At 54.3% G+C, this 56556-nt stretch carries 60 protein-coding genes and 1 tRNA gene (1 of these 61 only partly in view); 36 read left to right on the top strand and 25 right to left on the bottom strand.

The window, feature by feature from the left end; all coding sequences use genetic code 11:
* The 5 genes from HAP95_RS15240 to HAP95_RS15220 all read left to right on the top strand — a co-directional run.
* A protein-coding gene (locus tag HAP95_RS15240; protein ID WP_215884984.1) for an NADH-quinone oxidoreductase subunit D-related protein crosses the window boundary here: on the top strand, positions 1–37 show its 3' end. It extends 1541 nt beyond the left edge of the window; only the last 37 of its 1578 coding nucleotides appear in the window; its start codon lies off the left edge, out of view; its stop codon occupies positions 35–37.
* Complete coding sequence (locus tag HAP95_RS15235; RefSeq protein WP_215884983.1) at positions 37–774, top strand: NADH-quinone oxidoreductase subunit B family protein; 738 nt, start codon at positions 37–39, stop codon at positions 772–774. Before HAP95_RS15240 ends, HAP95_RS15235 begins: the two co-directional genes overlap by 1 nt.
* On the top strand, positions 774–2888 hold the full coding sequence (locus tag HAP95_RS15230) for a proton-conducting transporter transmembrane domain-containing protein (protein ID WP_215884982.1): 2115 nt from the start codon (positions 774–776) through the stop codon (positions 2886–2888). The genes HAP95_RS15235 and HAP95_RS15230 overlap by 1 nt, the downstream gene beginning before the upstream one ends.
* 138 nt (positions 2889–3026) lie before the next feature.
* Positions 3027–4280 carry a class I SAM-dependent methyltransferase gene (locus tag HAP95_RS15225; RefSeq protein ID WP_215884981.1) on the top strand — a complete coding sequence of 418 codons (1254 nt, stop codon included), beginning with the start codon at positions 3027–3029 and terminating at the stop codon, positions 4278–4280.
* Between the two features lie 81 nt (positions 4281–4361).
* A complete protein-coding gene (locus tag HAP95_RS15220; RefSeq protein WP_075323390.1) occupies positions 4362–4940 on the top strand; it encodes a TMEM175 family protein in 579 nt (192 codons plus the stop codon).
* 3 nt (positions 4941–4943) lie between these two features.
* Here HAP95_RS15220 and HAP95_RS15215 read toward each other — a convergent pair whose 3' ends face one another.
* Positions 4944–5810, bottom strand: a complete 867-nt coding sequence (locus tag HAP95_RS15215; RefSeq protein WP_215884980.1) for a pirin family protein — start codon at positions 5808–5810, stop codon at positions 4944–4946.
* Positions 5811–6041: 231 nt separating this feature from the next.
* Here HAP95_RS15215 and HAP95_RS15210 point away from each other — a divergent pair, with 231 nt between their 5' ends.
* From HAP95_RS15210 to HAP95_RS15165, 10 genes are all read left to right on the top strand, one after another.
* Positions 6042–6410: a hypothetical protein gene (locus tag HAP95_RS15210; RefSeq protein WP_215884979.1), complete on the top strand. Its 369-nt coding sequence runs from the start codon at positions 6042–6044 to the stop codon at positions 6408–6410.
* Positions 6411–6501: 91 nt separating this feature from the next.
* Positions 6502–7047: a Slp family lipoprotein gene (locus HAP95_RS15205; RefSeq protein WP_215884978.1), complete on the top strand. Its 546-nt coding sequence runs from the start codon at positions 6502–6504 to the stop codon at positions 7045–7047.
* A gap of 67 nt (positions 7048–7114) precedes the next feature.
* Positions 7115–7522: a hypothetical protein gene (locus tag HAP95_RS15200; RefSeq protein WP_215884977.1), complete on the top strand. Its 408-nt coding sequence runs from the start codon at positions 7115–7117 to the stop codon at positions 7520–7522.
* A gap of 79 nt (positions 7523–7601) precedes the next feature.
* Positions 7602–7946 (top strand): hypothetical protein, encoded by a 345-nt coding sequence (locus tag HAP95_RS15195; protein WP_215884976.1) that lies wholly within the window; start codon positions 7602–7604, stop codon positions 7944–7946.
* A gap of 65 nt (positions 7947–8011) precedes the next feature.
* Positions 8012–8857, top strand: coding sequence for an MbnB/TglH/ChrH family RiPP precursor modification enzyme (locus HAP95_RS15190; RefSeq protein WP_215884975.1), 846 nt, complete (start codon positions 8012–8014; stop codon positions 8855–8857).
* The gene (locus HAP95_RS15185; RefSeq protein ID WP_215884974.1) at positions 8844–9653 is read left to right on the top strand and encodes an HvfC family RiPP maturation protein; all 810 of its coding nucleotides are present in this window, start codon (positions 8844–8846) and stop codon (positions 9651–9653) included. The genes HAP95_RS15190 and HAP95_RS15185 overlap by 14 nt, the downstream gene beginning before the upstream one ends.
* Entirely contained in the window at positions 9646–13089 is a 3444-nt protein-coding gene (gene recC / locus HAP95_RS15180) for an exodeoxyribonuclease V subunit gamma (protein WP_215884973.1), read from the top strand. Before HAP95_RS15185 ends, recC begins: the two co-directional genes overlap by 8 nt.
* Positions 13086–16682, top strand: a complete 3597-nt coding sequence (recB, locus tag HAP95_RS15175; protein WP_215884972.1) for an exodeoxyribonuclease V subunit beta — start codon at positions 13086–13088, stop codon at positions 16680–16682. Before recC ends, recB begins: the two co-directional genes overlap by 4 nt.
* Positions 16679–18643: an exodeoxyribonuclease V subunit alpha gene (gene recD / locus HAP95_RS15170; RefSeq protein ID WP_215884971.1), complete on the top strand. Its 1965-nt coding sequence runs from the start codon at positions 16679–16681 to the stop codon at positions 18641–18643. Before recB ends, recD begins: the two co-directional genes overlap by 4 nt.
* Before the next feature lie 66 nt (positions 18644–18709).
* Positions 18710–21826 carry an EAL domain-containing protein gene (locus HAP95_RS15165; RefSeq protein WP_215884970.1) on the top strand — a complete coding sequence of 1039 codons (3117 nt, stop codon included), beginning with the start codon at positions 18710–18712 and terminating at the stop codon, positions 21824–21826.
* Between the two features lie 24 nt (positions 21827–21850).
* On the opposite strand, the gene msrB is transcribed toward HAP95_RS15165, so the two are convergent.
* A complete protein-coding gene (gene msrB, locus HAP95_RS15160) occupies positions 21851–22279 on the bottom strand; it encodes a peptide-methionine (R)-S-oxide reductase MsrB (protein ID WP_215884969.1) in 429 nt (142 codons plus the stop codon).
* A 3-nt stretch (positions 22280–22282) separates the two neighbouring features.
* On the bottom strand, positions 22283–22876 hold the full coding sequence (gene msrA / locus HAP95_RS15155) for a peptide-methionine (S)-S-oxide reductase MsrA (protein WP_215884968.1): 594 nt from the start codon (positions 22874–22876) through the stop codon (positions 22283–22285).
* 108 nt (positions 22877–22984) lie between these two features.
* Here msrA and HAP95_RS15150 point away from each other — a divergent pair, with 108 nt between their 5' ends.
* Positions 22985–23566: a DUF4337 domain-containing protein gene (locus tag HAP95_RS15150; RefSeq protein WP_215884967.1), complete on the top strand. Its 582-nt coding sequence runs from the start codon at positions 22985–22987 to the stop codon at positions 23564–23566.
* A gap of 154 nt (positions 23567–23720) precedes the next feature.
* Positions 23721–24569, top strand: coding sequence for a thioredoxin fold domain-containing protein (locus tag HAP95_RS15145; RefSeq protein ID WP_226832840.1), 849 nt, complete (start codon positions 23721–23723; stop codon positions 24567–24569).
* A 35-nt stretch (positions 24570–24604) separates the two neighbouring features.
* Here the strand turns inward: HAP95_RS15145 and galE are convergent, their stop codons facing one another.
* Positions 24605–25570 carry a UDP-glucose 4-epimerase GalE gene (gene galE, locus HAP95_RS15140; RefSeq protein WP_215884966.1) on the bottom strand — a complete coding sequence of 322 codons (966 nt, stop codon included), beginning with the start codon at positions 25568–25570 and terminating at the stop codon, positions 24605–24607.
* 165 nt (positions 25571–25735) lie between these two features.
* On the opposite strand from galE, the gene HAP95_RS15135 reads away from it, so the two are divergent.
* On the top strand, positions 25736–26512 hold the full coding sequence (locus HAP95_RS15135; RefSeq protein ID WP_215884965.1) for a bestrophin-like domain: 777 nt from the start codon (positions 25736–25738) through the stop codon (positions 26510–26512).
* Between the two features lie 255 nt (positions 26513–26767).
* On the opposite strand, the gene HAP95_RS15130 is transcribed toward HAP95_RS15135, so the two are convergent.
* From HAP95_RS15130 to HAP95_RS15105, 6 genes are all read right to left on the bottom strand, one after another.
* The gene (locus HAP95_RS15130) at positions 26768–27181 is read right to left on the bottom strand and encodes a putative toxin-antitoxin system toxin component, PIN family (RefSeq protein WP_368356601.1); all 414 of its coding nucleotides are present in this window, start codon (positions 27179–27181) and stop codon (positions 26768–26770) included.
* A 20-nt stretch (positions 27182–27201) separates the two neighbouring features.
* A complete protein-coding gene (locus HAP95_RS15125; RefSeq protein ID WP_215884964.1) occupies positions 27202–27456 on the bottom strand; it encodes an AbrB/MazE/SpoVT family DNA-binding domain-containing protein in 255 nt (84 codons plus the stop codon).
* Positions 27423–27650 carry a hypothetical protein gene (locus HAP95_RS15120; protein WP_215884963.1) on the bottom strand — a complete coding sequence of 76 codons (228 nt, stop codon included), beginning with the start codon at positions 27648–27650 and terminating at the stop codon, positions 27423–27425. The genes HAP95_RS15125 and HAP95_RS15120 overlap by 34 nt, the downstream gene beginning before the upstream one ends.
* Positions 27647–28339 carry a hypothetical protein gene (locus HAP95_RS15115; RefSeq protein ID WP_215884962.1) on the bottom strand — a complete coding sequence of 231 codons (693 nt, stop codon included), beginning with the start codon at positions 28337–28339 and terminating at the stop codon, positions 27647–27649. The genes HAP95_RS15120 and HAP95_RS15115 overlap by 4 nt, the downstream gene beginning before the upstream one ends.
* Positions 28340–28400: 61 nt before the next feature.
* A complete protein-coding gene (locus tag HAP95_RS15110; protein WP_215884961.1) occupies positions 28401–28937 on the bottom strand; it encodes a hypothetical protein in 537 nt (178 codons plus the stop codon).
* A gap of 41 nt (positions 28938–28978) precedes the next feature.
* A complete protein-coding gene (locus tag HAP95_RS15105) occupies positions 28979–29380 on the bottom strand; it encodes a hypothetical protein (protein ID WP_215884960.1) in 402 nt (133 codons plus the stop codon).
* Positions 29381–29541: 161 nt separating this feature from the next.
* On the opposite strand from HAP95_RS15105, the gene HAP95_RS15100 reads away from it, so the two are divergent.
* The 6 genes from HAP95_RS15100 to HAP95_RS17595 all read left to right on the top strand — a co-directional run bounded on the left by HAP95_RS15100 (position 29542) and on the right by HAP95_RS17595 (position 33417).
* Positions 29542–31119, top strand: coding sequence for a class I SAM-dependent DNA methyltransferase (locus tag HAP95_RS15100; RefSeq protein WP_215884959.1), 1578 nt, complete (start codon positions 29542–29544; stop codon positions 31117–31119).
* Between the two features lie 100 nt (positions 31120–31219).
* On the top strand, positions 31220–31528 hold the full coding sequence (locus HAP95_RS15095; RefSeq protein WP_264318862.1) for a type II toxin-antitoxin system RelE/ParE family toxin: 309 nt from the start codon (positions 31220–31222) through the stop codon (positions 31526–31528).
* Positions 31525–31830 (top strand): helix-turn-helix domain-containing protein, encoded by a 306-nt coding sequence (locus HAP95_RS15090; protein ID WP_215884957.1) that lies wholly within the window; start codon positions 31525–31527, stop codon positions 31828–31830. The genes HAP95_RS15095 and HAP95_RS15090 overlap by 4 nt, the downstream gene beginning before the upstream one ends.
* Positions 31831–31994: 164 nt before the next feature.
* The gene (locus tag HAP95_RS15085) at positions 31995–32243 is read left to right on the top strand and encodes a hypothetical protein (protein WP_215884956.1); all 249 of its coding nucleotides are present in this window, start codon (positions 31995–31997) and stop codon (positions 32241–32243) included.
* Positions 32236–33264 carry an ORF6N domain-containing protein gene (locus HAP95_RS15080; protein ID WP_215884955.1) on the top strand — a complete coding sequence of 343 codons (1029 nt, stop codon included), beginning with the start codon at positions 32236–32238 and terminating at the stop codon, positions 33262–33264. The genes HAP95_RS15085 and HAP95_RS15080 overlap by 8 nt, the downstream gene beginning before the upstream one ends.
* 21 nt (positions 33265–33285) lie before the next feature.
* A complete protein-coding gene (locus tag HAP95_RS17595) occupies positions 33286–33417 on the top strand; it encodes a type I restriction enzyme endonuclease domain-containing protein (RefSeq protein ID WP_368356604.1) in 132 nt (43 codons plus the stop codon).
* Between the two features lie 10 nt (positions 33418–33427).
* Here HAP95_RS17595 and HAP95_RS15070 read toward each other — a convergent pair whose 3' ends face one another.
* The 5 genes from HAP95_RS15070 to rsmI all read right to left on the bottom strand — a co-directional run bounded on the left by HAP95_RS15070 (position 33428) and on the right by rsmI (position 35597).
* Positions 33428–33796 (bottom strand): hypothetical protein, encoded by a 369-nt coding sequence (locus HAP95_RS15070; RefSeq protein WP_215884953.1) that lies wholly within the window; start codon positions 33794–33796, stop codon positions 33428–33430.
* Positions 33796–34149, bottom strand: coding sequence for a YbjQ family protein (locus tag HAP95_RS15065; RefSeq protein WP_215884952.1), 354 nt, complete (start codon positions 34147–34149; stop codon positions 33796–33798). The genes HAP95_RS15070 and HAP95_RS15065 overlap by 1 nt, the downstream gene beginning before the upstream one ends.
* Positions 34150–34220: 71 nt before the next feature.
* Complete coding sequence (locus HAP95_RS15060; RefSeq protein ID WP_368356603.1) at positions 34221–34400, bottom strand: tyrosine-type recombinase/integrase; 180 nt, start codon at positions 34398–34400, stop codon at positions 34221–34223.
* Between the two features lie 79 nt (positions 34401–34479).
* A tRNA-Phe gene (locus HAP95_RS15055) sits at positions 34480–34555 on the bottom strand.
* Positions 34556–34568: 13 nt separating this feature from the next.
* Entirely contained in the window at positions 34569–35597 is a 1029-nt protein-coding gene (gene rsmI, locus HAP95_RS15050; protein ID WP_368356600.1) for a 16S rRNA (cytidine(1402)-2'-O)-methyltransferase, read from the bottom strand.
* On the opposite strand from rsmI, the gene HAP95_RS15045 reads away from it, so the two are divergent.
* The 6 genes from HAP95_RS15045 to waaF are packed head-to-tail and all read left to right on the top strand — an operon-like array spanning position 35566 to position 42009.
* Entirely contained in the window at positions 35566–37302 is a 1737-nt protein-coding gene (locus tag HAP95_RS15045) for a penicillin-binding protein activator (protein ID WP_215884951.1), read from the top strand. The genes rsmI and HAP95_RS15045 overlap by 32 nt on opposite strands.
* An 8-nt stretch (positions 37303–37310) precedes the next feature.
* Positions 37311–37676, top strand: a complete 366-nt coding sequence (locus HAP95_RS15040) for a YraN family protein (RefSeq protein ID WP_215884950.1) — start codon at positions 37311–37313, stop codon at positions 37674–37676.
* Complete coding sequence (gene rfaE2 / locus HAP95_RS17685) at positions 37673–38758, top strand: D-glycero-beta-D-manno-heptose 1-phosphate adenylyltransferase (protein ID WP_215884949.1); 1086 nt, start codon at positions 37673–37675, stop codon at positions 38756–38758. Before HAP95_RS15040 ends, rfaE2 begins: the two co-directional genes overlap by 4 nt.
* Positions 38755–40140 (top strand): FAD-binding oxidoreductase, encoded by a 1386-nt coding sequence (locus tag HAP95_RS15030; protein ID WP_215884948.1) that lies wholly within the window; start codon positions 38755–38757, stop codon positions 40138–40140. Before rfaE2 ends, HAP95_RS15030 begins: the two co-directional genes overlap by 4 nt.
* A gap of 4 nt (positions 40141–40144) precedes the next feature.
* Entirely contained in the window at positions 40145–40909 is a 765-nt protein-coding gene (locus HAP95_RS15025) for an RMD1 family protein (protein ID WP_215884947.1), read from the top strand.
* A gap of 2 nt (positions 40910–40911) precedes the next feature.
* Positions 40912–42009, top strand: coding sequence for a lipopolysaccharide heptosyltransferase II (waaF, locus tag HAP95_RS15020; protein ID WP_226832837.1), 1098 nt, complete (start codon positions 40912–40914; stop codon positions 42007–42009).
* A 112-nt stretch (positions 42010–42121) separates the two neighbouring features.
* On the opposite strand, the gene HAP95_RS15015 is transcribed toward waaF, so the two are convergent.
* The 4 genes from HAP95_RS15015 to HAP95_RS15000 form a co-directional block, all read right to left on the bottom strand.
* Complete coding sequence (locus HAP95_RS15015; protein WP_215885011.1) at positions 42122–42667, bottom strand: OmpA family protein; 546 nt, start codon at positions 42665–42667, stop codon at positions 42122–42124.
* Between the two features lie 35 nt (positions 42668–42702).
* Positions 42703–44061, bottom strand: coding sequence for an OprD family outer membrane porin (locus HAP95_RS15010; protein ID WP_215884945.1), 1359 nt, complete (start codon positions 44059–44061; stop codon positions 42703–42705).
* 365 nt (positions 44062–44426) lie between these two features.
* Positions 44427–45722, bottom strand: a complete 1296-nt coding sequence (locus HAP95_RS15005) for an esterase-like activity of phytase family protein (protein WP_215884944.1) — start codon at positions 45720–45722, stop codon at positions 44427–44429.
* A gap of 50 nt (positions 45723–45772) precedes the next feature.
* Positions 45773–47059 carry an OprO/OprP family phosphate-selective porin gene (locus HAP95_RS15000; RefSeq protein ID WP_215884943.1) on the bottom strand — a complete coding sequence of 429 codons (1287 nt, stop codon included), beginning with the start codon at positions 47057–47059 and terminating at the stop codon, positions 45773–45775.
* A gap of 420 nt (positions 47060–47479) precedes the next feature.
* Between HAP95_RS15000 and HAP95_RS14995 the strand changes: the two genes are divergently transcribed.
* Positions 47480–48412, top strand: a complete 933-nt coding sequence (locus HAP95_RS14995; protein WP_215884942.1) for a LysR family transcriptional regulator — start codon at positions 47480–47482, stop codon at positions 48410–48412.
* Positions 48413–48448: 36 nt separating this feature from the next.
* Positions 48449–49840, top strand: a complete 1392-nt coding sequence (gene hemN / locus HAP95_RS14990; RefSeq protein WP_215884941.1) for an oxygen-independent coproporphyrinogen III oxidase — start codon at positions 48449–48451, stop codon at positions 49838–49840.
* Here hemN and HAP95_RS14985 read toward each other — a convergent pair.
* Together HAP95_RS14985 and HAP95_RS14980 are read right to left on the bottom strand one after the other, a co-directional pair.
* The gene (locus tag HAP95_RS14985) at positions 49822–50172 is read right to left on the bottom strand and encodes a Spx/MgsR family RNA polymerase-binding regulatory protein (RefSeq protein ID WP_215884940.1); all 351 of its coding nucleotides are present in this window, start codon (positions 50170–50172) and stop codon (positions 49822–49824) included. The genes hemN and HAP95_RS14985 overlap by 19 nt on opposite strands.
* Entirely contained in the window at positions 50169–51311 is a 1143-nt protein-coding gene (locus tag HAP95_RS14980; RefSeq protein ID WP_215884939.1) for a class I SAM-dependent methyltransferase, read from the bottom strand. Before HAP95_RS14980 ends, HAP95_RS14985 begins: the two co-directional genes overlap by 4 nt.
* 9 nt (positions 51312–51320) lie before the next feature.
* On the opposite strand from HAP95_RS14980, the gene HAP95_RS14975 reads away from it, so the two are divergent.
* The 3 genes from HAP95_RS14975 to rimO are packed head-to-tail and all read left to right on the top strand — an operon-like array spanning position 51321 to position 53784.
* Positions 51321–52061 (top strand): pteridine reductase, encoded by a 741-nt coding sequence (locus HAP95_RS14975; protein WP_215884938.1) that lies wholly within the window; start codon positions 51321–51323, stop codon positions 52059–52061.
* 5 nt (positions 52062–52066) lie between these two features.
* Complete coding sequence (locus tag HAP95_RS14970) at positions 52067–52444, top strand: NifU family protein (protein ID WP_215884937.1); 378 nt, start codon at positions 52067–52069, stop codon at positions 52442–52444.
* A complete protein-coding gene (gene rimO / locus HAP95_RS14965; RefSeq protein WP_215884936.1) occupies positions 52441–53784 on the top strand; it encodes a 30S ribosomal protein S12 methylthiotransferase RimO in 1344 nt (447 codons plus the stop codon). The genes HAP95_RS14970 and rimO overlap by 4 nt, the downstream gene beginning before the upstream one ends.
* On the opposite strand, the gene folB is transcribed toward rimO, so the two are convergent.
* Entirely contained in the window at positions 53781–54134 is a 354-nt protein-coding gene (gene folB, locus HAP95_RS14960; RefSeq protein ID WP_215884935.1) for a dihydroneopterin aldolase, read from the bottom strand. The genes rimO and folB overlap by 4 nt on opposite strands.
* Positions 54135–54206: 72 nt before the next feature.
* On the opposite strand from folB, the gene plsY reads away from it, so the two are divergent.
* Positions 54207–54803, top strand: a complete 597-nt coding sequence (gene plsY / locus HAP95_RS14955) for a glycerol-3-phosphate 1-O-acyltransferase PlsY (protein ID WP_215884934.1) — start codon at positions 54207–54209, stop codon at positions 54801–54803.
* Positions 54804–54867: 64 nt separating this feature from the next.
* Here the strand turns inward: plsY and HAP95_RS17205 are convergent, their stop codons facing one another.
* The 3 genes from HAP95_RS17205 to HAP95_RS14940 form a co-directional block, all read right to left on the bottom strand.
* Complete coding sequence (locus tag HAP95_RS17205) at positions 54868–55236, bottom strand: hypothetical protein (RefSeq protein ID WP_226832836.1); 369 nt, start codon at positions 55234–55236, stop codon at positions 54868–54870.
* Between the two features lie 47 nt (positions 55237–55283).
* The gene (locus HAP95_RS14945) at positions 55284–55814 is read right to left on the bottom strand and encodes a tetratricopeptide repeat protein (RefSeq protein ID WP_215884933.1); all 531 of its coding nucleotides are present in this window, start codon (positions 55812–55814) and stop codon (positions 55284–55286) included.
* On the bottom strand, positions 55811–56556 hold a 746-nt coding region (locus HAP95_RS14940; RefSeq protein ID WP_215884932.1), incomplete at its 5' end, for a tRNA (adenosine(37)-N6)-threonylcarbamoyltransferase complex transferase subunit TsaD. The genes HAP95_RS14945 and HAP95_RS14940, both read right to left, overlap by 4 nt.

The raw sequence follows: 56556 nt of genomic DNA, 5'->3' as shown, positions 1-56556 counted from the left end.
CACCTGGGGCCTGTCCATAGCGGAGAACGATCGCTGATGAGCTTTTGGCCATATTATGGATTGCAACGGGGCATCACCACGACCTCCTGGCCGGATGGTGCAGAAGACAGCGCCGGCATTACTCCGGGGCGTCCCCGCGCCCGACCGACTGAGCGCGCTGAGGAAATTGCTGCAGTTTGCCCCACCCAGGCACTGAAAGTCGTGCGCCAGGATGGGACTGATGGCGTCGCCGTCGATTTTTCCCGCTGTATTCATTGCCAACGCTGCCGCCAGGGCGAAAATGCTCTGCCGTGGACCACAGATTTCAGTTGGGGAGCCCCCAGCACTTCTGCCCAGTCTACTCTGGGATCACGTTTCACGCGCTCTCTCCAGGTGCTGTACGTAGATGCCGGGGCCTGCGGAGCCTGCGTCAATGAAGTCCGCCTGATTGATGCGCCTCCCTACAACCTCCATCGCCTCGGTATTTTCGTGACAGCGACACCCCGCGATGCCGATGTCCTGCTGGTTGCCGGTCCGATTACCGATGCCATGCGCACGGCCATCAGCAAAGCTTACGCGGCCATGCCTGAACCCAAACGGGTTATGGGCATGGGGACCTGCGCCATCAATGGCGGGGTATTTGGTGAAAGCTTTGCCTGTGCAGGCGGGCTGGAAAAAATTGTCCCGGTTGATTTGTGGTTACCTGGCTGCCCACCACCGCCCCTCGCCATTATTCATGGGTTACTCAGCCTGGTCGGGCGAGTAGCACCTGCCGCTCTGGAGGAACAGCCCTGATGCTTTACATCATTGCTTACCTGCTTTTTGCCGCTGGTCCATTACTGGCGCTGATTCCTGGCCGCCGGATTCCCGCACTGCTCGCCTGGTTGCTGATGAGCAGCGCCTGTGTGCTGGCTGGGATCCAGGGCATTATAGCCATTGCCGCAGGACAGAGCCTGCCACTGATTACCCTCAGCCTGCCCATCATTGGCCCATTTGATTTTGTTCAAACCCCACTGGGTGGCCTGCTCATACTCATCACCTCCAGTGTTTTTGCCGTTGCCATTCCCTTTGTGACGCACGATGCCAACCTTTATGCATCGGGACGACGTGGCCTTTTTCTGGCCATTACCATGCTGACTTTAGCCAGCATGATCGGCTTTTTCCTGGCTGGCAGTATTGTTGCTTTCATTTTTTGCTGGGAACTGGCCGCACTGGCTATTTGGGGTCTCATCACCTTTGAAACCCGGCAAAGCAAACCTGTTGCCGCAGGACTGCTCACCCTCGCGCTTTCTGAATTAGGCAGTCTGGCCGGCCTGGTAAGTCTGCTGCTGCTCGCCTCTGCCGCAGGCACTCCACAACTGACCGGAATTGCCCATGCGGTTCCGGAAATGTCTCCCACCTTATTGATGGTCGCGGGATTATTGGCCTTTTTCGGATTCGGCATGAAAGCCGGCATCATTCCCCTCAATGTCTGGTTACCTGCGGCTCATGGCACCGCACCACGCTCCACCTCACCCATACTCTCCGGTGCCACGCTCAATCTGGGACTGTATGCTTTTTTGCGCATTGACGCCCCCATTGCTCTGCATCAACCGCATCTCGGCCTGATTATTCTCAGCAGCGGCGCGCTCACCGCACTCATCGGCATTATCTATGCGCTCGTTGAAAAAGACATGAAACGTCTGCTGGCGCAGAGTTCGGTGGAAAACATGGGAATCGCTACCGCTGGTATTGGCGCCGGCCTGACCTTCGCCGCCTATGGTCATCCTCTTCTGGGCGGTGCCAGCATGGTGGCAGGCCTCTATCACATGATTAATCATTCTACCTTCAAGACCTTGCTGTTTCTGGGCGCGGGTGGCATTGACGCCAGCACCGGCACGCATAACCTGGATGAACTGGGTGGACTGATGAAACGCCTCCCGGCTCTGGGCAGCTTTTTCCTTGTCGGTGCTTTTGCCATTGCCGCACTCCCGCCTTTTAACGGTTTTGTCAGCGAATGGTTATTGCTGGAATCCTTGCTACGCGTCGTCGAAATACCGGATATACCCGTGCGCATCACTTTTGCGCTCTCCGGAGCCCTGCTGGCACTGACCTCCGGGCTCGCCCTGACCTGCTTTATCATGCTCCCCGGTAGCGCCTTGATGGGACTGCCGCGCTCCACACAGGCTGCCAGTGCCAAAAAAGCCCCTCTAACGGTCGTGCTGCCCATGGGATTGTTAGCATTGCTGGCTTTGCTACTGGGCCTCGCAGCCACCCTCGTCATCCCGGTCTTGTCCAGGTTGGCGGCTACCCTGCTGGGGACGAATCCCACGGTTTCTCTGGTCCCTGATTTCTTCCATATTCCCAGTCAGGTTCCCATGGCTATCCGCCATGCCCTGGACCCTATTGGGGCCAGCCTGGGCGCAGCATTTCTGCCCCTGCGCAGCCTGGTCGTGATGCATCTTGATCAAACTCCTGCCCCTGTGGTCTACGCCATGTCCACCTTGCTCACCTTTGTGGTACTGGTATTGATGCTTGGCAGCGTTTGGATTCTGGTACGCGTAATACACCGGCGCCGGGTCACCCGTAACACTTTGTGGGATGCCGGACTTACCCAGCTGCGTCCGGAAATGACCTACACAGCCACGACCTTTGCTGCGCCGGTACGCGTGGTATTTCAGGGATTTTTTCACCCCTTGATCGAAGAAAACGAAGAACGCCACGGCGCCTTTGTGCTGACCCGCAGTTATCATCAGGTCATCACCAACATCTCCGAACGCCTGGTTATCCAGCCCAGCATTCGCGTGGCCCTGTACATCGCGAGCCGCCTCGCCAAAATGCATAAAGGACATGTAAATACTTATGCCAGCTACATCCTCATCGCCATGGTTGTGGTGCTGGTTATTGTTGCCGGTGCGGGCAGCCGTTAAATGGGGTGCATTCCGTCACCCAAATTCGCACCGTGTGCAAAATGGACGGAAATTGATTGTTCTATAATCAAGTCAAGGGGCTTCGGCCTCGGTAGAGGACTTGTGACTGTTTCACTTGCTAATTAAAGGAGTTGTTACGTGAAAGACTTGCGAACCACCTTTCTGGATCATGTCAAAAAAGGCCTCAATGGCAAGACGCTGCCCTTACGGGTCATTTTTTGGGATGGTCACGAATATGCTTTCGATGAACCCACACTGGTCACCATGCAGCTCAAATCTGCAAAGGTCATTACCCAGCTCCTCACCGGCAGCGCTCTCGACGTACTGGGCGAAGGCTATGTGGAAGGCACTATTGGCATTGAAGGACGCTACCAGGATATTCTTGCTGTTGCCGAAGGCCTCAGCGACGCATTTCCGGCCAAAAAGCCCAAAACCGGCATTCTCCACAAAGCCTTACACAGCAAAGCCAAGGACAAGGAAGCCATTCACTATCATTACGATGTTTCCAACGACTTCTACAAGCTTTGGCTGGATCGCAACATGGTGTACTCCTGTGGCTATTTCAAAACCGGCAAAGAAGATATTGATGTTGCCCAGGAGCAGAAACTGGATCACATCTGCCGCAAACTGCATCTGCAGTCTGGTGAAAAACTCCTGGATATTGGCTGTGGCTGGGGCGGCCTGCTGACCTGGGCGGCTAAACACTATGACATACAGGGAGTGGGCGTCACCCTCAGTGAAGAGCAGTTTGCCTTTGCCAAAGAGCGCATTGAAAAGGAAGGCCTCGCCGATCGGGTGGAAATTCGCCTGCAGGACTACCGCGATATTCCCGAACGCGATTATTTTGACAAGGTGTCATCCGTCGGCATGTTCGAGCACGTGGGTCGAGCCAAGTTACCCGAGTATTTTGAGGTCATCAACCGGGTACTCAAGGAAGGCGGTTGGGTCATGAATCATGGCATTACCGCCAGCCAGCAGGACGATGAGGCGGGACATCATTCCGGTAGTGATTTCATGGATAAGTACGTGTTTCCCGATGGTGAAATTCCTCACCTCTGGCGCCTCGTCAGGGATATGGCCGGACAGAATCTTGAGGTGATTGATGTCGAAAATCTGCGTCCACACTATGCCCAGACCTTGATTCATTGGGTAGACCGTCTGGAAGCCCATAAGGACGAAGCTACGGCCATGGTCGGAGATAAACGCTATCGGATCTGGGCCATTTATATGGCAGGTTGCGCGTATGCCTTCTGGCGCAACTGGTCAGCATTGCATCAGGTACTGGCCATCAAACAGACCGGGGAAGAACTCACTCCGCGCCCCTGGGAACGGCGCTATCAATATGAAAATGATCAATACCGTCTGGCTGAACCGGATTGGGGTGATTTGTAAGCCCGAGATATTCCCTGACGGAATAATCATGCTTAATATGCTCTGAATGATCAAATAACTGCAGGCAGTCAGGGAGAAAGCATGGGCAGAAACCGTTTAGAAGCCTTCAGTGATGGTGTCATTGCCATCATCATCACCATCATGGTCATCGAAATGAAGGTCCCTCACGGGGAAAATATGGCAGCACTGTTACCCGTGCTGCCCGTATTTCTCAGCTACATAATGAGCTTTATTTACGTCGGTATTTACTGGAACAACCATCACAACATGCTGCAAGCCAGTGGGAAAATCACCGGCAGTATTCTCTGGGCCAATTTGCATCTGCTGTTCTGGTTATCACTTTTTCCCTTCGTCACCAGTTGGATGGGTGAAAACCATTTCGCCACAGCGCCTACGGAATTATACGGCGTGGTCCTTTTCATGGCTGCCATTGCCTATTTCATCCTTCAGCAACGCATTATCGCAGCCGGAGCACCGACCTTGCGGCGCGCCATTGGTCGGGACTGGAAAGGAAAAGTCTCACCCATCTTCTATTTCATAGGTATCATTTCGGCCCAATGGTCACCCACAGGAGCCAAACTTATTTATCTGGGACTCGCTTTTTTATGGTTGATTCCAGATCGCCGGATCGAAAACCTGCTTATCGATAGCAAAGAATGATCATCATTGTTCCATCTGCCCAAAACGGCCACTTCTGAAATCTGCAATGGCCTGTTGAATTTCCGCTTCCGTATTCATCACAAATGGACCATATCCAACAATAGGCTCATCAAGCGGTTCGCCACTGAGCAGCAAAAGCACCGCATCACTGTGGGCTTCGATGGAAAAATCCTGGGCCGCAGCATCCAGCACCAGCATTTGCGAGGCCCGTAACACATTTTCACTGTTCACCGTCACTTCTCCTTGCAACAGCACCAGCGCCACATTCCATCCTTCAGGCAGCGTCCATTGACTGCGACTCCCCGCCTGCAGGCGAATATCCCAGACCTGTAGCGGCGAAAAAGTATGTGCCGGGCCTTTTTCTCCGGCATATTCACCCGCAATCACGCGTAATAATCCAGCCTGTTCCGGCAAACGCACTTGCGGAATATCTCCATTCACAATGGTCTGATAAGCAGGCGTCGTCATTTTGTTACGCGCCGGAAGATTCACCCAGAGTTGCACCATCTCCAACTCGCCCCCGGCTGCCGTGAATGCTGGCGAATGGAACTCCTCATGCAAAATTCCTGAGCCCGCAGTCATCCATTGCACATCGCCGGGGCCAATTATTCCGCCGCGACCGGTTGAATCTTTGTGCGCGACCTCGCCCTTATAGACAATGGTGACTGTCTCAAAACCCCGATGGGGATGGGTGCCCACGCCACGCGCCTGTTCACTGGGCGTAAAATGCATAGGCCCGGCATGATCCAGCAGCAGAAAAGGGCTCAACATTTTGCCGTGTTGATGATAAGAAAGCATCGAACTGACCGGAAAGCCATCTCCAACCCAATGGGAAGGCGGTGCATCATAAATACCCAATATTTTTTTCATGCTGATCTCCTTGAAAAGCGTCCATACTGGCTACGCTATTCATTATAGATATTGATCCAAAACATGAGTAGTGGGTGTCGCTATCCGGGATAGATTTTCTCGCAGCGCGTTTTGCCGAACTGCAGGAAGACAGCCATCATTTTTAGCCGACGCAATTGGAACCAACTTTTGGTCCGGGACATGGTCAGATAGGGTATACTGTTCAGGAAGAATCCACATGGAGGAGCCGTCATGCCCATGGTCAATATCATGAGTATTATTGGAGTCATCATTGCACTGGGCATCCTTGCCTTTCTGGTCTTGGCACTGGTCTATCTGATTTCGCCACAAAAACTCGACAGTTTCCTGCGCGGGATCGGCGTTCATCGCGGCATTGGCATATTCACCGCAAAAAATGTATTTACGGTACTGTCGCGTCTGGCCGGAGTCATGATTCTCCTCGGCGCGCTGACCATTGCCATGGTTCTGTTTCAGTCCTGGCCCAGAGGATGGCTGATCCCGGCTGCGCAGGAACTGGTCATGGCAATCATTCTGTTTGCTGTCAGCTACTGGGGGAGTCGGAGCAAAACCAACGGCGGTAGACCGGGAACTTCCCGTTAAGCTAAAATTCAAGGACTTGGACTGGCTTTGAACCAATCCAGGATCATGTCGGTCAATATGCGGGTCAGTCTCATTTTTGCGGAGCAAAATCATGACGAAGCAACGCTTGGCTTTCTGGACCACCCTGATCAGTGCGGCCTGCCTTTCCGGTTGCGCAACAGTTACTCCGGTCAGTGGTAGTTTCCCAAACATCACCCCTGTCGCCGCACAAAGCGGCAACTTCAATGGTCATCAGGTTCGCTGGGGTGGCAAAATCATTGAAACCCGACCTGAAACGCAGCAAACCTGCTTCACCGTGCTGGGTGAGCCCCTGCATAATAATGGCAGGCCCCAGTCGGAAGAAGGTGAGGCGCATATTGGTCGCTTCGTGGCCTGTGCACCCGGTTTTTATGATCCCATGCTTTATCGCCCCGACCGTGAGGTCACATTTATCGGAATGATTACCGGCACTGAGCACCATGATGTAGGTCAGTTCAGTTATACCTATCCCAAACTGGCAGCGAATACTGTGTATTTGTGGCCTATAGAACCGCCCCGTGCACAGGTGGAGCAACAGGTTTTTGTCGGAACCGGCTTTGGTTTTTTTCCTGGTTGGTACGGACCCGGTTGGGGATATTGGCCTCGGGGTCGCTGGTAAGCCTCTTCTTGTAGCATAAATGATTTACTGAAATTTCACTCTTTACGATTGAAAAAAGGAAAACAGGATGCTGAAAAGAGCTTTACTGATATTACTGTGCAGCACTTCGCCGTTTATCTTTCAGAATGCATGGGCGGCCAGTTCCGGCGACTGCAGTATTTCGGCGCCTGATCACAGCCAGAAACAATTTGATCGCCTGATGACAGCCCTGGTTCACAAGGATTTCAACCTGTGGACACAAAATGCAGATACCCAGTTCACGACAGCAGCCTCAGCGCAAAGCTTTAAGGAAACGGCTGCCAGGCTTGATGAAAAATTGGGCCTGCAAAAACACTGGACGGCAAATTATGTGACCACTCTGAATGAAGGAAAATACCGGAGCGGAATATGGCGCCTGACCATGGCCAACGGCCATCAGATTCTGATTCAGATTACCTTTATTTACAACAAGGTTGCAGGATTTCATGTGCTGTGAGAGATTGCTCGTAGTCAAGCTGGGGGGTGGGAGCCACCATGGCCCGCCCCCTAAAAACCCACTTTGTTGAGGATTTGTCATGAAAAAAACCTATATTTCTGCTGCACTTGGTTCCGCTTTTGCTTTGTCCATGGCGGCATTACCGGTAACAGCCATTGCTGCCACCACTGGCGCGGCAACCCTGCAGCCAGTAGCCATGATGAGCAGTAGCGCCAAAAATGAAGGTAATTGCTCGCAGATGATGGGCAAGGGTCAACAGGAAGGCAATTGCTCAAAAAACATGAACAAGATGGCCCCTAAAGCTGGAAATAACGCCAAGGCAAAAGAGGCACATTGCGTCAGCAAAGCGGCCATCAAGGCCCATGACGGAAAATGCGGCAAGAAAACCATGGAAAAGATGCACAAGTCGGCCATGGCTTCCTGATTGTACCGCCTCCGTCGTTTATGAAGCCCATGTTAGCCAAATCAGCACTGCTTGAAGCCGCATAAATGACGGGAACGCATGGCGCCGGTCTGCCTGAAAATGCCATTGGCCTTGGCCTGCGCAGGGAGTTTCTGGACGACTTACTGACCCATCCCCAAAGTGATATCCGTTTTTTTGAACTGGCTCCAGAAAACTGGATTGGCTTTGGTGGCCGCCCGGAACAGCAGCTCCGTCAATTGACGGATACCTACCCTTTTATTTGTCACGGTCTTTCCCTATCCATCGGCGGGCCGGAACCGCTCGATGTGGATCTCCTGGAAGCCGTGGGCGACTTCATGCAAGAGCACGGCATTCAGCACTACAGTGAGCATCTGGCTTTTTGCGCCGACCGGGGTCAACTTTACGATTTATTGCCCCTACCGCTGACGGAAGAAATGCTGGAATATGTCGCGCAGCGGGTGATGCAGGTCCAGGATTACCTGAAAATGCCCTTGATTATCGAAAACACAGCCTACTATGGCGACTACACGCACAGCACCATGAGCGAGCAGGACTTTCTTTTGGGGCTGCTGGCAAAATCTGGCTGTAACCTGTTATTGGACCTCAACAACCTGTATGTGAACAGTTGCAACCATCACTACGATGCTTTGGAATTTTTGCAGACTTTGCCCGCAGAACGCATCGTTTATCAACACCTCGCCGGACACCAGCAGCATGTGAACGGCTGGCTGATTGATACCCACGATGCTGCTGTGGACCCTGCCGTATGGAAACTGCTGCAACACAGTCGGGAGCAATTTGGCCCCAAGCCAACCCTGCTGGAATGGGATAACCAAATCCCGCCCCTGACGGATTTATTGCGCGAGGCCCGAAAAATTGCACCGCAAACAGCAGCCCATGCGGATTTTTGATACGCCCAATGAACAGGATCGGCTCAGGATACTGACTGCCCATCTGCGCAATCCGGTCCAGCAACCCTGTCCAGGATTTATGGATGCCCAGGCGGTAGAACTTTACCGGGAGCTTCTGGTGGGTAATTTTGATGCCGCCCTGCGTGCCTGTTTTCCTCTGTGGATACGCTGCCTGGGTGAAGCCCAATATCTGCGCTGGCGAGATGCCTTCATTGCTGAACATGCCTGTCGCAGTCCGTTTTTTCGACAGATTCCCGATGAATTTATGGCCTATCTGAGCCAAACCCCAGAACGCCTTCAACAAGATCTGTCTTATGCTCTGGAACTGGCGCACCTGGAATGGCTGGAACTGGCTCTGGGTGTTGCCCAGGCCAATAATACACTCCCCGAGTACACCGGATCAGAAGCGCAGGACCCCTGGACCACCCCTCTACGGCTGAATACGGTTCATGCGCTGGTTCAGTATGTCTATCCTGTCCAGCAACTGATATTGCGGCCAACATTCTCCGCAGCCCCCGTTCTCGACCCGAATCCGGTTTCCCTGTACCTTTATCGGGACCGTGACGACGCTGTCCAGATGCTGGAGCCTGATGCCTTGAGCCTGCAAATACTGGTCAGTCTGGATGCAGACCCGCAATCTGGAAGCGCCATCTTCCAGCATTGGCTAGACCACGGGAAGATTGAAGGCAATGCCCAAACATTTGCAGAGCAAATGCATAAGCTCTTGCAACAGATGCTGGATCTACAGATGATCGACTTTATGAGCAGCCATGACAGCCGAACCTTACATGACTGAAACATCGGCCGGCTCCCTGGAGCCCGGTTTTATTGTCCTCCAGGGCGACCATCTGGAATGGCTTCGTGATGCCGTCCTCGAATGGCTGCGCAGGCACCCGCTGCAGCCCCTCGAAGAAGAGATTTTTCTGGTCCAGAGTAACGGCATTGCCGAATGGCTGCAGTGGACCCTGGCACAGCACGAAGGGATTTGTGCGGCCGTCAAGGTCATGCTGCCGGGACGTTTTCTCTGGGACAGTTACGCCAGAGTACTGGGCCGGGAGCAGGTCGCCAGCCGTTCTCCTCTTGATAAGCCCGCACTCACCTGGCGACTGATGCGACTGCTTCCGCAACTGTTATCCGGCCATGATTTTGCCCCCCTGCAGCACTATCTCAATGGCAATGGCAGTACTGCTATGGAACGCCGCTGGCAGATGGCCGCGCAAATTGCCGATCTTTTCGATCAATATCAGGTTTATCGCAGTGATTGGCTGCAGGACTGGGCTGAGGGCCGGGATACGTTGCGCAGCGCGCAAGGACAAATCGCCAGCATACCGGAAGATCAGCGTTGGCAGTCTCGACTCTGGCAGGCTGTCCAGCAGGATCTGCACCTGCAGAATCAAAGCGCCGTCATGGGCCGGGCCGAAGTGCATCAGGCTTTTATAAAGGCCATGACAAACGGAGCAACACCGCGTCCGGCCCTGCCGCGCCGGGTCGTTTTGTTTGGGGCGGCCACCCTGCCCGAACAAAGCCTGAGCGCCCTGGCTGCACTGGGGCAAAGCCTGCAGGTGATTCTCGCAGTACCCAATCCCTGCCGCTTTTATTGGGGAGACATCATTTCAGGGCGGGAACTGCTGCGCCGCGAACGCCGCCGCCAGCCCCTGCGCCAGGATCGGGACCTGAGCCAAATATCTCCCGAAAACCTGCACAGTGAATGTAATGTGTTACTCGCCCAATGGGGTCGCCAGGGTCGGGATTTTCTGAACATGCTGGAGCAATGGGATGACACCCGGGCCAGACAAAGCGCGCTGGCCATACCGCGTATTGACCTGTTTACCGAAGACCGGGGTGAGACCCTGCTCAGACAACTGCAGGTACTGATCCGCGAGCAGGAAGTCATGACTCCGGAACACTGTCAGCCGGTCTGCGAAACGGACCATTCCATTGTTTTTCACGTCGCCCACAGCGCCCTGCGCGAGTTGCAGGTTCTCCATGACCAGCTACTGGACCATCTCGCCACAGGTTCCATGCAGCCTCGGGATATCATTGTGATGGTCCCGGAAATCAGCCGCTTTGCGCCGCTGATTCGTGCCACTTTTGATCAGTACGATCGCGAAGATGCACGCTATATTCCTTACCATATTGTGGATTTGCAGGCGCGGGAAGAATCTCCCTTGCTGCAGGCACTGGACTGGTTGCTGCAATTACCGGAACAGCGCTGTCAGCAAAGTGAAATCCGTGATCTGCTGCATTGCCCGGCCTTCCGTCGGCGTTTTGGCATGGAAACCGATGACCTGCCCCTGCTCGAATCCTGGCTTGAAGAATCTGGATGGCGCTGGGGTTTATCGGCAGAACATCGCCACGCATTGGGCATGTCCTACTGCGGCGCGCAAAATACCGGAGCTTTTGCCCTGCAGCGGCTGAATCTCGGTTATGCCAATGGCCATGATAGTCACTTCGCCAATATCGAGGCCTACGGCGAGGCAGGTGGGCTCGACGCGGCACTGCTGGGTCCTCTCAATCAGATGCTGGAAAGCCTGGAAAACTGGCAGCACGCTCTGAGCACAGCGCGAAGTCCGCAGGCTTGGGCTGAAGCGGCCCGGCAGTTGCTCCAGGACTTTTTCAGTGCCGAAGACAGCGATGACCGGGAAATTCTTCAACAACTGGATACCGCCCTGCAACAATGGCTGGAAGATTGTCTCCTGGCGGATTTTGCCGAAAACCTGCCCCTGGCGGTATTTCGCGCCAACTGGCTGGACATGCTCAACCTGCCGGAATTGCATCGTCATTTTCTCGGTGGTGGAGTCACCTTCTGCACCTTGCTACCCATGCGGGCGGTTCCCTACGCCATGATCTGCCTGTTGGGCATGAACGAAGAAGACTATCCGCGTCGCAATCCGCGCCCGGATTATGATTTGATGGCCCTGTCAGGAATGAGTCGTCCGGGTGACCGCTCACGCCGGGATGATGATCATTACCTGATGCTCGAAGCCCTGTTGGCGGCACGGCAAATCCTGTATATCAGCTGGACGGGTCGGGACCCGCGCAATAACCAGCTGCGTCAGCCAGCCTTAATGATCAGCCAGTTGCGCGATGCCATCGCCAAGGGCTGGCCGGAAAAATATCCCGCCGACGACCCCGCGCCAGAAAAAAACCGCCTGCTCCGCCGCATCACCCTGGAACATCCCCTGCAGGCGTTCAGCAGCGCCTATCTGGAGCATCCACAAAAACACCATACCTGGGCGCGCGAATGGTTCCCTGATCCAGAAGAAAATCCCCAACCCGAACAGGCACTGGCGATTCCAGAAACAGCCACCAGAAGGCTGAGAGATTTTATTGAGTTTTTCCGTTGCCCCTCCCGTGCGTTTTATCGGCAACGTCTGGACACGTTTTTTCAGGATGAATCCGCTGGCAGCGCAGATAATGAAACCTTCGTCCTGAATGGGCTGGATCAATATGGCCTCCTCAACGCCATCCTGGAAGCAGGAGCAAACGCAGAGAATACCCAATATCCGCAGGTTATTGCACAAAAAATCGCTGCACAACTGCGCAGTGGTCATTATGCCTTCGGGATTCTGGGACAACGGCAGGCGGAAACCTTGGGGAGCAGCGCCGCACCCATTCTCAGCGTCTGGCAAACCCTGATGCAAACCTGGCAGCCCGACCATCAACGCCATGCGCTTTATCATGAAGCGGGGCCTGTGTTGCTGGATGACTGGCTTCCACCTTTGTATCTGAATGCCGACCAGCATCGGGCTTTTCTGCAGTGCCGTGCCAGTCGCCTGCTCAATGATAAAAACCAGATTCAGGCTGACAAAATGGCGGATATATGGATACAGCAATTATTGGCCGCAGATTTGGGTATTGCCACCCGCGCCATTGTGCTGGGCAAGGATGCCGTAATCCACAGCACCCAGCCCTGTGAAAATGCCTCCGACACGCTTAAAGATCTGCTGAACTTCTGGGGAGAAGGCCTCCTCCAGCCTCTGCCTGTCACTTTGAAAACAGCGGTTGCCGTATTACAAAATACCAATCCCACGGTCATTTATGAAGGGAATCAGCATAGCGACGGAGAAGTACAGCGTTATCCCGGTCTGGCCCGGGACTATCCGGATTTTGCCCGCTTGAGCAGCCAGCACTGTGGACCTCAGCAGTGGGGCTTTCAGGAATATGCCGAAGCCCTATACCATCCCTTTGCCGACTGGCTGGAAAAACTGGAAGTGGAGCCACACCCATGAGTACGGCGCTAAACCCTCTGGAGATGCCGCTCTGGGGCAGTCGTCTCATCGAAGCCAGTGCTGGCACCGGAAAAACCTGGACCATTGCGGCATTATACCTGCGCCTGATTCTCGGTCATGGGCAGGTCGGCCAGCCCGTTCTGACAGCGCTACTACCCGAAAACATACTGGTGATGACATTCACCCGGGCCGCCACCCAGGAACTGAAAGAACGGATACGCCAGCGTCTGCAGGAGGCTGCCGCGTATTTTCGTGATCCGGAGCAGCAGCCAGCTGATTCATTTTTGCAGACCTTGTTACAGGATTATTCAGAGCCGGCCGCACGTCAGCAGGCCGCCTGGCGACTGTCTCTGGCCGCCGATGCCATGGACCAAAGTGCCATTTTCACGATTGATGCCTGGTGCCAACGCAGTTTGCGCGAACATGCCTTTCTGACTGGCAGTGATCTGCGGGAAAGCTTGCTGCAGGACGACAATGATCTCCGCGCCGATGCCATCCGCGACTTCTGGCGGCAGGAAGTGTATCCACTCCCGGAACACCTGCTGGAACCGGTGCTGGCGGTGTTTGCCGATCCCGACCAGGTCCAGAGTAAAATTGTTCCACTGCTAGCTGGCGGCGCGACTTTTGACCAGCCTTCCCGGCCTCTGCAGGCAGTGCTGTCACAATCCATAACAGCACCGCAACAGCAGATTAAAACGTTAAAACAACGTTGGGCTGATCAGCAGGTCGACTTGCGTAGCTACTTGCTCCAGATTCTGAATGGCCCCAAGGCAGACAACCCGCTTAATGGCACAAAATACAAACCCGAAGCCATGGAAGCAGTTTTCGAGGCCTTACAGGAATGGCTGGAGAGTCCCGAACAAAATCTTCCTGCCAACCTGGAGAAATGTCAGTTACTCCGCGCCAGCAGTCTTGAGAAAAACTGCAACAAAGGTCGATCCATTGCAGCGCCGTCTTCGGCCCGGATACTGGAAGCCGTTCTCGACGAACTGGAGACCCTCAAAGCTCAATTCCAAAGAATTCATAATGATATTCAAAGTCATGCCGCCGCATGGATTCAGCAGCGACTGGAAACCCTCAAAGCCGTTCATCATCAGGTCAGCTTTCACGATTATCAACGTCGCCTCGCCGACGCGCTGAGTGATCCGGCCCGGGCCGAACGACTTAAAAGCCGTCTGCAAAGTCAGTATCCGGTGGCCATGGTCGATGAATTTCAGGACACCTCCAGCCTGCAATACCGGATTTTCGACGCCATTTACGCCACAGCAGACAACCACCCCGAACGCCTTCTGCTGCTCATTGGTGACCCCAAGCAGTCCATTTATCGTTTTCGCGGCGCCGACATCCAGAGTTATCTGCAGGCACGACGCCTGACCGCAGGTCGGCACTACCAGCTCGACACCAATTTCCGCTCCAGCGCGCCACTGGTGGCCGTGCTCAATGCGCTCTACAGCGAAGCCGAAGCAGAACAATCCGAAGGCGCATTTGCCTATGCCGAAGCGGGTGCAGACAATCCCTTGCCCTACTGGTCCGTCCAGGCCAAAGGCAAAAACGACTATTGGCAACTCGGCAAGCAACCCGGGCCCGCCCTGACCATCTGGGCCGCTGCAGAAGCCCTCAACAAAGCGGATTATTTGCAGCATGCCGCTGAACAGGCAGCAGAATGCATTGTCCAGATACTCACTGATCCTGAAACCGGTTTTCGCCAGGAAAACGCTAAGCAAATACAACGGGTAAGCGGGAGAGACATCGCCATTCTCGTGCGTGACCGTCATGAGGCTGCCTGTATCCGCGAAGCCCTGCAACGGCGGCGCGTGCGCAGTGTTTTCCTCGCCGAAAAACAATCTGTATATACCAGCCCGGAAGCCCAACAACTGCTGCGCTGGCTGGAAGCCGTTGCCGATCCGGAAAACACCCAACGCCTGCGCGTCGCTCTGGCCCTGCCGCTGCTCGACTTGTCTTATCAGGATCTGGATGCTTTCAATCGGGATGAAAATGCCTGGGAAGAACAACGGGCCAATTTTCAGGACTTGGCGCGCAGATGGCGGCGTCAGGGCGTTTTGGCCATGTTGCATCACAGCATCCACCACTTTGCCATAGCCCGTAAGCTGTTGCGCCACCCTGATGGAGAACGGCGCCTGACCAATCTCCTTCAGCTTGGCGAACTCCTGCAAAGCGCCAGCGCCACCCGCGAGGGGCCTGAGGCGCTGATTCATTTTCTGCGCGAGGCCATCGCCGCTGGCCATGATCAGAGTGATGCCCACATTCTCCGTCTGGAAAGTGATGCCGAGCTGATTCGGGTAGTCACCATCCACGCCGCCAAAGGCTTGCAATACCCTCTGGTTTTTCTGCCGTTTATTGCCACTTACCGGAAAGACCAGGCTGAGGATTATCAGATTCAGGTCGAAGGGGATGGCGCAGCGCGCATTATTTGGGAGCGGGGCGACACAACGGCGACGGAGCGCGCCCGCCTGCAGGAAGATTTACGCCTGCTTTACGTGGCGTTGACCCGCGCGGAATATGCTCTCTTCCTGGGACTGGCGGCACCCAGCACCGCCAAATCGCCCATTTTTAACCACAGCGCCATCGCCTATCTATTGGGGGGGCATCAGCACCACCATATGGCCTTGCCCGAACTGCTTAACCGCCTCCAGAAAAATGAAATACTCAAGGAAAACGTCCAGATCCATCCCCTGTCTACAGAAACCCCGGTTACCCCATTGGTCGCCAGCACCAGCAATACGCAAAGCCGGATTCCCGATTATCATGGTCACTTCGATAAAACCTGGGGAATAGGCAGTTTTTCCCTGCTGGTGCGCGATCTTCCTTCATCTGCCCCGCTCAGTGCGCGACGTGCCCGACAAGGGGCCATCTGGCACCAATACCCACAGGGAATGCGTGCCGGCACTTTCCTCCATGCCCAACTGCAAGCGCTCGCGGGGCAAGGATTCACAGCTGTTTTGCAAAATGGCAGCGCATCACGTATCGCCCAGGCCTGTGAACAGGCGGGTCTGTCCGACTGGGCAGAAGGCACCCTGGAATGGCTGCAAGCCATCGTCCGGACGCCCCTCACGACATCCGGCCTGACCCTGGAAAATCTGCAGCACTATCAGAGTGAAATGGCTTTCTGGTTTCCCAGCGCCGCACTGCGTAGCCAGGAACTGGACCAACTCTGCACACAACACCTGTTTCCCGGATGGCAACGGCCGCGTCTGCCGGATCGCGTTCTGCACGGCATGATGCGCGGCTTCATGGATCTGGTATTTGCTGATGCCGGTCAATATTTTGTCATGGATTACAAATCCAATGTCCTCGGCAGCGAGGACCAGCATTACCATGAACAGGCCATGCAGCAGCAGACCCTGCAACATCGTTATGAACTGCAGACCGGTCTTTATCAACTGGCGCTGCACCGTTTATTACAGCAGCGCCTGGGCAGGAATTATGATCCGCAAGCGCATTTGGGTGGAACCCTTCTGTTCTATTTGCGCGGACTGGAAGGACCGCAACGCGGAATCCTGCATCTGCCCGCCAATCTGGCCCTGATTGAAGACATGGACCAGTTGTTTGCGTCTGGAGAACGCGCATCATGAGTCAGGCCACTCGCCATACCAATCCCGAAGCCATTCTGCAGGTTTTGCAAGACTGGACAGAAGCGCAATGGTTGAGAGCCCTCGACCTGAGTTTCGCGCGTTTTCTGCTCAGCCTGGAACCCCAGGCACCGGCCCTCCTGCCTCTGGCTGCAGCACTGCTCGCCCGACTGGAAGGCGAAGGACATACCTGTTTGCAGCTCGACCTTTTTCTTCATGAGCCCGATCGCTTTCTCAGCGGAGCACCGGAACTGATTACGGAAATGCGTCATATCCTCGCAGCATGGTCCCAGCCGCAACAATGGATCGACATTCTCAGCACTTGCCGGGTGGTGGAGCACATCGACCACACCCACCCAAAACTTCAGGGCGACGACAGCGAAACACCCCTGGTACTGGATCAGGGCCGTCTGTATTTGCGGCGCTACTGGCGCGATGCCCAGTGCATCGCCCGGACACTGACAGAACGGGTCAGCCGCAGGGCATCCATTCCCGTCCCGGCAGAAACACTGAAACCGCTGTTGGCGCAACTTTTTCCCGCCGATACTTCAGGTTCGCCGGAAAATCTTCCCTGGCAGAAAATCGCCTGCGCGCTGGCCATGCGTGGACGCTTCACCATCATCACGGGGGGCCCGGGTACGGGCAAAACCTACACAGCAGCGCGCCTGATAGCCCTGCTCATGGCGCAACACAACAGTGATTCATTGCGGATTGTGCTCGCCGCACCTACCGGCAAAGCCGCTGTGCGCATTAATGAATCCCTGCACAACGCCATTGCCCAATTGCCGCCGCTGGGCCAACAGGACCTGGCAGCTGCATTTGCGCGCATCGGTCCGGCGCGCACCTTGCACAACCTGCTCGGCGCACGGCCCGGAACCCGACGGTTTCGCCATGACCGTCAGCATCCCCTGGATCTGGATGTGCTGATCGTCGATGAAGCCTCCATGATTCACCAGGAAATGATGGCCGCCCTGTTGCGTGCCCTACCCGATCATGCCCAACTGATTCTACTGGGAGATCAGGACCAGCTGGCTTCAGTCGAGGCGGGCGCGGTACTTGCCGACCTTTGCAATCATACCGGGTCCTACGACAGCGCCACCTGCACCTGGCTGGAAGCTACTTGCAACTGCTTTCTGGAAACAGCCACGCGTTCTAGCAACCCGCTTTCCAGCGGAGTGGTACGGCTGCAACGCAGTCATCGCTTTAACGTCGGAATTGGCGCGCTTGCTGACGCCGTGCAACAGGGACAAACATCCCTGGCTATCCAGACACTGCATCAGGAAGCCGTGCTCGAATGGTACGAGGCCCCGGAAGTTGCGCAGATCCTGCAACTGGCGGACAGCCACTCAGGCTATCGGCCACTCTGGGAAAATATCCGCCGGGCTGGCAGCAAAAACATTGAGGAACACGCCCTTTGGGTACAGCAGATTCTCGAACAATATGGCGCATTCCGCCTGCTTTGCGCCCTGCGCCAGGGGCCTTGGGGCGTTACCGGAATCAATCAGGCCATCGAAGACCATCTGCAGGAAACCGGCCTCCTCAAAACTCAAGGGCTCTGGTATGCCGGACGCCCCGCCCTGATTACTCGCAATGATCCCCAGCTGGGGCTGAGCAACGGTGACATCGGTATCGCCCTTCCCGATCCTCAAGGCAAGTTGCGGGTTTACTTTCCCGGCAACGACCCACTGCCTCGCGCCATACTCCCCAGCCGCCTCAAATACAGCGAAAGCGCCTGGGCCATGACCGTGCACAAATCCCAAGGTTCAGAGTTCCAGCACACGGCGCTGATTCTGCCAGCGCAGGATAGCGCGGTGATCCGCCGGGAGCTTTTATATACGGCCATTACCAGGGCCCGCGAGAAATTCAGCTTGTTTGCCACGGCGGCTGGCCTGGAACAAGCCATCACCCGCAGAACCCTGCGCATGAGCGGCCTGTTGTCAGCTTTGCAAAATTCAGCTAATTAGTAGAAATAAAATTCACCAGACTGCTCATGATCCACTACCCACTTTAGAACAACCCCACAGGAAAGCATGCCCGGTCCATTTCCCCTAAAATCCCGTGACTTACTCAGTTCACTGCTTCAGAATCGGCAGGCCGATTTTTCTGCCGCCATTGCCCAGGCGGTAGAAAAATTTTATGGGAAAGTCGCCGAACATCAGGAATTGAAGATTGTGCTGGAACGTCTGGGTGATGAACGCGTAGCCCGGCTGAAAGCAGAACAATGCAAACACTCCTTGTCGCTGCTATTGCCAGACGATGGGGATGATCTTGAACTTCGATCGCAGGAAATCGGCAAAATTCACGCTTTAATGGGTATTCAAAGTGACTGGCTGATCAGTAGTATGGCTCTTTACAGCGACAGCCTGCTGGAACTGCTCAACCCCTTCTTTAAAGACACCCCGGAATTACGCGGATATCTGCTGCAAAGACTCGCCACAGATCTGGCCCGGCAATTACAGGGCATGGAATCCGCCGCCCAGGAAGAGCGCAATATTCTGGAGCGTATTGATCTACTGCTGATCAGCGATGCAACTCCAGAAGAAAGCGTACGTCGTATGATCGACAATTTGATGTCTATTCCCGGTCTGGATGGCGCCTGGATCAGCCATTCTGAAGATGGCATTTACCTGCTCCGCGATCAGGTCAGCGGTGAAGAATTGCAGGAATATCTCGATACAGTTGAAATTCGTCTGGATAATAGCCCTTTTGGACAGGGACCCGCCGGAACTGCCTGGCGCAGCGGTGAAATCATTTATATAGACGACTGGCAAACAGATCCGATGTCAAATCCATGGCGAATGGCCTCCCAAAAATATGGCTGGCGTTCCAATGTGACCATTCCCGTTAAAGTAAATGCCAAGCCATACGCTATTATTGCTCTGTATAGCAAAATTCCGGGGTTTTTTCGTGCGCCCAACCGCCAGAACCTGATACGACATCTTGCCATCATGTTAGGCATCGCCATTGGTCGCCGCCAACAACAAATACGCATCGATCGATTGAATAGCCTCTATCGGGCGTTCCTCGCCGAAGGCGACATTCTGATCCGAGCCCGATCCGAAACCGAGATGCTCCGTAAAACCTGCCAACACATTGTTGAAGGGACCTTGTTCAAAACCGCTTACGTCATGAAGCCCGATCAGATTGGTTGTTTCAAGGCCCTTGCGGGTGCCGGTACCGGGAGCGGGATTCTCAGTAATCTGGGTATCCAGCTGTTTTCAGATCGTCCCAGCCTCTTGCGGGATACCTGGAAATCAGAGCGCCTGCAATACCGCAATGATTACCGCAACGATCCCGCGTTAAGTACCCAACATGATCTGATGGAACAACAAAACTGGGCCAGCGTCGCTACCATCCCGATTCGGCGTAATGGACAAATCTGGGCGATTCTCGGTGTTACCAGCAGCGAAACGAACATTTTTGACCAGGAAATCCTGGGCACGCTTGCCCGGGTCGGCAAACTGATTGGTTATGGCCTGGATGAAATGGATCTCAAAAAACGGATTGATCAGGAACGTATCACCCAGAGCTGGATGGCGCGTCATGACGCGCTCACCCGATTGCCCAATCGGGTGGCTCTTCTGGACAGAGTTCCCGAGGCCATCCAGCGCGCCCAGCGTGAAGAAAAATTACTGGGCATCTGCATGCTCGACCTGGATGATTTCAAGCCCGTTAACGATCAGCATGGGCATGCTGCCGGGGATGTATTATTACAAAAAGTCGCTACCCGACTTGGTCAGGCACTTCGGCAGACAGACTTTGTGGCCCGGGTGGGAGGCGATGAATTTGCTTTGATTCTGGAAAACATCCAGAACATGGAAGATGTTGAAAAAGTGATGTTCCGGATATTCGAGGCGCTGGAAAGACCTTATGTTCTTCCTGGAAATATCACGGTCAAAATAGGCGGAAGTCTGGGCATCACCATTTTTCCCTTTGACGAAGGGGATAGCGAAATATTGCTGCGTCATGCTGATCAGGCGCTTTATGTCGCCAAAGCCAATAAAACGGAACGCAAACACTTTTGGGCCAGTTTCCAGGGAGAAGAAGCGTTTTCTGGAGAAACAAATCTGTCGTATTTGACACTGCTTCAGCAGGATGAAGGCCTGATTCCTTATTATCAACCGATTCTGCATCTGGCAACGGGTCGAATCATTGGTATTGAAGCCCTCGCCCGCTTACGGCAAGGAACGGAGATTATTCTTCCGGGCACGTTTATTCCCCATCTGGACAGCACGTCAGCACATCTTCTCACCGGCAAAATGCTGCGTTCTGCCACCCAGACAGCACAACAGCTTCATCTTGCCGGGTATACCCTGGAAGTCGCGGTGAACCTTCCCCCGGACGCTCTCTTTGCAGACAATTTCCTACCTGAATTGCAGGCTATTCTGACCGACAGTGCTCTGGCACCTGAACAATTAACCCTGGAGATTCTCGAAAATGGCGATTTTTTATCCCTGCAACTGGCCCAGGAAAAAATTGCCGCTATTCGCTCACTGGGCGTTCGTATTGCTCTGGATGATGTGGGTAGCGCCTACGCCTCGCTGCTGCGCCTGAAAGAAATTGCCGTTGATGAAGTCAAACTGGACCAATGCCTGGTCCGTGGAATTCCCGAGCAACCCAGTGATCTGATTTTCGTCGGCAGTGTTGCCGCATTGGCCATGTCCATGGGTTCGCGTTATGTGGTCGAGGGGGCGGAGACGCTGGAGACGCTGGATGCTTTGGCTGTTCTTGGTGTGGACTGTGTGCAGGGTTATGCCATTGCGCGGCCCATGCCCGAAGAATCATTGCTTCCCTGGCTTCAGGCCTGGACGCCACAGCCACAAAATAATCAGCCTAAAACCCTGTTGGGTGCTTACGCCTCGCATTTGCAATTCGACAGCTTATATCAGATTGCGCCCGCGATTCTTGGCCAGCTTCCGAGCCTGGATGACGCCCATCGTTGTCGTTTGGGAAAATATCTGGATACCCACGGCCTGGAAGGCTCAGCGCTCGCAACGGCGCATCACGCCTACCATGCCTGCATTTCTCGCGAACATAGCTCTGAAGAAATTACTCGACTCAGAAAGAAAATGGCAGACAACTTTGCGGCCACACGCGACAGCCTTCCAGAAAACCAGGCGATCATTCATCCTGAAAACGACAGTTAGCCTGAAAGCCTGTTGTTCTCAGGCTCATCCTGCCTCGGGTTCAAACCGGAGGGCGGCGGAATTAAGGCAATAGCGCAGGCCAGTGGGTTTAGGTCCATCGGGAAATACATGACCCAGATGGCTGTCGCAGCGGGCGCAACGGATTTCCGTACGCACCCTGCCATAGCTGGTGTCGGTCAATTCGCGGATATGGTCAGGGGCGAAAGGCTCCCAAAAGCTGGGCCAGCCGGTTCCTGATTCAAATTTGTTGGCCGAGCGGAACAAGGGCAGGCTACAAAGAGCGCACACGTAGTCACCAGCTTCCTTTTCATGGAGTAAGCCACCACAAAACGGCGGTTCCGTACCATGCTCAAATAACACATGACGCACCTCTGCGGACAGATCTTTGGCCATTTCGGCACGGGTGTTGGCATCAATGGGGGTCAAGTCATATCCTGCAGATGAAGTTGGCATTTCCTAAGACTCCTTTGCGTGTAAATACTGTGGAAAAGTATGCCGCAATTTTTCCACCTTGGGCAAAGCAACCGCACAGATATAAGGTTGATCAGGATTACGGCGGGCATAATCCTGATGATAGTCCTCCGCAGGATAAAAGTTTTCCAGAAGAGTTACTTCAGTCACTATGGATTGTCCGAATAATCCTGTCGCATTGAGTTCTGCAATATAATCGTTAGCCATCTGCTGTTGTGCAGCATTTACGGCAAAAATGGCCGAACGATATTGCGTCCCCACATCATTCCCCTGGCGATTGCGTTGGGTGGGGTCATGGGCCACGGCGAAAAAGACCTGCAACAGACGGCCAAATGACAAACGCGCCGGATCAAAGTAAATCTGCACCGCCTCGGCATGACCGCTTGTACCACTACAAACCGCGCGATAATTAGCTGTTTCCCGGGCTCCTCCGGTGTAACCCGAAACCACCCGGGTGACCCCTTCCAGGGCAAGATAAACGGCTTCAGTACACCAGAAGCAACCACCTGCAAGTACGGCCATTCCGGGCATAGTGGCGTCTGGTTGCTCTCCTTGGGGAGCTGGTATTTGCATGACCATCACTAACCTCCTGGATTCGTATTCGGGAAAGACCACAAAGCACTTGACCTAAACCGGCAATCTCATGAGCATAGCCGCAAATCAACTATTGACCAAGCTGGAGATGTCATGAGCGGACATGGACTGCATAGCCACCCACCCCACGAAGAAATGGTTCATCATGCTGCCGAAGGCCATGGCGGAGAGCATCACAGTCTCAGTCAGTGGGTCGCCATATTTACCGTCATTCTCGCGGCCTTTGGCGCCATTGTCAGTTATCAGGGAACGCACCTGATGAATGAGGTACTGCTCCAAAAAAACGACGCCGTCCTGGAAAAAGCCAAGGCTGCTGACCAGTGGAATTACTATCAGGCCGTCAGCACCAAGCTGCACATGATGGAGCTGGCCATTATTCTTGCCCCTGACAAAGCCGTCGGCTTTAAAGAAAAAATTGCAAAATATGAACAACAGAAAGTCAGCATTCAGCAAAGCGCCACGGAAATGGAGCAAAAATCTGAAGCGGCCAACCGGGAGTCGGCGCATCTCAACCGCCCCCATAATAATCTAGAAATTGCCATGATTTTTCTGCAAATTGCCATATCATTGGCTTCCATAACCGCGCTGACCCGACGTAAATGGTTGTTTGCCATAGCGGGGATCAGTGCTGCCGGAGGCATTGGTCTGTGGATAAGCACCATTTTTTTATTTTGATCCAGTCCCCGGTAACCATTTCATACCCTGCAACAACGCATTCTGGCTTAGTAACGCTGATTGATCGGTTCTGATTGATCGGGATGCGACAGGTAAGGGTATTTGCTAGGATGGAGGCATTGTATTCAACAAATCAGCCTGAGGATTATAAGAAATGACGTTAAACAGACCGTTCCGCAACCTGGCATTACTCACAGGAGGCTTCTTGCTTGCAGGTTGCGCCAGCGTCACACCCTCCAACCTGAAACCGGCGGAACACTTGGTCCAGCAAAATTTCCACGATAAAATCCATGTCACTAAAGTCTTCCCTGGCCCCGTCCACAGCCTGACGGGTATTGTCGTTGAAACTGATCAGCACCAGCAGGGCATATTATGGATGCTGGCCGACAAATATCTGTTATTGGGTCCGGTAGTCAATGCCCAGCAGGAAAACATCACCGGACATTATGCAGACAAGTACCTGCCTCAACCCGCCAAAGTAGCTGCCGAAAAAATTGCGCCTGCAGCCTTGGCAGCACCGGGTTTTACCATAGGACATTCGGGACCGCTGATGGTCGTATTCATGGATCCCAACTGTATTTTCTGTCATCTGCTCTGGGAAGCCCTGCAACAACCGGTAGCCGAAGGCAAAGTCCGGGTAAAAGTGGTTCCTGTCGGCTTCCTCAAGCCATCCAGCCCAGCCAAGGCGGCAACCATTCTCGCATCAAAAAATCCTGCCGAAGCCTGGGCCAATAACGAAAAGGGCTTTGATTTGCATACCGAAGAAGGTAGCACCACACCCCTGAGTCATATTCCTGCGGTAGACGGGGCAGCGGTCAAGGCCAATACCCAACTCTTGCATCAGACCGGAGAAACGGCCACCCCCGCCCTGTTGTACTGCATCAAAACGGCCAAAGGGCTGGAGATGCAGATGAAGCACGGAATTGACGTGCACCGCACGCCGGAGTTCATCCAGAAACTGGGGGGCAGTGTCGGTGCCCAGGGCTGCATCCCTGGCGCTTGATTGTCTGCGCTTGATCGCTGGCGTTGGATGACTCCTTAGCGGGTCTCCCAACGCCAGGCATCAGCGATAATGTTGGCCAGATCCGCATAGCGAGGTTGCCAACCCAGTTGTTCCCGAATTTTGCGTGAGTCTGCTACCAGGCGGGCGGGGTCCCCTGCACGCCGAGCTTCATCTTCACAAGCAATGGGCTTGCTCGTCACCTGCCGGGCAACATCTATGACTTCCTGTACCGAAAAACCATTACCATTCCCAAGATTAAAAGCGCAACTATCTCCCCCTTCAAGAAGATGCTCCAGTGCCAGCCAATGTGCTTCAGCCAGGTCAGTCACATGAATATAGTCACGAATACAGGTCCCATCGGGTGTCTCATAATCACGCCCAAACACGCGGATCTGGGCGCGTCGCCCGGAAGCCGCCTGTAATACCAGCGGAATCAGATGGGTTTCCGGATCATGTCGCTCACCCATTTCTCCATCGGGGTCTGCACCTGCCGCATTGAAGTAGCGCAAACAGGCAGATTTGAGCCCATAAGCGCGATCATAGTCAGACAGCGCCTGCTCCACCATCCACTTGCTCCGCCCATAGGGATTAATGGGGTTTTTGGGATGATTTTCATCAATAGGAGTATATTGAGGTTCACCAAAAATCGCTGCTGTAGAAGAAAAAATAAATTTTTTGACATCAAATGCAATCATCACATCCAGAAGATTCAGCGTATTACTGACATTGTTCTGATAATATTTGGCAGGTTCCTGCACGGATTCCCCCACCTGAATATAAGAAGCAAAATGCATGACTGCATCAAATGAATGCGTTGAGAAAACCCGATTCAGAAAACGGGTATCCGCAATATCTCCATAAACAAATGCACCACCACAAATTGCATCACGATAACCACCGGAAAGATTATCCAGAGTCACCACCTCCGCCCCGCCCTGAAGCAACCGTTTCACCATATGGCTGCCAATATAACCCGCACCACCCACTACCAGAATTTTCATGAATTGCCTGCCTCTGTCAGATAATGCGTTTACTGAACCAGTAACCTTCCGGACATTTCGTATCAACGGTTCTTTTTTGCTGCCTGGATTCTAGCGAAAAAGTGCAGCATGGGGCAAACTATTACCTATTTAATCAGGCCTCTCCATGCGTTTCCAAAGGACTTTATGAATCCGCCATTTTTGAATCCCTGGCTGTACTCTGCGGTATTGTTTATTGGATTGATTTTATGTGTTTTTGTAGGATTTAAGCTCGGCAAGCGCAGTCAGGCTGACGGTGGTTCCGGAGCACTGAACGGAGCCGTATTCGGGCTTTTGGGATTACTGTTGGCGTTTTCCTTTTCCGGTGCCGCCGAACGTTTTGAACACCGCCGCGATCTGATTACCGAGGAAGCCAATGCGGTCGGCACCGCTTATCTGCGTCTGGATTTATTGCCAGCAGCGCGGCAGATGGCTCTACGCAAAAAAATGCAACAATACCTGCAAACCCGGCTGGAAACTTATCAGCGCAGTGGTACCAACACCCCTGCAGCTTTGGACGCCTATCAGCGCAGCGTTCAATTACAGCAACAAATCTGGACAGAAGCGACTCAGGCGGCCCAACACACCGGCAACACCGCCACCTTAAGCTTGGTCAGCCGTGCACTGAATGCCATGTTTGATATCACCACCACCCGCATTGCCGCCACCCGAAATCATCCACCAAAGGTTATTGACTTCCTGCTTTTCGCGCTGTCCTGGATTTCTGCCCTGCTGGCAGGCTATGGCATGACCGACCACAAGCGCATTCCCTGGTTACAGGTCATCATTTTTTCCGCCGCGCTGACCATCACCATTTTCGTGATTCGTGATCTGGAATATCCACGTCTCGGCTTCATCCGTGTCGACTCGTCTGATCGGTTACTGGTCGAAACCCTGCAGGGGATGCAGACAAGCGGCACTTAAAGAATCATGCGCAGCACTCCGGTCAACGGATATAACAAAATTTGTGGCCGGGTTCCTGCAAACTCAAAAATTGTATAGCATAGTGCCTGACAGAAAAAGGGCGTTTTTTCAAAATTCCGCCGCGTAAAATCTGAGCGAAATAGTGAATGGGTAGAATTTAATGTCCGTTTTCGCAAGCGCGGAAGATATTATGCCCATTTTTAATGATTTCAGCCGTTTTTCGATAGATACATCGTTGCTCCGCCTCCTGGGCCATTAACTGTGGATTTTTAAAATGCGGCTGATGAACTCTCCAGGCGCGAGAACATCAAATCGCACCTGCTCCCTTAAAGCGAGCAGATCTTTATCCCCACTGACCAAGAGATCGGCATTACCCGTCGCAGCAAGCTCAAGAAAGGGGACATCCATGGGATCCCTGCATTCCGGTATGTCACAGATCCCTGAACCCTTTTGAACGACCTCGCAGTAAGGCACATAGTCTGATAGCAACTCTTCTTTCTCAGGCATGGACAAACGGAACTTCGGGTAAGACAAAACCCGCAAAAGCTCACTCACCGTCACCTGGTTAATCAGCGGATTAAACCGCCCTGCCCACCACGCCTCACGAATGATCGAGAGGTGCCCATTGGGGAAAAGCAACGCTGAAAGCACAACGTTCGTGTCGAGCACCACCCGCCGCAGAGATGTACTCAAAACGTCGCTTTATCATCAACCAGGGTGGACTCAGGATGCCTCGCCCAGCTAACGGCATCTGCAACATCCGAATCGTCAATACCCAGTTCTGCCAGTTTGGAACGCACCGCATCGCCCCTCTGCACGCGAATGGGGGTTAAGACAATCTGGCCAGCGCGGACCTGAATATCAAAGTAATCCGCTTTAGAAACAGAATCCACCACAGCTTTTGGTAACGTCAACTGATTCTTGGAAGTGATCTTCGCCAGCATAAAAACCTCCTGCCGATTAGAGCTTGTAAGGATTCCTTACATTGCCACAACATCACATCACCGGCAAGCCCATCTACGTGTACGTCCCTGCCGGCAATGGCACCACTATAATTCACCAGTTCCAGACTGGTCAGATAGGTCAAACCCGTCTCGTCCACCAGTGCATGCGCCATTTCTGCTTTTGTCACCGTCATGGTTCTTTCATCCCCTTATTCAATGCGCGTTGTGCCGAGGCCAGTTCTTTCATCAGAAAGCCATGGGCACCTATGTGTATCTGGCAATCCTGAATCACTTCCCGATAGGCATCCTGGTAGTCGATCATCATCACCTTGCGCCGGTCCTTCCTGGTTTGGATGAAATTTTCGTCATAGTACGCCAGAAGGTCTTCCGCAAAATGACTGACCAACAGCATGGCGGCATTGGTGGCATATTCCGCCATAAAGTCCGGTCCAAAGCTGTTTGAAGCAAGAATGAATGCATCCTGTGGAAGCATTTCATCCAGCTTGCGCATCACCTTGTGTGTGGCTTTGGTCCGTTGAAGCAGCCAATCCACGGCTTCCCGATCCGTCTGTTCCGGGTATCTCTGCGCTTCACAGATCAGCACATTGGCCGCTTCCGTCAGGGCATTCATGCCATGAAGGGTCCGCAGAAACTGGGCGCAGGGTGAAGCCAATTCATCTTCAGTGGATTCCAGACCGGACTGCGCAAGGTACAGGCTACCCGCCTGAATAATCGCGTCGAGCACATCTACCGGAATATCGTCGAAGTCTTGTAGCAGCAGCGCCGGACCATAGGCATTATCACTGCTTTTCGTGCGGTGGCTTTTCTTGCGCAAGGGTTTGGCGGATTTGCCGCCAGCGGGGAATGGGTAAACATTGCTCATTGCGAAAATTTAGCATATTGAGGGCACCCAGAAAATAAGGGCCTTGGGTTGCCATCACGGATTAACAGATTTCGTCATATATCTTTTTTAAGGTAAAATACGGGCCATAGATGAGTGCGCCATCATTATCTTTTTTCACTTCGACGATTCCCGTTGTGCCAGAAAATACCGTTACTTTTCCAATCATGCTTTTATAAAAGCTGTCATCTGCCCCATACAGTTTCCCAACAGGGATAAATGATACGCTACTATCCCCATTTTCGACTTTTCTGTAGCCGTGGGAAAAACCGTAAAACTTTCTTTCCTGCTCAAGGATGATGGGTAATTCCTCAATAACAGATTCTACATTATTGACGACATAAAAATAATTATGGGGGTGAATAGATATTCTGGTAGGCTTGTATCTCTGCAATATCCAAAATCCGCCTACAAAAGAACTCATGGTGACCCACGTCACCCACAATGTTGGGCGATTTTCCGCGTAATGGAATGCTACGACCTCAAAGATCAGGATAATTAAGGCGATAGAACCGTAAGTATAGATAAATCTAAAGGTTATATTTGGCGAATAAAACGCTTTGATATCACTGTCTTTCATTGACTCACGCCAGAATAAGGTGTTTTACAAAACAATTTAATTTATTTTTTATAAAAACTGGTGTAATTTTCTTCATCTTTTATCCTTATGCGGGTAGCCTGCAGAGACAGAAATACAAGCATGTAAAGAATGAAAAACAATCCGGATGCATATGCTTGCATAGTGGTTCGCGCTGAGAATGTTGTGACAGGAAAGATTATTGTCACTGCGAACCATTGAATAACTGTGCTTAATTGGTATTCATAATTCACGCCGAGTATAATTGGAAGCACGATTTTTCTTTTTTTGAACAACAGAGAGAACGGCGATACCAGCAAGCCAGCAGAGACCACATAAAACAAAGGGGTTACTGGACCGTAAACAATGCCAAGAACCACCAGTGACACTACGAAAATCAGCCCTGCCGTAAATGTCGCAGAAAGAAAAAATTCCCGTGTGGTCATATTTTGCCCTCTCATATTTTGAAGGATTCACAGGGTGTTATACGCAAGGCTACAGCCAATTAAATTTTAGTCCAACCCTGCATCCGGTTCCAGTTTATGGTCAGCCTCTCACCCCATCCCGCCTTTTCATGATATAACAGCACAAAAGCAAAGGGGAAACCATGCCGCGCGGACCAGCCAAAAAGAAGACCGAAGACACCAGCCATCAAAGCCTCGAATCCAAACTCTGGGCCACTGCCGACAAGTTACGCGGCCATCTGGATGCTGCCGACTACAAGCATGTCGTGCTGGGCCTGATTTTCCTCAAATACATTTCAGACCGATTTGCCGATCGATATACGGAAATCATTCGGGAAGAGGCTGGGACTTACGCCGCCGAAGACCGCGACGAGTACACGGCAGAAGGCGTGTTCTGGGTTCCGGCATCGTCCAGATGGGCAACCGTGCAAGCTGCCGCCAAACAAACGGACATCGGCAAGCGCATTGATGATGCCATGACCGAAATCGAAAAAGAAAACCCCAAACTCAAAGGCATCCTGCCCAAAGGCTATGCCCGTCCTACGTTGGATCAGCGTCGTCTGGGCGAACTGGTGGACCTCATCGGCACTATTGGCTTAGGGACGGCAGAACATCAGGCCCGCGATACCTTGGGGCGCGTTTATGAATACTTTCTGGGCCGTTTTGCCAGTGCCGAAGGTAAACGCGGTGGCGAGTTCTACACCCCGGCATCCGTAGTTCGAACCTTGGTCACCATGCTGGCCCCCTATAAAGGGCGCATCTATGACCCCTGCTGCGGGTCCGGTGGCATGTTCGTCCAATCGGAAAAGTTTATCGAAGCCCACGGCGGTAAAGTGGGCGACATCAGTGTGTACGGGGAAGAATCCAATCCCAATACGTGGAAGCTGGCCCTCATGAACCTCGCCATTCGTGGTATTGAGGCCGATTTGGGGGTGGAAGCGGCAGATACGTTTCACAAAGACCTGCATCCTGATTTACGCGCCGATTACATTCTGGCCAACCCCCCATTCAACATATCCGATTGGGGCAGCGACCTGCTCAGGGAAGACAAACGCTGGCAGTATGGGATACCGCCCACGGGCAACGCCAACTTCGCCTGGGTGCAGCACATGGTTCACCATTTGGCCCCTTACGGCATTGCGGGCTTCGTGCTGGCGAACGGGTCCATGTCCTCCAATACCAGCGGCGAGGGTGAAATCCGCAAAACCCTCATCGAAGCGGATATGGTGGATTGTATGGTGGCCCTGCCCGGTCAGCTTTTCTACAGCACCCAGATTCCGGTCTGCCTATGGTTTCTGGCGAAGAACCGCGATGATGGACGGGGCATGGCGGGCAAGGAACTGTTTGAACGCAGCGGCGAAGTGCTGTTCATTGATGCTCGCAACATAGGCTTCATGGCCGACCGCACCCATCGGGAACTGAGCGATGAAAACATCCAGAAGATCGCCGACACCTACCACAACTGGCGCGGCGACGGTAAAGAGGAATACGAAGACATTCCGGGTTTCTGCAAGGCGGCGAGTCTGGATGACATCCGCAAGAACGGCCACGTCCTGACGCCGGGGCGCTATGTGGGGGCAGCCGCCAAGGATGAAGATGGTGAGCCTTTCGAGGAAAAAATGGCACGGCTGACCAAAGACCTATCGGAACAGTTGGCGGAAGGACGCAGACTGGAAGACGCAATGCGGAAGAATTTGGGGATGTTGGGGTATGAACTGTGATTAAAGCCACTTTGCGCTTTATACCTAATTAGATATAAACTATCTTATGGTTCAATCACAACGGCCATTATTCTGGGTGGCATCGTCCAAAAAAGACCTGATGGATATGCCGGAAGACGTACGGGATACCTTTGGGTATGCGCTGCATCTGGCGCAAATCGGCGGCAAGCATGTGCAAGCAAAGCCGCTGAAGGGGTTTGGATCGGCGGATGTCCTTGAGATTGTCGAAGATTCTCATGGTGATACATTTCGAGCGGTGTATACGGTGCGTTTGCAAGAGAGGATATACGTCCTGCATTGCTTTCAGAAGAAATCCACCCAAGGCATCCGCACACCCAAACCCGATATGGACAAGATACATGAGCGCTTGAAATGGGCTGAGCGACACGCCAAGGGGGTGATCGAATGAATATTGAGATGGGTAGTGGCAATGTCTATGCGGACATCGGTGCGCCGGATGCAGAGGAAATGCTTTTGAAGGCGCAACTGGCATCCCGTATTGCCGACATGATCCAGAGCAAAGGATTCACACAATCGCAGGCAGCGGAACTGCTGGGTATCCCGCAACCCAAGCTGTCTTTGATGCTACGCGGGCAATTCCGGGGAATCAGCGAAGCCAAAATGCTGGAATGCCTGGCCCGGCTGGGTCGGGATATTCAGATCGTCATCGGACCGGAACATGCGGGGACTGGGACCATTGTAGTGGTATGACATGAGCGTAGACCGAGATCGTGGGGTAGCGATTGTCAACGAGGTCATGGACCCCATGGATGGGGATACGGTGTTTGGGCATGGAAAGCAAAATCATCGCCGTGGATGTCGAGAGTGAGTATGTGGTGTACCTTCAACTGGATGAGGAAGCCGAGGATTGAGCCATGCCACAAACCATTGAAGTGGAAATTGATGCGCAAGGAAAGGTACATCCTTTGCGGTTGGGCAAACCGCTTCCGGCAGGCCGCGCCTTGCTGACCTTGCTGACGCCGATTGCCAACGAAGAATCGCTGCTTTCAGAATCCGCGCTGGCTGAAGACTGGTTGAAACCCGAAGAGGATGAGGCATGGGCCACCTTGCAGCCGGTCAGCTCACCCTTACCGTCTTATGCGGAGACGGCGGGCGATGGATAACCGCAACGACAAGTCGGCAAAAACCAACCTGAAGGAGCCGGGTATAGGGGGTGATAAAGACACGGGTATCGCACTGCGGGGAGATAGTCTGCGCAGCCTCATTTACACCGTGCGCGGGATGGAGGTAATGCTGGATAGCGATCTGGCAGGGTTATACGGCGTTGAAACCAGGGTCTTCAACCAGGCGGTCAAGCGCAATATCGAGCGGTTTCCCGAGTCTTTCCGCTTTCATCTCACCCAGGTTGAATACGATTCTTTAAGGTCACAATTGGTGGACTTAAACGAGGAGCCTGACTTGAGATCACAAGCTGTGACCTCAAGTGCCCATGGCGGGAGAAGGTATCCTCCTTACGCCTTCACCGAACAGGGCGTGGCCATGCTCTCGGCGGTGCTGCGCAGCGAAACTGCCGTCCAGATCAGCATCCACATCATCAATGCCTTTGTCGCCATGCGCCGGTTCATGGCCGCCCATGGCGGCCTGCTCCAACGCATGGACTCGCTGGAAAAACGGCAAATCCACCACGAGATCAACACCGGCGACCGCTTCAACAAGGTATTCGACGCGCTCGAAAACAAAAGCCTGAATCCTACCCAGGGTATCTTTTTTGACGGGCAGATATTCGACGCCTATGTGTTCGTCAATGACCTGCTGCGCCAAGCGAAACAATCCATCGTCCTGATCGACAACTACATCGACGACAGCGTGCTGATGCAACTGGCCAAGCGCCGCCAAGGCGTCAGTGCCACCATCCTGACCAAAACCATCAGCAAGCAGATTGCCCAAGACCTGAAAAAGCACAACGCCCAGTATCCGCCGACCCAGATACATGAGTTTGGCGACAGCCACGACCGTTTTCTGATTCTGGACGGCAAAGCGGCCTACCACCTCGGCGCGTCGCTCAAGGATTTGGGCAAGAAGTGGTTTGCCTTTTCCAGAATGGACAAGAGCGGATTGAAGGTGATGGAGCGGGTGGATGCGCTCATTGAGGCCAACCTGAAGGAGCTTGGGTATGGCGGGTGAGTGGCAAAAATATAGTGGTCCATCCGTGAACAGGCGCGGGCGCATCTACGACGCATGGTGAAACGGGTCTTACGGAAACACGGTTATCCACCCGATATGCAGGAAGGGGCGGTGAATACGGTTATTGCGCAGGCTGAGGGGTTGGTGGCATAACCAGAGCCCGCTATACCAACACGGCAACCTTGGCATAACTTTGGAACCAGTCATCCTGAAAGACCGGCAAACCCGGTCCATTCAGGCGGATACACCAGACGGCACCGTGCTGGTCCTCATAAAGCATGGCGCAGACTTCGGGATGGTGCGTGGATAATATCTTGGCGATACCCATATTTTTTGAGGCCTTGGAATTTATCTCGTAGGCAGGAAGCGTGAAAATTTGCTTGCGGTCCACATTGAACACGACATGATCGCCGGTCCAGTGGCCGGTTTGCTGCTGCCTTTTCACGGAAGCCCCCACACTCAAAGAAGTTTCTCGTTGTTTGGCATCAAGTCCTGCCAACAGGGGAACAATAGGGGATAATTCCACCGGCATTACAGCACTTCCACCACCACCGCCGTCCCATAGGCCGTGACCTCATTCATGGCCTGCCCCTGTCCGGCGTCAAACTCACCGGAATCAAAGCGCATCCCCAGTACCGCATTGGCCCCAAGGGAGCGGGCATGTTCCGCCAGTTGTTCCAGAGCATCATCGCGGGTCTGGGCAATCATTTTTAAGTAGCCTGACTGTTTTCCGCCAAAGACGGCACGAACACCCCCCATAAAATTGCCGACAAAATTACGGGAACGCACCCCTGTGCCATAGACCGGCCCAATGACCCGAACCACGCGCATACCGGGGCATTCGTTGATGGTAAGGATGAGGATAGTGTTTTGTTCTGCTGACATGGCTTAAGTATGATCGACAGACTATCCGCCCACAAGCGGTAACGGACTTCATAGTCATGATGGCTAACCCATCACCCCAACAGCTTAGCCAAATCTTCCGGTCTCAGATGGGTGTACCTTTTCAGCATTTGCATATTCTTGTGACCGGTGATGGCCGCCGCTTGCACAGGGCTTAACCCTTTCTCAAAAAGGCGGCTGGTAGCCTCATGACGCAGTATAGGGATGCCTAATCTAATGCCTAATCCGGGCACAGTTTGGGCAAAATTTGGGCAAAAAATCAACAAGACGCAAAAAAACACCTAGCAAACATAGCTAAGCGTTTGTTTTGTATGGTGCCCAGGGACGGAATCGAACCGCCGACACGAGGATTTTCAGTCCTCTGCTCTACCGACTGAGCTACCTGGGCCAAGAGCGCGTATTTAAGCGGGCTCACGCCCGGAAGTCAAGGCCAGCGCGCGGCGATATAAAAGACGGTGGGCCATTCCGCTTTGCGCTTCAGCAATTCGCACCGCCTGGGTCAGTGGCAGCTCCTCAAGCAAAGGGGCGAGCCAGCGATCCGCTTCCTGTTCACCAGGGTCTTGTTCGGGTGCTCCGCCGAGTATCAAAGTCATTTCGCCGCGCACCTTATCCGGATGCTGAGACAAGCGTTCCAGCAGCCCGCCCAGAGAGTCGCGCAGACATTCTTCGTAGATTTTGGTCAGCTCCCGACAAAGCGCTGCAGGTCGATTCAGGCCCCAAAGTTCCGCCATATCCGTTATTGTTGCCACAATGCGATGGGGGGCTTCATAAAAAATCATGGTCCGTGATTCCGACTGCAACACCGCAAGACGAGCCCGACGGGCGCCCGCTTTGGCTGGTAAGAATCCTTCAAAACTGAAGCGATCACTCGGCAAGCCGGACAAGGTCAACGCGGCCACAGCGGCATTGGGACCGGGGATAATGGTGACCGGTAACTGCTGTTCGCGCAACAACGCCAGTAATGGAAAACCAGGATCGGAAATCAACGGCATCCCGGCATCAGAAAGCAAGGCAATCTGCTCACCGGCAGCAATGCGCTGGGCAATTTGCGGGGCCAGTGCCCGCTCGTTATGTTCGTGCAGGGCCATGGTTTTGGGCTGTACACCAAGATGCTGGAACAAACGCTGGGCATGGCGGCGATCCTCCACCAGGATCAGGCTGGCATGGGCAATGGCCTGTCCGGCCCGTGGCGAAAGATCCTCCAGATTGCCGATGGGGGTAGCGATAATCGTCAACAGCCCGGAATGCATTTCAGTCATTGAACCACTGCTCCATTCTCCATACACTCTGCTCATGAAACTGCCGACCAGTTTATTCCATTTGCCACGTTTGACCGCCACACTGGCTGTCGCCGCCGCCTTGAGCGCCTGCGCGAGTATGCCACATAAGCCAGCGCCCGTGCTCAGTACCGCTCCAGCTCCAGTAAGCACTGCGGTAAACCCTCCTGAAGCGGCAAGTGCCCAGCAGGCAGATGCGTTACTCGCAGAGGGGCATGACCTGGAAGCCGCCAAAGACTACATCAAGGCGGCGGCGGCCGTTCAGGGCAAGACACAACTCCAGTATTTGCTGAAGGCTGCCCAAGCCTCCCTGCAGGGCAACAGGGCTCCGGTAGCGGTACTGCTCGCCGATGAAGTCCTGCGTTTGGAACATGACGATAACGGTTTACGTGGGCAAGCCTTGTGGATACGCGCCCAGGGATTGATGGATCAGGGACAGACACCCAAGGCCAAAGGCAATCTGGAAGAATTGCTGACCATCGCCAGCACGCCGCAGAACGTACGTGCCGAGGCTATGGGAACCCTTGCCACATTATACACTCAAGAGGGGCATGAACTGACTGCCCTGAATTTTCTGATAGAACGGGACAGCCTGCTCAGCGGCGCTGCCATCCACAAAAACCATCAGCGTATCCACGCCCTTCTGGACTCTGTTTCCTCGGCGCGCATTCAAAACTGGCAGGGACGCAGTGGTAATCCGTTGGTACAGGAATGGCTCGCCATTGCCCTGATCAGTCGCCACAATCCGGATCCGGATCAACGCAAAGCGGCTATCAATGCCTGGATGGCCGCGCATCCTGGCCACCCGCCCATCAATTTCACCAGCCATGACGAACTGAACGTCGCGGACACTACCAGCAGTCAGGAGGGCAGCATTTGTGCACTGCTTCCCTCCACCGGTAGTTATGCGGGACTTTCTCAGGCCCTCAGTGCTGGCATGGAAACGGCGGCACAGCTGACCTCCGGGCCGGCCGTCAAGCTGCTGCAAAGTACCGGGAATCCCAGTTATACCGCCGTGCTTTTTGAGCGCGGAGTCAAGGAAGGCTGCCAGATATTTGTCGGGCCATTGTTACCGCAGGACATCAATGCCGTGGCCAGTGTACGCAAACCTTCAGATCCTCCTGTTATTGCCCTGGGTTCCGATGCCGGGGTCCAACAACCGGGGTTATATACTTTCAGTCTGAGTCGGGATGTTGCGGCGCGTCAAATTGCCAATCAGGGCTATGCAGCAGGCTATCGACGGGTCTATGTGTTGTATCCGCAGGATTCCAGTGGCGCTGCCATTCAGGCCGATTTTATCGATACCTGGAAAAAACTGGGAGGCAGCGTAGCAGGGGTCGCCACCTACCTGCCTGGTCATTCTCTCAATGGCCAGACGCAGCAACTGCTCAGTGGGACCAGCTCAACGCATGATTTTGTTTTCCTGGTCGTAGACAGCAGAAATGCCAACGCCGCAGTCACAGCCATCCGTTCCATCAATAGTCGCATTCCGATTTTCAGTCCGGCGCTTTTACATGGAGCCACGCTCCCGAGCGATGCGCAAAATCTCTCCGGGATTGAGTCCGTGGATATGCCCTGGGTTATTCAACCGGCTACGACCAAGCCACAGGCCGCTGCACTGCTCCACACGAGCCTGCCCAAGGCCAGTGATGCGCAGTGGCGGATGTCCGCTTTTGGTCTGGATGCCTACCAGCTTGCCGAAAAAATCCTCGCCAAACAATTTAGTCAGCCTCTCAAAGGCGCCACCGGAACCTTACATTTTGGTAAAGAGGGCCGCATCGTACGTGACATGCAATGGATGGAAGTAGAGAATGGCGCTATTGTGCCTTTGCCAGCCATCCCCAAACCCGGCAGCTAAATTAACGTATGCCTTCGCCGCGCCAAAACTTCGGTCAGCAAGGTGAGGATCGCGCTTTAGCTTTGCTGCTGAGGGCCGGACTAAAGTTGCTGTTGCGCAATTTTCGTTGCCGTTCCGGGGAAATCGACCTGATCGTACTGGATAATGAGGCTCTGGTGTTCGTGGAAGTGCGCCAGCGCACCCATAATCGGCAAGGGTCTGCCGCCGACAGCGTCAACCATCGTAAACAGCAGCGCTTGATTCGCGCTGCCGAATATTTTTTATTGCGTAATCCCCGGCATGGTCTGCGTCCTTGCCGATTTGACGTGATTGCCATTGACGGTGACGCAGCGCCGGATTGGATTCGCGATGCTTTCAGAGTGCCCAGCCCATGACCATGCCTAACCGGATAGATACCGCCTTGCGCGCCAGCATCGCCACCAAGGAACACGCCGCACGGAGTCTCGCCGCACCTTTCGCCGACGCCAGCGCAAGGCTGATAGCCACGCTGCAGAACGGCGGCCAGATTTTATGTTGCGGCAATGGTGGTTCATCAGGAGATGCCCAGCATCTGGCCTCAGAGCTGGTCAACCGCTTTGAAAGCAATCGCATGGCCCTTCCCGCCGTTGCCCTCAGCACCGATAGCAGCGTCTTGACCGCCATTGCCAATGATTCTGCCTACACGCAAGTATTCGCCCGTCAGGTGGAGGCCCTGGGCCGACCCGGCGATTGTCTGGTAGCTTTCAGCACCTCCGGCAATTCCGAAAATGTCCTGCATGCCATCCGTACTGCCCAAACTCGGGGCATGTGGACCTTGGCCATGACCGGCAAGGATGGCGGACAACTGGCCGGCCTGCTGCGGGCGGCGGATATTGAACTGCGCGTCCCCGAAAACAGTACAGCGCGCATCCAGGAAGTGCATCTGGTCATCATTCATGCCCTTTGCAGCGATGTGGATGCGGCTTTTGCCGAAAATCCAAACTCGCCCCATAGCGTCGCGTCATTTTCGGGACGGATTCTGCAGGACCATGAGCAGCTCAGACAGGCCTGCACTTATCGTCGTCCCCTGGTGTTCACCAATGGGGTTTTTGATATCCTGCATCGTGGCCATGTCCAGTATCTCGCCGAAGCCCGTGCGGAAGGCGCCTGCCTGGTTGTCGCCGTGAACAGCGATGCCTCCGTGCGTCGACTGGGCAAGGGCGCGGATCGCCCGATCAATTCTGAAGACGATCGTATGGCGGTACTCGCGGCCCTGCAGTCCGTGGATTTCGTCACCACTTTTGATGAAGACACCCCCTTGCAACTCATCGAAAAACTGCAGCCTGACGTACTGATCAAGGGCGGCGACTGGCCGGTGGAAAGTATCGTCGGTGCCCGCGAGGTCCAGGCGCGCGGCGGTCGCGTGCTCAGCATTCCTTTCCGGCACGAACGCAGCACTACCGCGCTGTTACAGAAAATCCGGAATTACCGACCATGAGCATCGCCGTCATTCTCCCGGCCCTGCGTGCAGCTCTCGACACTGAGAGAGTTCGGGATGACATCGATACCCTGTCCATTTACAGCCGTGATGATACCCCTGGAAGCTGTCTGCCAGCCCTGGTGCTTTTTCCCCGGAGCCATGAAGAAGTGCAGGCTATCGTCCACATTGCCCGGCGCCATCATTTGCCGCTGATCCCCAGAGGGGCCGGGTCGGGCAACGTGGGTGGTGCGCAACCGATACCCGGTAGCGCCGTCATCAGTTTTGAATGCATGCAGGAAGTTTGTGATTACAGCCCGGTAGACCGGACCATCACGGTAGAAGCCGGCATGATTACCGCCGCCATCAATGACCATGTAGTCCAGGACGGGCTTTTTTATCCCCCTGATCCGGGCAGCAGTCCCTATTGCCGGATTGGTGGTAATCTCGCCATGAATGCCGGGGGGCCGCATGCTGTCAAATACGGGGTGACCCGGGATTATGTGCTCGGTTTGCGCGCCGTCACCGGCTGCGGGGAAACGCTCTGCTGTGGAGTGCGCACCAGCAAAGGCGTGGTCGGTTATGATCTGACCCGTTTGCTGGTGGGGAGTGAGGGTACGCTGGCTTTGATTACCGAAGTCACCCTGCGCCTGCTGCCTCTGCCCATGGCCAAAGCCACGCTTCGCGCTGCCTATACAAATACAGCCAGCGCCTGCGCGGCGGTCCAGCGGGTCATGGCGCAAAGACACACGCCCAGCGCCCTGGAACTCATGGATCCTCATGCCTTGGCGGCCGTACGCAGTATGGGCGCCGCAACAGACCTGCCCGCTGCCAGTCAGGCGCTGTTGATGGTCGAAGTCGACGGCGAAAGTGAAACCATACCCGCCCAACTGGAAGCCATGCGCCAGGCCCTTGCTGGAGAAGGTAATCTGGAAATCCTGGAGGCCACAGATGCCCGGGCCACGGCGGCACTCTGGGCCGCGCGCAAATCCCTGTCTCCAGCCACCAAAGCCATGGCACCACTGAAAATCAACGAAGATGTGGTCGTCCCGGTCAGTCGCCTGCGCGATTTACTGGAAGCCATTGAAGCCATTGCCCAGGAACAATCCCTGCACATTGTCAGCTTTGGCCACGCCGGTAACGGCAATCTTCATGTCAATTTTCTGGTGCACCCCGAAAACCATGAGGAAATGCGCCGTGCCCGTCAGGGGCTACAAAAACTCTTTCAGACGGTCCTCCGCCTGGGCGGCACGCTTTCCGGCGAGCACGGCATCGGCAGCAGCAAACGGGAATTTTTACCCCTGGAACTCAGCCCCGAAAATCTCAGCATTCAGCGTGCCATCAAAAAACTGTTTGATCCAGAGGGCATTTTGAATCCTGGCAAATTACTCCCCGAAGGATAAATGCATGAGTAGTATTCTTCACGCCATTCAACCCGTACGCCATATTGCCCTGAAAAACTGGGACGAAACCTTCGACATGGATCTGGTAGATAACAATCCCGCCCACCGCCTGCTCCGCGACGGGGATGCCTGGGTAGCCATATTTCGTTCCGGGGTTCTTTGTTTTTTTGGTGCAGGACCCGCCCTGCAGGCGCGCATTGTGGCCAGTGTTCAGGCCCAGTTTACGGCTATCAGCAACCCGAAAGTCGAAGAGTTATTCATTAAAACCGGTGAGCGGGATGCCGTCGGCCGGGATGGCGTAACCCTCAAGCATCTGGATGAAGAGCGCATCCTCCTGGTGTCCCTGCGTCTGGCCCAAAGTCTCGCCCTCGAACTCCACGAAGAAGCCGTCGAAACCCTCCTGGAAACCACCTTGAATTTACTCTCCGAGGTCACCCGTACCGGTCGTCTTCCGGGACGCCGGGGGAGTCATCTGCGTTTTCTGGCTTCCACCTCGGCGACCCGCACCGAAATCCTGTCGCGCCTTGCGGTGCTGGACAATCCGGACATTGTCTGGGAAACGCCGGGACTGGAAATACTCTCCCGGGAGCTTTCCGCCGATCTGGAACTCACCAGCCGTTTCCGGGCCCTGGATGAAAAACTCGATGCCATTCATGAAGGGCTGGAAATCATGATTGTTGCCAGTCGCCATAATCGTGAGACCGTTCTGGAATGGATCATCATCATCCTGATTACGGCGGAAGCGCTGATCATGCTTCTGGGTAAATGAACATGTCAGAGGCTTTACCGGAAACCATCGACCCCCCTTACGGCGAAGAAGACGTATTTGCCGCCCATAATACCCGTCTGGCCCGAGCTTATGAACCGGCCCGTCTGCTGCTGATTGGTCCTGCCTGGGTAGGTGACATGGTCATGGCGCAAGTATTATTGCAGGTCATGCGCCGGCGCTGGCCAAAATTGCAGATTGATGTACTTGCTCCCTCAGCCAGCCTGCCGGTTGCCTCGCGCATGGCAGAAGTACGGCGCGGCATTCCTCTGGATATTCCCCACGGCAAGCTGGGCTGGAAGGAACGCCGCCGTATCGCCGAAACCCTCCAGAAAGAAGATTATGACTGGTCTATCTGTTTGCCCAACAGCCTGAAATCTGCACTGGTGCCTTACTGGGCCCAGATTCCCAACCGCAGCGGCTTTGGTGGCAATGCCCGAAAAATGCTGCTCAATGACCGCCGCCACCTGGACAAAAAACACCTGCCACGTACGGTAGATCGTTTTGTGGCCCTGGGGTTACCGCGACGCTTGCCGCAACCCACGCAATTACCCGCACCACGTCTGATGGTGGATCACGGTGCGCTGGCCGTCACGCTGCAACGTCTGAATATCCAAAATCCCGGTGCAGGGCTGGTGGCCCTCGCACCCGGAGCAGAATACGGTCCGGCCAAACGCTGGCCTATACGCCATTGGATCAGCCTGGCCCAGCAACTGACTCAGGCAGGACGACCGGTGTGGCTTTTCGGTAGTCCGAAAGACGCCGAAATCACCCAGGCCATCGCGCAAGCTGTCCCGACAGTGCTTGATCTGGGTGGACGCAGCAGCCTCACGGAAGCCATCGACCTGCTTTCACTGGCAGAAATCACGGTCAGCAATGATTCGGGCCTGATGCATATTGCCGGGGCCGTCGGGAGCCGGCTCATAGCGCTGTATGGATCGACGCCCCTGCAAATGACCCCGCCCTTATCGACCGGCGCCGTGGCCCTGCGTCTGGGACTTTCCTGCAGCCCCTGCGCTAAAAGAGAATGCCCCCTCAAGCACCACCGCTGCATGGAAGATCTGCTTCCCGCACAGGTTCTCCAGCAACTCGCTCCTCGATAATCCGAAATACCCGTAATAAAAAAGCCCCGCAGAGCGGGGCGAGGAGAGGAGGAGCAATGCCATGAGTATTGCAGAGGTAAAATCGTTACATTATCAGGCGATGCCTTGACCGTTAGTTGACGGTTTTTTCCACCTGAATGGTCGAATTAATTTCCACCCGCTGGTTGGCAAAACGGCCCTGCGGCGTTGCATTACTGGCCACCGGATCATTGTAGGAATGGCCCTTCAGCACCATCCGCGAACGGGACACGCCATGAGCTTCCAAATACTGAGCAACACTGTCAGCGCGCTGTTCTGACAAACGCTGGTTGTAGGCGTAGCTGCCCACCTTACTGCAGTAACCATTGACATCCAGTACCGCGCTGCTGTGCTTCTGGGCAAAATCTGCCACTTGATCCAGAACCTGGATGTCATGACTCATGAGCTTTGCAGAATTCAGCTTGAAGTTGATACCCGTGATGGTAATGGGTTTGCTCTGCAGGACCGTACGCTGCACCGGCGCAATGGGCGCCGGAACAGGAACGGGGGCAGGAGCCGGGGCCACCACAGGCGCCGCTACCGGCGCCTTGTTGGCAGGACAGCCCTGAAATGGGGCTTCCGCACAACCAGCCGCCGCCATCACCATTACCGCGAGTAATACATGTTTTTTGGCAATCATCATTGTTCTCCCTGAGTTTCGCAGTATGCGTCAGCTTAGAATGCGTAGGTCAGCATCACGCGGTTGTAGATGAAGTAGCCGGCCTGCGCCGCAGACAAGTCACCATGCGCCACACCTACGCGATCACGAATGGACAGACCCTTGAGGAATCCCTTGGGGAAGTAGGTCAGATCGCCATAGATATCGTTGGCAGAACCATTCGCTTGTAACTGATATTGGGCGTAGGAAGTCTGAAACAAAAAGCTGTTATTGAGGAAATGCTGACTCAGGCTGATTTTCCAGGCATGACCAGGACCCATTTCTACCAGACCACGAATCATGGACGTGGTGTAGAGGGGATCCGTTGCATAACCCACGGTATAGGGAGAAACAATGGCACCACCACCGATAGCTCCGGGGTGATACTCAATTTCATTGTACGCGGCTGTCAGCGCACCCTTGCCGAATATGGCGTTATCCAGATTATATTTGACACCGCCTTCCACACCCCAAGTCGTGCTGTTGACGCTATTACCTTTGAAATGATCAACTTCACCAGCGCCGTTGGTGCCATTGAGACGACTATTGGCATCCCATTCACGCACCACCTGACCGCCCAGGAATGGATCCAGCCCCATACCGGTTTTCAGGGTATAGCTGGCATCACCGTAGAACATATTGGTAAAGTTATAGAAGTTGTAATACCAAGCTTGGGCGTTGATGCCATATCTTTTGTAACTTGTACCAAACGCCAAAATGCCATTAGAAGCTGGCGTACCTGCGGGCAGGTCAGCGGCGCCACCATAAATGGGATCACCGTCGAAACCGGTGTTGTAATACAGGTTATCGCGGTAATAGTCACCGGAGGTGCGGCTCTTCCAGCGGAACATCCGCATACCGTATATGTTCCAGCCGCAGTAAGGCGTCACTTGTGCAAAAACGCCCTGGAAAGTGGCCGGAATCATGCGGGAATCAGAACCGTTGACAAAAGGCGTGTTCACTTCCTGGTTACCCGCCCGAATCATCACCACATCGGGAATGGCATATTGCAGGTATGCCTGACCCAACGCATTGATGGAGTCACCCAATCCCATCAATGTCACATCGTTGACAGTCTGATTGCCAGGATTGGCTCCCAAGCTATTGGCTGTATAAAAACCCACGTCAGCGCTGAAACCGGCTGCAGAAGGCGTATGCACATTAATATAACCACCCAGAGAAAAGGCTCTGGCATTTGGCTGGGTTCCACCAAAAAAGCGGTTGAAGTAATACGAACGAATCTGTCCATCCACCTTGCTGTGCATAAAAAAGTCAGCCAAGGTATTTCCTGTGGAACTGGTGTCGGCATGAGCCACGGCAGCAAAGCCGCTCAGGGCAGCAAACAGTGCAACGGCAACGCGGTTTTTCTTCAACATGTGACCTCCTCGATTTAGGGTTCTTTGCAACACTGTGGGCATAATAACGAGGTTATATGACAAGATGATGACAGTTTTATGAACTTTTTGTGACGTTATTTCCATATAGATATATCGATTATGACAGAAACGGGTTGAAAAAGGCATCCATAATCCTGAAAACGGTAGTGGGCCTGAGAGCTTTGCAGCGACTTTAGCCCGCGCCGTTGTTGTTCTTGGTGAAATCCTGCGCCCGTCAGGAGAGCTGTCTGAGCCAAAGGGCGAGTTCTCTCCTGACAGCAGGATGAGCCTTAGAACAACAGGCAAGGGACGTGGGAGCAAAAAGCCCCCAGGCCCACTACCGTTTTCAGGATAAATACCCCTTTTTAACGGGCCGACTGGCGCAACAATGCCACAGCCCTGGCATCCAGAGGAACACGCAGCATTGCGGTCTGGTCGCCACGAATACCGAAATCATTATCGGTGATAAAAACCAGTTCCCGATCATTCAGCAAGGACATGCCTTCGACTTTTTCCGGTAATTTGTCATGCCCTACCGAAGCATCATAAATCAGGGTCGCCTTGGCAGGTGTAATACCCACCGGCTCCAGATCGTCTTGAGCCTCCAGGCTGGGCGACGCTTCGGTCTTGGCCCAGGCGGTGCCCAGCAGACTGCTGGCATGGGCAAAATTCAGCAAATAGACCTGAACCCCCTTACCGGCACGCAGCATGGCCAAAACCGCATGATCATTGACGGCACTCAGCGCTGAAACCTTCACATCCTTCTGTTGTTCACCCGGTGCCAATTGATCCGCCCTGGGTATCTGAAACACATAGGCACCCGCCATTTTCTCAAAGTTACCCTGCTCATCGAGTGTAATTTTCAGAATGCGCACATTGCGGGAATGCTTAAAGGTTTCTTTGTCCGGATTGGAAAAGGGACTTTGCAAAGTGACAAAAAGAGCGCGCCGATCCGGAGCCAAAGCGATCCCTTCAAAACCTCTGTTCACCGTACGCTTTACCAGCAAGGGCGGAAGTGCCGCCCGAATGGGCACCGCACTGCCTGCATAATCGCTTTCACTGCCTTTGGGAACCAGGCGTTCCAATACCACCCCTTCGGCGTTCACGCGCAGCAGGCTCGGACCATACTCCTCACCAACCCAGAACCCGCCCGTCTTTAACGCGGCAATACATTCACTGTCTATCCCGTTTGGGCTGCTTCCCAGCGGCTGCAGCTCGGCATTCAGGGCCTGTTCTGAATGCATCAGTGCCGGAGGAAGTCCCGTCATCGCCGTTTGATTGGCCGCATGCAAAGGCAAGGACTGAAGAACCTTTACATGGTCATCCGTAACCTGCAATTTATAAATGCTGGGCGTAAAAGTGGGAACCGGAAACACCATGCCATCTCCCTGACAAATTTGTGATCCGAATATTTTCGCTGACTTATTGCACGCTATATTCGGACCGCGATCTGTCACCGCATAAAAAATATCGTCTGGCGCACCCTGAGCATGGGTCAAGCCGCTACCCATTCCCACCGTCAGGTGCAGGGGATGACCAGCCACGGACACTTCCGCCAGCGGAATTTGCACGTCCGCAGCGGCCAAATCCGCAGCGCTGACCGGTAAACCCAGTATCAGCGCCCATACACCCAAGCTACGCAATATCCATTGTTGATTCATAGAAGCTCCCCGGAGCCGGGCATAACTACGCCCGGCCTGATTTTATGGTGTCAAAACAGAAACTGGCCACGGAGCTGGAGAATATTCAAATCCGTGTTATAGAGGGGACTATTCACATAACTGGCTCCTGCCGGTGCGCTGGTGGGAATATCGCCAATGTGGGCATGAGAATAATCCAGCATCAGACGCACATGCTCATTGGCATACCAGTTGATACCCGCCGTGATGTTACTGCCGCGACCACCATAAATTCCGGCCTTGGCGTCATTCATGTTCAGGCGATCATAACGCAAGGCCACTTCCCATGCGCCACCAGGTCCGATGTCCTTCAAATAATGAAATTCACCAATTTTGGGTTTGAAGTTACGGGATTGCCCCGTCAGGATATAACTGGCCTGGACGTAATACCCATTGAAACTCGCAGTGGGCAAGCCATTACGACGGGAAACATTGGCCCCCACATAAGCGCCCTCAATAGAAAAAGGTCCGGCTACAGCAGCTGTTTCCAGAGTATATTGAAACTGTGAACTGGGATTGCTGACATATGCCTCCAGCAGTTTGGTGCTGGCGACACTGGTTTCCGGACGGGTGGCATACAAAGCCGCCTTGTTTTGCTCGCCAAAGCCGGTGTAATTCAGATTAGCCCCGAAATAAAGATCGCTTCCTTCGCTGTGCACTGGAACATAAGTTGCGCGACCACTGATGGTGTAAATGCCACTCTGATTGGTGTTGCTGGTTTTCGTACTCAACGCCGTATTTTTATTGGTTCCGCTGCGAACAATGCCGCTATAGCTGGTCACTTGTTTTTCATCCAGGGCATTCATGAAACCACCCAGACCCAGCATCCAGTTATCCCCATGGGTGGTAAGCTTTAGACCCATGCGCCGGTCACCGTAGGCATCCAGGGCTTCCAGTAACGGGCGCTCCATCATGACATTGTCGTTGGAGCTGTTGAGCTGATCCATACTGAAGAAGGTTTTGGATTGTCCCAAGGTAACGGTCGAGTTAGGCAGCCCCAAATAAGTGAAATAAGCGTCTTTAAAACCTGCAGCAGCCGTATCGGTAAATTCATACTGAAATTTAAAACCCCATTCCCGGGCAATATTTCCACTGGTAAAAATGCGTGCCCGTCGCAACTTGGCTCCCGCAGAGCCTTCAATGGGATTATTGAAGTAGGTCGCGTAATCCGCCTGAATACGTCCTCCCAGATTCAGACTGAAATCATCACTTTTTTCCTTGGCGAGACTGGAACTCAGCAGCGATTTGTCATCAGCATGAGCCAATGGACTCAAGACGAATGCTGCCAGCATGGATATTAACAGATACTTTTTCTTCATTTTCACACTCCCTCAGTAGTTAAACACTGACAAGAGCGCAAAACAAAGATAGGTCCTCCCGAATCGTCAGGGGGACTCATATATGGCCACGCTCTTGGCACTGTCTTTTATTAAATTATGGAAAGTATGATAAGTGAGAATTGTGACAGTATGATGACAGTACGATGAAGGTTTTGTGACATTCTTTAAATATTAATTTAGACATGTTGTTCTTGGTGAAATCCTGCGCCCGTCAGGAGAGCTGTTTGAGCCCAAAGGGCGAGTTCTCTCCTGACAGCAGGATAAGCCTTAGAACAACAGGCAAGGGACGTTGGAGCAAAAAGCTTCCCGACCGACTGCCGTTTTGAGCATTAATTCATGTTGCAGGACGCGATGATCGTGGGACAATGCGTTCTGGAAACCTCCTGAATCGAGCCTGCCATGCCCATTGAAATTCGCCACCTGCGCACCATCGAAGCTGTCGCCCAGTTTGGCAGTCTGGCTGCTGCAGCCCAACGCCTGCATCTGACCCAGTCTGCTCTGTCCCATCAGCTCCGGGGTCTGGAAGCGGAATTTGGTGTCAATATTCTGGACCGCGAACGCGGCAGCCAATTGCGCCTCAGCCCTGCCGGCGAAGAATTGCTGGCGGCGGCGCGGGAAGTCCTGCCCCGCGTGCGGCAGTTGCAGGAAGAACTCAAACGTCGGGCCCTTGGCAACAGTGGACGTCTGCGTATTGCGGTGGAATGTCATACCTGCTTTGACTGGCTGACCCCAGCCATGGATCGTTTCCGGGAAAACTGGCCGGACGTTGAGATGGACCTGGTTTCCGGCTTTCAACAGGACCCTCTGCCCCTCCTGCAAAGTCATCAGGCTGATCTGACCGTACTGACCGCCCCCGATGCCATGGCTGCGGACATCACCCTGCATCCCCTGTTTGCCTACGAAGTGGTCGCCTTGGTTAATCCTCGCCACGCCCTGGCCAGCAAGTCTTTTCTGGAGCCCGCCGATTTTCTGGAAGAAACCCTCATCACCTATCCGGTGGAAGACCGACGCCTGGATTTATTCCGGGAGTTTCTGCAACCCGCTGGCATCCAGCCCTGGCGCCGGCGTCACGCCGAACTGACGGTCATCATCCTGCAACTGGTCGCCTCGGGTCAGGGTATTGCCGCCCTGCCTTCCTGGGCGGTGGGGAGCTACGGAGAAAAAGGGTATGTGCACGCCCTGCCACTGGGTCCTCAGGGCCTCTGGCAGACTTTGCAGGCAGCCACCACGGCTGAGCAGTCGGAACAAGACCACATGCGCGCCTTTCTGGCAGAAATACGGGCCAGTGTGGCTGCAAATCTGCTTGGAGTAAAAGATATTCAGGGCGTATGATCTGAGAATTCTTCCCGTCAGATAGAGGGCGTTTCCATGCCTACCGTTCCCGAACAAAGCGTGATTGTCGATTCCGATCTCATCCGTCGTTACGATCAAGCGGGGCCGCGCTACACCTCTTATCCGACTGCGCCGCACTTTCACACAGATTTTGACGAGATCGGTCTGATCAGGGCACTGCAGGCGTCCAATCATCAAGCCCGGCCACTATCCCTGTATTTTCATATTCCCTTTTGTGAACACCTCTGTTTTTATTGCGCCTGCACCAAGGTAGTCACCCGTCATCACGAATGGGGCGGCCCTTATGTCGCGCGTCTGGAAAAAGAAATGGCTTTGTATCTCACTCATCTGGATGCCAGTCGTCCGGTAGAGCAGCTGCATTTTGGCGGTGGCACCCCCTCCTTTTTGCGTCAGAATGACCTGAGTACCCTGCTGAACAGTATTCATCGGCATTTTCAGCTCCTGCCCGATGATCAGGGAGAATACGGTGTTGAAATTGATCCTCGCGCCCTGGAACCGGGCACTCTCAAGCTCCTCCGGGAATTCGGCTTTAATCGCATCAGTATTGGCGTGCAGGATCTGGATGTTGCCGTGCAAAAAGCCGTACATCGGGAACAAAGTCTGGAACTGTTAGCTGCAGTGATGGCCGAGGCACGGTCCCTGGGTTACCGCTCCATCAGTCTGGATTTGATTTATGGCTTGCCGTTACAAACTCCGGAAAGTTTTGCCCGCACCCTGGAGGCTGTGATTACCCTCCGCCCCAATCGATTGTCGGTATTCAATTACGCCCATCTCCCCGAACGCTTTCCGCCGCAGCGGCGCATTCTGGAAACGGATATTCCCTCCCCGGAAAACAAGCTGCGCATTCTGGCGGAAAGTATCTCAACACTGCAGCAAGCCGGATATGTATACATTGGCATGGATCATTTCGCCTTACCCGATGACGAGCTGACTCTGGCCCAACGGGAAGGAAGCCTCTATCGTAATTTCCAGGGTTATTCCACCCATGCGGGAAGTGACCTGCTTGCCTTCGGCATGAGCGCCATTGCCATGGTCGGCCCCAATTACAGCCAGAATATCAAAGACCTGGATGCCTGGGGAGACAGGCTGGATCATGGTCATCTTCCTGTGGAAAAGGGCACACGCCTGAATGATGAAGACCTGCTGCGCCGTCATATCATCAACCGACTGACCTGCGATTTTCGCCTGGATTTTGCGGCATTACAGCAGCAGTACGGTATCCATTTCAGGGCACATTTTAGCGATTGCCTGCCCGCCCTGAAGCAACTGGAACAGGATGGACTGATTCAGATCGACGCAGAAAACCTGCAGGTAACTCCGCAAGGTCGCCTCCTGATCCGTCATGTCTGTATGGTTTTTGATGCTTACCTGCCACAAAAGTCGGTACGTTATTCTCGGGTCATCTGAAGCCAGCGTTCCGGATCAAAGCCCAGCACGCCCTGATCACCGCTGATGAGAATGGGGCGACGGATCAGGCTGGGCTGCGCCATCATCAAGGCAAAAGCCGCGCCTGCATCCTGGCATTCACGTGCCGCTTCGGGTAAACGCCGCCAGGTTGTTCCCTTGCGATTAATCAGCGCTTCCCAGCCCCATAGCGTCGCCCAATGCTGTAGGTCTGACAGGGCCACTCCGGCTTTTTTGTAATCATGGAAGTCATAAGACCAGCCTTGCGCGTTCAACCAGGCAAAAGCTTTTTTCATGGTATCGCAATTCCGAATACCGTAAATGGTTATCGTCATATTTTTTCTCTCTTTTTCAGAATCAACACCTTAAAGCTTTCGCCCATTTCCTGAGGCATGGTCAGGCGTTTGATTTCATTATTTAATGCGAAAAGTGCTGCGGCCTCCTGCCCGGCGGCCAACTCTGCATAGACTTCGGCAAGACCATGTTCCACCAGAAAGCGGGCGAGATTTCCGTAGAAATCCACTTTCAGACCAAGCGTTGGCGCAACATGCAGTAACGTGCTGAAATTCACATGGGCAGTCAGATCACATAATCCCGGCCAATAAAACGGATCATCCAGCCAGTGTTGGCGATAATAGGCGCGTAAACTGCCCGACTGACGCTGGGGATGATAATACTCTCCAGCCTCATGGCCGTAATCTATCAGTATCAGCGCCCCGGATTGCAGGCAATTCGCCACTTCCCGCAACCAGGCGGTGGCTAGAGGATGCAATTCGGTGCGGTAATGTTCAGGCCACTGCGCCATCAGCGGCAGCAAACCGGGGTCAATAGCTTCGGCGGCATAAGGATCTGGCATCCAGGCCCATTCCAGCCCTTCTCCATTCCAACGCACCGCGCGCTCCCGCAACACGCCCTGATCATCTCTTTCGACGACCACTACCGGCATGGCATCCAGCACCTCATTGGCCAGCATGACGCCGCGCCAGTGCGCGGGTAGCTGCTGCACATGATTGACTGAGGGAAGCATTGCCCGTTGCTGTTCCTGCAGATCCGGGCTGAGTTCCAGCACCGTATAGGGGACCATCGGCAAGCGTTGCTGAATTTGTTGCGCCAGAAAACCACGGCCTGCGCCAAATTCAAGCATACCGTCACTATGCGCGTCCGTTGGTAGCAACGGAGCCAGCACCCGTGCCAACACGCTGCCCAGCACCGAACCCATTTCCGGGGCGGTCACAAAATCGCCGTCGGCACCCAGGCGGTTTTGCCCGGCCATGTAATATCCCAAACCGGGGGTATACAAAGCCATCTCCATGTAGCGGCGAAAACAAATCACGCCCCCTGCAGCCTGGATTTCGGCACGAATCCGCTCCAGCAAAAGCGCCGAATGGGCTTGCGCGGCAGCATCCGGAACCGGCAGGCTGGCCTTGCGCCCTCCTTGGGAATGGGTTAAAAAATCGGGACGCTCTGCGCGCATGGAATCCTCTTGAAAGCTACCGAAAAAGTTGTTCTGATCACTGGCGCCGCCCGCAGGGTGGGAGCCGCCATCGCCCGGCAACTGGCCGCAGAAGGCTGCCAGTTGGTCCTGCATTATAGGCGATCCCGCAGTGATGCCGAAGCCCTGGCCGCCGAACTGCGCCATCAATACCGTACAAAATGTTTACTGATTGCTGGCGATCTGGTCGCTGTGCCTTTTCCCGCCCAACTGATTGCCGCCAGCGTGGAGCATTTCGGCCGCCTGGATGGCCTCGTCAATAACGCCTCCATTTATCAGTCCAGCCCTTTTGAGCAAATCACGCCTGAGGATTGGCAGCGAATGGAGGCCATTCATTTGCGTGCGCCCCTGTTCCTGACCCAGGCGGCAGCTCCCCATTTACGCCGCAGTCACGGAGCCGTGGTCAACATCGGTGACATTCATGGAGAGATTCCCCTGCGATCTTATTTGCCTTACAGCGTCAGTAAAGCGGGTCTACTGGCGCTGACCCGCTCCCTGGCCAAAGAACTGGGTCCGGATATTCGCGTCAACAGTGTTTCTCCAGGCGTAGTACTCTGGGCAGAAAACCAGGACCCTCCAGATGGAGATAAACAGGCACTGCTGGAGCGCAACGCCCTGAAGCGGGTCGGGAATCCTCAGGATATCGCCTCGGCGGTGGCTTATCTGCTTTTTGACGCCCAATACACCACCGGCCATAACCTCGTCGTCGATGGCGGGCGCATGTTATATTGATCCCCATGAACAGCAAAGCCCCCATCCGCTTTTACAGCGAAGAAGAACTGGATGCTCTGGAAGAGCAGGACCCGCTCGCTGCGGCCAAAATTGCCCATGCCCAGGCCATGGCCGCCCGTGGACTGGACCGCCAGAAGCGTTATGGTCCGGATGATCCCCTGCCCGACCCCGAAGCCGTCGCCGAAGCCGTGCACACCGTCCGTCGCATTCTCATGCGCGACGGCGGCGATATTGAACTGGTAGACATTATCCAGCGCGATGTCCGGGTGCGCATGAAGGGCGCCTGCGCGGGCTGTCCCAACGCGGTCATTGATCTCAAACAGGTGGTGGAACGCATTGTCGGTGCCGTCTCCGGAGTCGTCAGCGTGAGTAATACCTTTTGAAAAATCCTCTCAGCAAAACCCCCAAAGTCGGTTTCGTCAGCCTGGGCTGTCCCAAAGCTACCGTGGACAGCGAGCGTATCCTTACCCAGTTGCGGGCTGAGGGCTACCTGCTGGTAGGCGATTACGCCGACGCCGATGTGGTGGTCGTCAACACCTGCGGTTTCATTGACGCAGCGGTGACAGAATCGCTGGAAGCCATTGGCGAAGCCCTCGATGAAAATGGCAAGGTGGTCGTCACCGGTTGCCTGGGGGCCAAGGATAACGGGGACTTTATTCGCAATGTGCATCCCAAGGTGCTGGCCGTTACGGGTCCCCAGCAGTCTGGCGCAGTACTGGAGGCCATTCACACCGCACTGCCTCCCCTGCATGATCCCTATACCGATCTGGTTCCTCCCCAGGGCCTGCGCCTGACTCCGGCACACTACGCTTACCTGAAAATTTCCGAAGGCTGCAATCAGTCCTGCAGTTTCTGCATTATTCCCAGCATGCGTGGCAAACTGGTCAGTCGCGAACCCGGTGATATTTTGCGGGAAGCCGAAGCCCTGGTTTCTGGAGGCGTCCAGGAATTGCTGGTGATTTCCCAGGACACCGGAGCTTATGGGGTCGACCGTAAATATCGCACGGCCTTTCACGATGGGCGCCCCATCAAAACCCGGATCACCGATCTTTGTGCGGCACTGGGGGAGTTGGGTGTCTGGGTGCGTTTGCACTATGTGTACCCCTACCCCCATATTGATGAACTGCTACCCCTCATGGCTGAGGGAAAAATCCTGCCTTATCTGGATGCGCCCCTGCAGCATGGTAGCCCCCGGATTCTCAAGGCCATGCGCCGTCCCGCTGCTGCCGAAAAAACTCTGGAGCGCATTGCTCACTGGCGGCAACAGGTGCCTGATTTGACCATCCGTAGCACTTTTATTGTCGGGTTTCCCGGTGAAACCGAAGCCGAATTTTCAGAACTGCTGGATTTTCTGCGCGTTGCAGAACTGGACCGGGTGGGCTGCTTTGCCTATTCTCCGGTCGAAGGCGCACCCGCCAACGCCTTGCCCGGTGCCGTTCCGGAAGCAGTCAGGGAAGAACGTCGCGCCGAATTCATGCGGGTGCAGGAAAGCATCAGCCGTGCACGGCTCCAGCGGCATGTGGGTCAGCGTCGTGAGGTGCTGGTAGATGCCACGGAGCGCGGGGGCCGGGCAATAGCCCGCTCCGTCAGCGATGCGCCGGAAATAGACGGTGTGGTACACCTGAGTAATGCGGGCGGCCTCAAAGTCGGTGACCGCCTGGCCGTGCAAATCACCCGTGCGGACGACCACGACCTGTACGGAGACTGTTTCAGTCTGGGTTAATCCGTACCCCTTTCTATGCGTACACCCACATCACGGGTGCCCCGCACCGCCGCCGGTTTATGCACCGTCACCTGTACCCAACGCGCAGCAAATTCACCCCGGATAATATCGGCAATCTGCTCGGCAAGGGTTTCCACCAGCTCCACTTCGGAAGCACTGATGTGACTGACCAGGCGTTGACAGACCGTCTGATAATTGATGGTTTGCTCTACCTTGTCCGACTGGGCGGCAGCATGGGTGTCGGCGGCAATTTCCAGGTCAATCAAAACGGTCTGTTTAACCTGCCGTTCCCAGTCATAAATACCGATGCGGGTATCGACTTTCAGTTCCCGCACGAAAAGAATATCCATAGTCATCCCGAAAAATGCGACAAGGCGTCGCGTCTGGGCCTATAATAGCGCTTTTCTGGGCCAACACACTGCATGTCTGTCATTATTGATATTGTTTTCATAGTGGGTGCCTACCTGATCGGTTCTATAGCGACCGCCATTCTGGTAGGTCGTGCCATGGGCCTGGGTGATCCTCGGCAATCCGGATCCGGGAATCCGGGGGCAACCAACATTCTGCGCATCGGCGGCAAAAAAGCCGCAGCACTGACGCTTTGCGGCGATCTGATCAAAGGCATCATTCCCATTGTGATTGCCCGATGGTTGGGTGCGGAAGGCTGGATCCTGGCCGCCGTCGCACTGGCGACCTTTCTCGGCCATTTGTATCCCGTTTATTTTGGATTTCGGGGGGGTAAGGGGGTGGCTACGGCCATGGGTATCCTGCTGGCGCTGATGCCGTTACTGGGATTATCGGTGCTGGGTGTATGGATAGTGGTTTTTGCCGTCATGCGGGTGTCCTCCCTCGCCGCGCTTCTGGCCGCCATCAGCGCGATACCCCTTGTTTTTGCTTTGTCTGCCAGTAACAGTCTGCATGCCCTGATTATCGTGCTGGTAATCCTGATTCTTTGGCGGCATCGCAGTAATATTCAGCGCCTGCTCGATGGCCGCGAAACACCCTTCAAAAAACACTGAACCGCCCCGCATCGAAAACCTGTTGCAGATGTCAGGGCCGGGGACTTTTGAGACAAAACGAGGGTTAATGCTGCTGTTCCTGGCTTTTGGTAATTCCTGTAACTGGTCGATTCTTGGCACTTTCTGCTGGAGGTGAAGTCTTCCCTGAAGCGGCATTCCAAAAACCGACGGCACCAGCTTTCACTGCGTGACCAATATCTACCGCCTCATGAGCGATACCAAGACCCACATCTTTTCCTGCTTGACCAATTTTATGGACGGTTGAACCAACTTCTTGTCCAGCCTGCTGGGCTCCTTGCTTGAGATCCGTTGTTTCGGCATAGGCCGTAACTGGGGACAAGAATGAAATCGCCACTGAGCAGGCATACAACACCCCTACAAAAACTCTCGTTTTTGTCTTGTGATCCCAGTTCTTAGTCATATATCCAGGCATTGATTGCACCTCCATAATAAAAAATTCACCCCTAGCCCAAGACGATTTTAATCGCGGATATTCCATTCCTGCATGCGTTCGTCTATCCATTGCGCCAGCTTTTCGGCAGGACGAAATCCAGGCGCCAAATGCTGCGCTTCCTGAGCAGCGGCCAGGGCACGGCGCATGCTGCCCTGATGCAGGTAATAGCGCGCCAGATTCATTTGCGCCAGATGCGGCGCATCAAAATGCCGGGATTTGAGCGCCCGCCGAATCACAAATAGGGCTTCATTTTCCCGTCCGGTATCCATGAGGTATTCGCCAAGATCATTCCAGGCCTGCCCCCATTCTGCGTCACAGGCGATGGCCCGTCGGCAGGCGGCAATTGCGCCATGATTGTCGCCCGATGCCGCCAGTGCCCAGGCATAGAACGTCCAGATCAATGCGGTGTCAGGATCCGCCTCCAGTGAACGCCTGAAGGCTTCTGCTGCTTCTTCGGGATGACCGGTCTGCTGCCAATCCAGACCTTGCTGAAAATCCGGATCGACAGCCGCACGTTCGTCAACCACCGTATCCAGAGAAAAAGATTCACCCGTCATGTTTCCTCCTTGACCAGCGACCAACGCGCCCGTACCGGGAAGTCAGCACTGGCAGACTGGGCCATTTCGGGATGCAAGGCACCAGCCAGGGCAATCATCGCGGCATTATCCGTACAATGGGCCAAATCGGCGATACATAATTCTACGCCCTCTGCGGCCAAGGTTTGCAAAGCACTGCGCAAGGCGCGATTGGCTCCCACCCCGCCCGCCACAATCAAACGCTTCAGACCGGTGTGTTGCAAGGCGCGCTGGCATTTCCGAAACAGAGTGTCGACCACCGCCTGCTGAAAACTGGCAGCCAGATTTTTTCTCTGGGTCACATCCCCTTCAGGGACTTTCATGGACGCCAGACGAAAGGCTGTTTTCAACCCGCTGAAGCTGAAGTCCATGCCAGGGCGGTCCAGAAGAGGTCGAGGCAAACGAAATGCCTCGGGGTCACCACCTTCTGCCAGAGCTGCCAGAGCCGGCCCCCCAGGATAGCCTAGTCCCAGCATTTTAGCAGCTTTATCGAAAGCTTCACCGGCTGCGTCATCCAGGGTTTCACCCAGCAACACATAATCACCCAGCCCCCGCACTTCAATGAGCATGGTATGCCCACCGGAAACCAACAAAGCCACCGCCGGAAAGGGCGCCACCCCATTGAGCAGGGGAGCAAGCAGGTGTCCTTCCAGATGATGAACGGGAATAACCGGAATATCCCAGGCAAAGGCCAGGGCCCGCGCAAAATTCACGCCTACCAGTA

The sequence above is a fragment of the Acidithiobacillus sulfurivorans genome, assembly GCF_018853815.1.
GTDB classification, from domain to species: domain Bacteria; phylum Pseudomonadota; class Gammaproteobacteria; order Acidithiobacillales; family Acidithiobacillaceae; genus Acidithiobacillus; species Acidithiobacillus sulfurivorans.
This window is presented reverse-complemented; position numbering and strand designations above follow the sequence as displayed.

Bases quoted from the DNA above. Each gene is read 5' to 3' on its own strand.
- HAP95_RS15235 (WP_215884983.1), top strand. From the start codon at position 37: ATGAGCTTTTGGCCATATTATGGATTGCAACGGGGCATCACCACGACC.
- HAP95_RS15230 (WP_215884982.1), top strand. From the start codon at position 774: ATGCTTTACATCATTGCTTACCTGCTTTTTGCCGCTGGTCCATTACTG.
- HAP95_RS15220 (WP_075323390.1), top strand. From the start codon at position 4,362: ATGGGCAGAAACCGTTTAGAAGCCTTCAGTGATGGTGTCATTGCCATC.
- HAP95_RS15215 (WP_215884980.1), bottom strand. From the start codon at position 5,810: ATGAAAAAAATATTGGGTATTTATGATGCACCGCCTTCCCATTGGGTT.
- HAP95_RS15210 (WP_215884979.1), top strand. From the start codon at position 6,042: ATGCCCATGGTCAATATCATGAGTATTATTGGAGTCATCATTGCACTG.
- HAP95_RS15205 (WP_215884978.1), top strand. From the start codon at position 6,502: ATGACGAAGCAACGCTTGGCTTTCTGGACCACCCTGATCAGTGCGGCC.
- HAP95_RS15200 (WP_215884977.1), top strand. From the start codon at position 7,115: ATGCTGAAAAGAGCTTTACTGATATTACTGTGCAGCACTTCGCCGTTT.
- HAP95_RS15195 (WP_215884976.1), top strand. From the start codon at position 7,602: ATGAAAAAAACCTATATTTCTGCTGCACTTGGTTCCGCTTTTGCTTTG.
- HAP95_RS15190 (WP_215884975.1), top strand. From the start codon at position 8,012: ATGACGGGAACGCATGGCGCCGGTCTGCCTGAAAATGCCATTGGCCTT.
- HAP95_RS15185 (WP_215884974.1), top strand. From the start codon at position 8,844: ATGCGGATTTTTGATACGCCCAATGAACAGGATCGGCTCAGGATACTG.
- recC (WP_215884973.1), top strand. From the start codon at position 9,646: ATGACTGAAACATCGGCCGGCTCCCTGGAGCCCGGTTTTATTGTCCTC.
- recB (WP_215884972.1), top strand. From the start codon at position 13,086: ATGAGTACGGCGCTAAACCCTCTGGAGATGCCGCTCTGGGGCAGTCGT.
- recD (WP_215884971.1), top strand. From the start codon at position 16,679: ATGAGTCAGGCCACTCGCCATACCAATCCCGAAGCCATTCTGCAGGTT.
- HAP95_RS15165 (WP_215884970.1), top strand. From the start codon at position 18,710: ATGCCCGGTCCATTTCCCCTAAAATCCCGTGACTTACTCAGTTCACTG.
- msrB (WP_215884969.1), bottom strand. From the start codon at position 22,279: ATGCCAACTTCATCTGCAGGATATGACTTGACCCCCATTGATGCCAAC.
- msrA (WP_215884968.1), bottom strand. From the start codon at position 22,876: ATGGTCATGCAAATACCAGCTCCCCAAGGAGAGCAACCAGACGCCACT.
- HAP95_RS15150 (WP_215884967.1), top strand. From the start codon at position 22,985: ATGAGCGGACATGGACTGCATAGCCACCCACCCCACGAAGAAATGGTT.
- HAP95_RS15145 (WP_226832840.1), top strand. From the start codon at position 23,721: ATGACGTTAAACAGACCGTTCCGCAACCTGGCATTACTCACAGGAGGC.
- galE (WP_215884966.1), bottom strand. From the start codon at position 25,570: ATGAAAATTCTGGTAGTGGGTGGTGCGGGTTATATTGGCAGCCATATG.
- HAP95_RS15135 (WP_215884965.1), top strand. From the start codon at position 25,736: ATGAATCCGCCATTTTTGAATCCCTGGCTGTACTCTGCGGTATTGTTT.
- HAP95_RS15125 (WP_215884964.1), bottom strand. From the start codon at position 27,456: ATGCTGGCGAAGATCACTTCCAAGAATCAGTTGACGTTACCAAAAGCT.
- HAP95_RS15120 (WP_215884963.1), bottom strand. From the start codon at position 27,650: ATGACGGTGACAAAAGCAGAAATGGCGCATGCACTGGTGGACGAGACG.
- HAP95_RS15115 (WP_215884962.1), bottom strand. From the start codon at position 28,339: ATGAGCAATGTTTACCCATTCCCCGCTGGCGGCAAATCCGCCAAACCC.
- HAP95_RS15110 (WP_215884961.1), bottom strand. From the start codon at position 28,937: ATGAAAGACAGTGATATCAAAGCGTTTTATTCGCCAAATATAACCTTT.
- HAP95_RS15105 (WP_215884960.1), bottom strand. From the start codon at position 29,380: ATGACCACACGGGAATTTTTTCTTTCTGCGACATTTACGGCAGGGCTG.
- HAP95_RS15100 (WP_215884959.1), top strand. From the start codon at position 29,542: ATGCCGCGCGGACCAGCCAAAAAGAAGACCGAAGACACCAGCCATCAA.
- HAP95_RS15095 (WP_264318862.1), top strand. From the start codon at position 31,220: ATGGATATGCCGGAAGACGTACGGGATACCTTTGGGTATGCGCTGCAT.
- HAP95_RS15090 (WP_215884957.1), top strand. From the start codon at position 31,525: ATGAATATTGAGATGGGTAGTGGCAATGTCTATGCGGACATCGGTGCG.
- HAP95_RS15085 (WP_215884956.1), top strand. From the start codon at position 31,995: ATGCCACAAACCATTGAAGTGGAAATTGATGCGCAAGGAAAGGTACAT.
- HAP95_RS15080 (WP_215884955.1), top strand. From the start codon at position 32,236: ATGGATAACCGCAACGACAAGTCGGCAAAAACCAACCTGAAGGAGCCG.
- HAP95_RS15070 (WP_215884953.1), bottom strand. From the start codon at position 33,796: ATGCCGGTGGAATTATCCCCTATTGTTCCCCTGTTGGCAGGACTTGAT.
- HAP95_RS15065 (WP_215884952.1), bottom strand. From the start codon at position 34,149: ATGTCAGCAGAACAAAACACTATCCTCATCCTTACCATCAACGAATGC.
- HAP95_RS15040 (WP_215884950.1), top strand. From the start codon at position 37,311: ATGCCTTCGCCGCGCCAAAACTTCGGTCAGCAAGGTGAGGATCGCGCT.
- rfaE2 (WP_215884949.1), top strand. From the start codon at position 37,673: ATGACCATGCCTAACCGGATAGATACCGCCTTGCGCGCCAGCATCGCC.
- HAP95_RS15030 (WP_215884948.1), top strand. From the start codon at position 38,755: ATGAGCATCGCCGTCATTCTCCCGGCCCTGCGTGCAGCTCTCGACACT.
- HAP95_RS15025 (WP_215884947.1), top strand. From the start codon at position 40,145: ATGAGTAGTATTCTTCACGCCATTCAACCCGTACGCCATATTGCCCTG.
- waaF (WP_226832837.1), top strand. From the start codon at position 40,912: ATGTCAGAGGCTTTACCGGAAACCATCGACCCCCCTTACGGCGAAGAA.
- HAP95_RS15015 (WP_215885011.1), bottom strand. From the start codon at position 42,667: ATGATTGCCAAAAAACATGTATTACTCGCGGTAATGGTGATGGCGGCG.
- HAP95_RS15010 (WP_215884945.1), bottom strand. From the start codon at position 44,061: ATGTTGAAGAAAAACCGCGTTGCCGTTGCACTGTTTGCTGCCCTGAGC.
- HAP95_RS15005 (WP_215884944.1), bottom strand. From the start codon at position 45,722: ATGAATCAACAATGGATATTGCGTAGCTTGGGTGTATGGGCGCTGATA.
- HAP95_RS15000 (WP_215884943.1), bottom strand. From the start codon at position 47,059: ATGAAGAAAAAGTATCTGTTAATATCCATGCTGGCAGCATTCGTCTTG.
- HAP95_RS14995 (WP_215884942.1), top strand. From the start codon at position 47,480: ATGCCCATTGAAATTCGCCACCTGCGCACCATCGAAGCTGTCGCCCAG.
- hemN (WP_215884941.1), top strand. From the start codon at position 48,449: ATGCCTACCGTTCCCGAACAAAGCGTGATTGTCGATTCCGATCTCATC.
- HAP95_RS14985 (WP_215884940.1), bottom strand. From the start codon at position 50,172: ATGACGATAACCATTTACGGTATTCGGAATTGCGATACCATGAAAAAA.
- HAP95_RS14980 (WP_215884939.1), bottom strand. From the start codon at position 51,311: ATGCGCGCAGAGCGTCCCGATTTTTTAACCCATTCCCAAGGAGGGCGC.
- HAP95_RS14970 (WP_215884937.1), top strand. From the start codon at position 52,067: ATGAACAGCAAAGCCCCCATCCGCTTTTACAGCGAAGAAGAACTGGAT.
- folB (WP_215884935.1), bottom strand. From the start codon at position 54,134: ATGGATATTCTTTTCGTGCGGGAACTGAAAGTCGATACCCGCATCGGT.
- plsY (WP_215884934.1), top strand. From the start codon at position 54,207: ATGTCTGTCATTATTGATATTGTTTTCATAGTGGGTGCCTACCTGATC.
- HAP95_RS17205 (WP_226832836.1), bottom strand. From the start codon at position 55,236: ATGCCTGGATATATGACTAAGAACTGGGATCACAAGACAAAAACGAGA.
- HAP95_RS14945 (WP_215884933.1), bottom strand. From the start codon at position 55,814: ATGACGGGTGAATCTTTTTCTCTGGATACGGTGGTTGACGAACGTGCG.